We start from the raw sequence: 56206 nt of genomic DNA, 5'->3' as shown, positions 1-56206 counted from the left end.
CCTTATTTTTTATTCACCAGTGATTAGAGAATCTCTGCTGCTTCATCAAAGGAGAAGCGGGGGTTACGGTCATATTCTGGGAGGACGCCGTACCCCAGATTAACCGCCAAAAAAGCCTTGCGCTCGCCATCGGGGAAGAACTCCTGGGTGATACCCTCAAAATCAGCACCAGTCATAGGACCTGCAGCCAAACCTAGCGCACGCGTAGCGATGATGAAGTAACCTGCAGCAATAGATGAGGACAACAAACCGGACGAGTGGCGAACACCCTCATTGTCACGGAACATTTCTCGCATACCAGCAGCGCGAGGATTGAACTCGGGGAATCTTTCGGACCAGTTGGTGTCAAAGCTCAGCACAGCAGTCACCGGTGCTTTTTCGGTCTTTTCCCGGTTGGTTTCCACCAGGTGAGGGATGAGACGGGCGCGTGACCCGGTAAAGCATATGTAAGTTGACTTGGTTTGTCACTCCCACCTGGCATAATGAACAAATGACCTCTGCCGGCACTTTTCATAACTCGCTTCAGTATTTCTCTGCACCCACCCGCGAGTGGTTTACCGGGGCGTTCACCGCCCCTACCGCCGCGCAGGACGGCGCATGGCACGCGATTTCCGCTGGCAAACACGCGCTCGTAGTTGCACCTACCGGCTCGGGTAAAACTCTGGCGGCTTTTCTCTGGGCACTTGACCGGCTTCATATTCAAGAAAGTGCCCCGAACCAAAAAACCGGTACCAAGGTTCTCTACATTTCTCCGCTCAAAGCCTTGGGGGTGGATGTCGAACGCAACCTGCGCTCCCCTCTGATTGGCATCGCTCAAACCGCAAAGCGGATGGGCGCCGATGTACCGAATGTGACCGTTGGGGTGCGTTCGGGCGATACACCGCCTAAGGAGCGCCGTCAGCTCATCTCCAATCCCCCAGATATTCTCATCACCACCCCCGAATCTCTCTACCTGATGCTAACCTCGAAAGCGCGCTCTACGCTGGCGGCGGTTCATACGGTGATTATTGATGAGGTTCATGCTGTTGCCGGAACCAAAAGAGGAGCACACCTGGCGGTTTCGCTAGAGCGCCTGGATCAGATACTCGACCAGCCCGTGCAACGCATCGGTCTTTCCGCAACGGTAGAGCCGGTCGAAACCGTCGCGCGCTTTCTCGGCGGCGTCGCCCCGGTTGATATTGTGCAACCGCCCTCGGAGAAAAAATGGGAACTAACCATTTCTGTTCCTGTGCCCGACATGACCAAGCTGGGCGGCCCCAACACCTATGGCGAGGGCGAACAGTCAGACCCTAGCCGGGAGGAAAACAGCGAGCCAGTAGCTGGGGTGGGTTCAGCGGTGGGCGGCGCCTACGTCGACAAGCTGGCAGATCGCGCCCGGGTGCGCGTCAATGCATTTGAAACCGGCACCGAATTCCACGACGACGGCATGGTCAACAGCGATTCGCTACTGGAACGGGACGGTACCGCCCCGGACCAGCACTCCATACCTGCTGTAGACATCGATCATCTGACGCGCGGGCTTACTCTTGCCGACGCTATCGGGATTTTTCCGCAGGAAAACGCCCCTGCCCCACAGATAGAAATCACCCGCGCTGAGATTGAAGAATTCGACCCGGCAGAGCTCTCCCCCGCTGAGATAGCGCAAGAAGCAACGCCGGATACCAGTGGCTACCAGGCGTCTATCTGGCCGCACGTTGAAGAGAGAATTGTTGATTTGGTGGAGAAGTACCGCTCCACCATTGTGTTTGCCAACTCACGCGGTTTGGCGGAGAAACTGACCGCGCGTCTCAACGAAATTCACGCTGACCGTGAGGAAGCACGAGCGGCTATGGAGGGTTCCTCCGAAGATTCGGAGAAAGCCTCTGCATCCCCGCGAGTGACGTCCCCGCCGCAGAATATTTCCGAAGCTCTCAGCCAGGCGCTGGCGGCAAACGGTGGCGCTCGAATCGAACGTGAAGACGCCAAAATCAAGCGCCCACCAGCACAAATCATGGCGCAATCCGCCACTGCCCACAGCGCCCCGCCGCTCCTCGCGCGAGCGCACCACGGATCGGTCTCTAAAGACCAGCGTTCGGTAATTGAAGAAGCGCTCAAATCAGGTGAACTTCGCTGTGTGGTTGCCACCAGCTCCCTTGAGTTGGGCATCGATATGGGTGCGGTAGATCTGGTAATTCAGGTGGAATCCCCCGGCTCAGTCGCCTCTGGTTTGCAAAGAGTAGGACGCGCGGGCCACCAGGTAGGAGAAATTTCCAGAGGATACCTCTATCCCAAGCACCGCGGTGATTTGCTCAATGCAACGGTGACCGTTCAACGAATGCTCGCGGGCAATATTGAGCCGCTCTCTATTCCGCAAAATCCGCTGGATATTCTTGCCCAGCAAACCGTGGCTGCCTGTGCGCTTGGACCTATCGATGTGGAGTCCTGGTTTGAGGCGCTTCGCCATACCGCCCCCTTCGCCACCCTGCCGCGCAGTGCTTTTGAGGCAACCTTAGATTTGCTCTCGGGTAAGTACCCCTCCGATGAATTTGCTGAGTTGCGCCCGCGCGTCATTTGGGATCGCGATGCTGGCACGCTCGAAGGCCGTCCCGGTGCGCAGCGGGTGGCGGTAACCTCCGGCGGTACGATACCTGACCGCGGGCTGTTTCCCGTTTACATTGTGGGTTCAGAAGACTCCAAAGCCCCTAAACGCGTGGGTGAACTCGATGAAGAGATGGTGTACGAGTCCCGGGCGGGCGACGTCATCGCTCTGGGTGCTACCTCCTGGCGTATTGAAGATATTAGCCACGACCGCGTGAGCGTTACCCCCGCCCCTGGTGTGCCCGGCAAGCTACCTTTCTGGCATGGGGAGGGGCCGGGACGTCCGGTCGAACTCGGCCGCGCGCTGGGCCAGTTCACCCGTGAGCTCGCCGCAGAGATTCAGAGTGAGCCTGCTGCCGCTCGTCAGCGTGTAGAAGCTATCGGTCTTGACACGTGGGCTGCCGATAACGTGCAGGCCTACGTTCGCGAACAATCCGAAGCAACCGGGGCGGTGCCTTCTGACCAGCAGTTCATCGTAGAAAGATTCCGCGATGAAATTGGGGACTGGCGAGTCGTTCTACACTCCCCCTACGGCATGCCCGTGCACGCACCCTGGGCGCTGGCCGTCGGTCAACGAGCCGAAGATATGTTCGGCGTCAATGCCTCAGCAATGGCGGCTGACGACGGCATCGTGCTCCGCATTCCTTCCATCGAGGCGGAACCACCCGGGGCATCCCTGTTCTTCTTCGACACCGATGAACTCGAAAACATCGTCACCGAACGAGTAGGTTCCTCCGCCCTGTTCGCCAGCCGGTTCCGCGAAAATGCAGCGCGCGCCTTGCTTCTGCCCCGCCGCGACCCAGGGCGGCGAACCCCGCTCTGGCAGCAACGCCAGCGATCTGCCCAACTTCTGGACGTCGCCCGCAAATTCTCCAACTTTCCCATCATTTTAGAAACCGTGCGCGAGTGCTTGCAGGATGTCTATGATCTGCCTGCCCTAATGGACATCCACCGCAAAATAGACTCCCGCGCCATCCGCGTGAGCGAGATTGAAACAGAATCCCCCTCGCCTTTTGCGCGCACGTTACTCTTTGGGTACGTTGCACAGTTCCTCTACGAGGGCGATTCGCCCCTTGCAGAACGACGCGCGGCAGCGCTCACCCTTGACTCGGCGCTACTTTCCGAATTATTAGGGCGCGATGAACTGCGAGAATTGCTCGACGCCAACGTCATTCGCCAAACCGAAGCCCGCCTGCAGCACAGCGTGGCAGGCTACCGCTACCAAGGAGTTGAAGGCGCCGCTGACCTGCTACGTTTGCTCGGCCCGCTCAACGCCCATCAGTTAGCAGCCCGGCTGAGGGTCAACCGCTCTAGCGAGGAAACTGAAGAAGAACCCCTCACCTCAGAGCAGGCTGAAGCGTTTGCCCGCGAACTAGTTTCAGCCAACCGCGCTCTTGCCTTCACCCTTCATGGCACCGAACATTTTGCCGCCATTGAGGACGCCGCCCGCCTGCGCGACGGTCTAGGTGTGCCCCTCCCCATGGGGGTCCCTCTCGCTTTCCTCGAACCGGTCCCCCACCCCCTACACGATTTGGTGGGTCGCTACGCCCGCACCCACGCCCCCTTTACCACCGCCCAAGCCGCGGCGGCGCTGGGGCTGGGTACCGCCGTCGTCGAAACCACCCTGCGCGCCATGGCAACAGAACGCAGAGTCATTTCCGGCGAATTCTTGCCCGAAGAAATCCGCGCAGAACTAGCCCTTGCCCGCACCGGAACGGTCGAAGCAGCGGGCACCGAATGGGTCGACGCCGGTGTTCTACGCACCCTCCGATCCCGCTCGTTGGCAGCCCTACGCGCCGACGTCGAACCGGTTGCCCAACACATCTATGGGCGTTTTTTGCCCCCTTGGCAGCACGTACAGTCGTGGGAAATCACCGAAGAAACCTTTACACCCGGCACTTTTGGTACCCCGGTAGGAGGCAAAAAAGTCTCGGCAAAAGCCTGTGAAGACTCCATGCTCAGCGGATACGACGGGCTACTCACCGCGATCGACCAGCTGGCCGGAGTACGCATACCGGCATCCGCCCTGGAGCCCCTGGTTCTGCGCTCGCGGGTGAAAGACTACTCGTCCTCACTATTGGACCGCGCCTTATCCAGTGGTGATGTGCTGTGGGCAGGCGACGGCGAACTCGCAGGCGATGGCTGGATTACCCTCCACCTCACCGAAGCCGCTTCACTGACCCTCCCCTCCGATGGCGAACGCCAGGATAGGCTCTCCGAACTTTCCCCGCTAGATCGAGCGGTGTATGAGGTGCTCGGCGGTGGCGGTCTATTCTTCCAGCAGGTTCGCGAGGCGCTTTCCCGCTACACCGCAGAAGCTTTGCAGGCAGTAGAACCGAGTGCGAACCCCACCGAGTCAGGCGCAGGACACCCTGAGAATATGCCCTTTACGAGCTCCGAGGTCTCTGCGTCCCTCTGGAACCTCGCCTGGGCAGGACTGGTTACCAACGACACCTTCGCACCGGTACGCGCGCATCTCGCCGGCGGGCACTCGGCGCACAAACTTAAAAAGCCAGCACCAGCGCCGCGTGCTGCAGTACGCCGCGGTGCCGCGCGTCTTTCCGGCTCCCGCTTTGGTACCAACACCGGAATGAGCAGAAGGGGGCGGATGGGGTTGCTTTCTACCCCCGCCGATATGGTGTCTCCTACGGATTCAGGGCGATGGTCCCGGGTATGGACCGAAGAGCTGGACCCCACGATTGCCGCCCATGCCCGCGCCGAATTACTCCTGGACCGTTACGGCGTGCTAACGCGCGGCGCCGTGGCAGCAGAGGACACCCCCGGCGGATTCTCAGCGGTATATCGCGTGCTCTCTCTAGCAGAAGAAAAAGGAGTGGCGAGGCGAGGTTACTTTGTGGAAGAGCTGGGGGCAGCACAGTTCTCGACGGCGAACACGGTAGACCGCTTGCGCGCCTATGATCGGGAGGTAGAGAATCAGGGCGGCTCCACTCAAACAACACGAACGGTCGTTCTACTTGCGGCGACCGATCCCGCCAATCCCTACGGTTCAACGCTTCCCTGGCCTGCGCCGTCGTTACTGGGTCAAACCGAGCAAGAATTTACCAAACATAAACCGGGCAGAAAAGCCGGTGCGGTGGTGGTCTTGATTGACGGGCGGTTAGGAATCTACCTCGAACGAGGCGGACGAACCGTTCTACTCTTTAGCTCCGATGTGACCGACGTACGAGCGGCAGCCCCCTTGCTTGGTGAGCTGGTGCGACGCGGAGCAGCAGAGAAAATCATGATCGAAAAAGTCAACGGACTGGGAATCTTAGAAAACCTGGCACCTTTAGTTTCCACCCAAGAACAGGCTGTTGAGCCCCCGATGCACCCCATAACAGCACTGCGTCGAGGTCTAGAAGAAGCCGGGTTCTACGCTACCCCCAAGGGTTTGCGTATGCGACGGGAAATATAAAAGTGGCTCCTGCCGGTGCAGGAGCCACTTCATGGGGGATTTACGCTCTACAAATTGGGGGAATACTGTATAGACATAATGGATAACACAACGATGTTACCAGCCGGTAACTGATAAGCCAACCTATCTTCTGTCACATTATTTATAGAATGAAGCTTACTCAAAAGCTGCTCTAGGAGAACCCATGCCTGAAGGCGATACCGTATGGCGCCAAGCGCGTAACTTACACCGCGCTCTTACAGGCAGAACGGTGCACCACACCAGCTTCAGATTTCCCGATTCCGCCGAAATAGATTTAGCGGGAGAAACCATTCACGGCGCTTTTGCCCGGGGCAAGCACCTCTTCATCCGCATCGGCTCAATGAGCGTTCACTCCCATCTCAAGATGGAAGGTATCTGGCATGTCTACGGCACCGACGGCACCGGCAAACCCGCACGGTGGAAAAGACGGACGACGGAGGCACGCGCCGTCATCAAAGCGAACGCGCGGCTAGATTCTTCAGGAGTAGTAAGAGATGGCTCCTCACCGGTAGAGGCAGTCGGCTTTAACCTAGGAATGCTCGATGTGGTGCCCACCGAGCACGAAGAACGATTTGTTTCCCACCTGGGTCCGGATATTCTTGGCGCCGACTGGAATCTTGCACAGGCGGTAGAAAACATTCGCAAACGCCCCGAACGTATGATCGGCCCAGCCCTCCTCGACCAGAAAAACCTCGCTGGAATCGGAACTATCTACCGCGCTGAAACGCTCTTTCTTGCTGGCGTAGACCCCCGCAGCACCGCCGCCGCCGTGCCGGATTTGCCGCGCGTCGTCGAAATCGCTTCTCTCCTCCTCAACGCAAACCGCGCACGCCCCCTCCGGGTGACGCGCACCGTTGCTGAACCCCTATGGGTCTACGGTCGCAGGCGGCAAAACTGCTACCGTTGCACCTCACCGATTGTGCGCGAAGAACTGAGCGACCAAGGCACCGACGGCGAACGCTTCGGAATCACACCGCACCGGCTGGCCCAAGAGAACGATATTGCGCGCCTCTCCTACCGCTGCCCCACCTGCCAAGTACTCTTTAGGGAGTAGTTGGGCACGCTACCATAGCCCTATGGCCCGCCGTAGAAAAACACCCATCAGCAAACCCCTGCCCCAGGTAGAGGGGATAGATCCCGTGCATCTCATCATGCCGGAGCAGTACCCCAGCGAATACGCGGCCACCGATAAAACCTCGCCCACTCTGGCGGACTACCTCACCGCCAGGTTCTTCCCCCAAGACCCCCACTACGTACCTGCTCGCTTAGAACGCGGGGAAATCGTCGATGACTCCGGGACCCCCTATGCGCCACACTCCCCGTTTATCGGAGGAAGCTCAGTGTGGTACCACCGCGAACTATCTCCAGAACCAGATGTACCCTCTGACCTGCCCGTCCTCTTCGAAGACGAATGGATTTTGGCAGTTGATAAACCACATTTTCTTGCCACCACGCCCCGGGGTATGTTCGTCAAAAATACCGCCTTGGCAAATCTTCGGGTAGCACACGATCTGCCCGAGCTCTCCCCTGTGCACCGTCTTGACCGCGCAACGGCAGGAGTGCTTGTCTTCGCTAAAGTGCCCCCAGCCCGGGCGCCGCTCCAGATGCTGTTCGAACGCCGCAAGGTACGCAAAACCTACGAAGCGGTAACCCTGCCGATAGCGAACCTGAGCGAAGGAGACCAGCTGACGGTACGCTCGCGCATCGACAAAGAACACGGCCACATTCAAGTAGAACAAACTAACGTGCAGATTCTACCCGGTGAGCACCCGCCCCTAGCCCCTGAAACCCACGCGCAAAAACGGAAGCGCAGACAGTCCGGCCAAGCTTTCGACGGACTCAATGCAGAATCCCGCATCACGTGCCTGAGCATCTACGACCTCGATTCGGCGACCGTAGACATCACCGGACTAAACAACAGCGCCCGCCGATTAACCCACCTTCAACTCGAACCGCACAGTGGAAAAACCCACCAATTACGGGCACATCTGCTGGCAGCAGGTTCCCCTATTTTAGGCGACACCATCTACCCAGAATTACAGGAGCACGGCAACGATAATCCCGCTCTTCCCCTGCAACTTCTAGCGCGAACACTGGAATTTATCCACCCTTTAACCGGCGAAGACGTGATGTTGCGTAGCCAACGCACCCTCGCCCTCGCCCCGCCCCCAGGACCCGGCGTGCGATAGGCTAGAAACGAGTCCACACCAACATCAGAGGATAAAAATTGAGCACCGAACCTACTCGCCGCTCCCTGCACCAAGCGCCTACCGCCGCAGAAATTTCTCAGCTCCACCAAGAACATGCACGGAAAGTCAGCGACCGAGCTGAAACCGCCGGGCGGTCCATCCTCAGAATGTTCGGCAAAAAAGCTTTTGGTGTACCCGGAACCCTGCTCGGCGCAGTACAGATTCCCGAAACCCGCACCAGATTCACCCGGCTGGGTGAATGGCATTTCTGGTGGCAGGCACACCTGCTCGATTGCGCCATCGACGCCTCCCTACGCGCCCATCGCGAAATGGATTCAGCCACCGCAACCACCTGGTTTGAAACCGCCCAGGCAATCCTCCGCGGAATTCATACCCGCAACCTCGGTTCCTGGACCAACTCCTACTTTGACGACATGGCATGGCTGGCACTGGCGTCAGGCAGACTCAACGCCCTTGCCGAGATCCTCAACGGGCGCGGGCTTATTCAGGCACAAGACGCCGGGCGCGACCTATTCGTAGCACTCTCCAAAGGCGCCACCACAGACCTCGGTGGCGGTATGTTCTGGTCTACCCAAAAAGACTTCAAAAATACACCCGCCACAGCACCCGCAGCCCTTGCCTTCGCCCGCGGCGCGCAGGTGGGTCGCGCGTCTGCCCTCCTCAACTGGCTCGACACCAAGCTGTGGGACGCCGAGCGCAAGGTTTACCTCGACGGCATCAAAATTCGCCAAGATTCTGAAGAACTAGAATCGGCCCTCTACTCCTACAACCAGGGCCCGGTTCTCTCAGCCTTGCTGGAAGTTGCAGAAGCAGGCGGAGAACTTAACTTTGAAGTAAATCAGCGGATCTCGGACATCCTCGACGGTATCGAGCAGCACTTCACTGCAACCTTTGAAGTTTCCGCCGTCGAAAGGGTCAAGGTTCTCTCCACACATGGCGATGGCGACGGCGGACTCTTCAGCGGTATCCTCGCTCGGTACCTGGCGCAGGTAGCGCTGAGCGAGCAGGTCGCTGAAGAAGCGCGCTCGCGTGCCGGCGCTTTGGTCGTTCAAAGTGCCGATATTCTCTGGGAAGGGCGACGCGAGTTCGACCCCGATTTGCCCCTCAACGAGTACGGCATAGATGTTCGAGAAGTACGCGGTGAACCCACCGTTCTTTTCAGCACCGATATTGTGCGTCATGCCTCTGAGACTTTGGGTGTAGGTACTCCCGTTCAGCTCTCAAGCCAGCTCCAGGGGTGGATGCTTCTCGAATCCGCCGCGCGAGTACTGGCGGCGAGCGCTTAGTTTTTGGTTTCTCGGTTCTAGCTTCGAACGCGCAGTCGTTCTCTCAGCTCATAAGAAACCTCGTTCAACCCTGTGACTCTCACGCTCTTGCCTAAGGTCGCATATTTGGCGGCAATAGAATCGAGGGCAGATACGCTCGATGCGTCCCATATATGCGAATTGCTCAAGTCAATCTCCACTGCGCTGGGGTCTTCGGCGTAGGAGAATTGGAAATATAGATCGTTCGAGGAGCCAAAAAATAGCGGTCCGTTTACGCGGTAGAGGGCGTAAACGCCGTCCTGCTCCGCCGCGACAACGATCTCCCGGTCTACCGTGACGACGTGCGTAATTCGACGTGCGAAAAGCACCAACGCGCAAAGTACACCTACACCCACGCCCAGCGCTAGGTTGTGGGAAAATACCGTAACCAGAACGGTCATAGCCATGACGGCAAGTTCAGACCGGGGCATCGTGCGAAGGGTAGAGGGTTTGATTGAATGCCAATCAAAAGTACTCCAGGACACCAGAATCATTACCGCTACCAGCGCCGCCATAGGAATCTGCCCCACCAGGTTCCCCATAGCAACCGATAGAACTAGCACGAACACTCCCGCGCTAAAGGTAGAGATTCGAGTGCGAGCATGGCCGGTTTTCACGTTGATCATAGTCTGACCAATCATGGCGCAACCGCCCATTCCGCCAAAGCAAGCGGTCACGATATTGGCAAGGCCCTGCCCCCAGGATTCACGAGTTTTGCTGGAGTGGGTATCGGTGAGGTCATCTACGAGTTTGGCTGTCATCAGCGATTCCACCAACCCGACGAACGCAACGGCGAGCGCGAACGGAAAGATCGTTTTTAGAGTGTCCAGTGTCAGGGGTACACCAAGTGCAGTCAACTGCGGCAACGAATCGGGAAGGGCGCCAAAATCACCGACCGTGGGCACGCGGATACCCGCCAGCATGGTGAAGGCCGTGAGTAAGACGATGGCGACGAGCGGCGCGGGAATCATCGGGTGAATTTTAGGCAGACCAAAAACCAGCAGTAACCCTACGATGACAAGCGGGTAGACCAGCCACGGCACACCGATGAGCTGCGGAAGCTGGGAAGAAAAAATGAGTATGGCTAGTGCGTTCACAAAACCCACCATGACCTGACGGGGGATGAAACGCATCAGCTTAGCCACCCCGATCCCTGCCAGAACAATCTGCAAAATACCGGCAAGAAGCACCGCCGCAATCAGGTAAGGCAGTCCGTGACTTGCCATGAGAGGTGCGATGACGAGCGCCGTCGAACCCGCGGCACCCGATACCATGGCAGGACGCCCGCCGGTGATTGAGATGGTCACCGCCATCGTGAATGAGGCAAAAAGACCGACGCGCGGATCAACTCCCGCCACCACGGCAAAGGCAAGTGCTTCGGGAATCAGCGCCAGCGCCGTGACCAAACCTGCAAGTACTTCCACGGTGAGAAGTTTGGGACTTCTCAGCGTACGTACCACCGATTGACGTTGCTGGGGTGAAAGAGGCGGCGCAGATACCGAGGTGCTCATGAAATCCTTGAAAAGCAGATAGGGGTGAACACTTTTCAGGGTAGCAGTTGGGTTGAATACACCCGAATTGCCCACAAGCACAGCGAAGAACCGTGTGTGGTGGGCAGATGATGTGTTCTCGGCAGAACGGTCTTTACCCGGGCTGGACATTGTAGAATGGGCAGGTGCTCAATACAGAATTTTCTGACCCCACTTTTTCCTTTGAACTTGGCAACAGGCTAGCGGATACCGCCGATATCCCCGCTGCCCGAACCGACGCTAATGGCGGCGAGTTCCGTGGCCGCACCGGCGTCATTCATACCCCGCACGGTGATATCCAGACACCCGCCTTCACCCCCGTTGGCACCAAGGCAACGGTGAAGGCTGTTCTACCCGAGGCCATGAAGGAGTTGGGCTCGCAAGCACTGCTCGCTAACGCCTACCACCTGTACCTGCAGCCTGGCCCCGAGGTTCTCGACGCCGCCGGCGGTTTGGGCAAGTTCATGAACTGGGATGGCCCAACGTTTACCGACTCCGGCGGATTCCAGGTCATGAGCTTGGGTTCAGGATTCAAAAAGGTCATCGACATGGGCACAGTTGCAAACGCTGTGGGTGCCGATGGTCGACCAATTGGTGACGACGACGTCGCGACCGGCAAAGAACGCATGGCGCATGTGGACGACGACGGCGTGTTCTTCAAGTCTCATATCAACGGCGATATGCACCGCTTTACCCCTGAGGTTTCGATGCAGGTGCAGCATCAGATTGGCGCCGACGTCATGTTCGCCTTTGACGAGCTCACCACCCTCTACAACTCCCGCCCCTACCAGGAAGAAGCGTTAGAGCGTACCCGCTTGTGGGCGCTGCGTTGCATAGCTGAGCACCAGCGTCTAACCAAGGAACGCGTAGGCAAACCCTATCAGGCGTTATTCGGCGTCATTCAGGGTGCGCAGTATGAAGATCTTCGCCGTAAAGCATGCCGCGATTTAGGGTCGATGCCCTTTGACGGTTTTGGTTTGGGCGGTGCGCTGGAAAAAGAAAACCTGGGCACGATTGTGCGCTGGTGCAACGAAGAACTCCCCGAGAATAAGCCCCGCCACTTGCTGGGGATTTCAGAACCCGATGATATTTTCGTGGGTATCGAAAACGGTGTTGATACCTTTGACTGTGTCTCGCCCACGCGCGTTGCCCGTAACGCCGCAGTCTATACGCCCGAGGGCCGTGTGAACCTCACTAATGCGCGTTTCAAGACCGATTTCACGCCCATCTTTGAGGGCTGCGACTGCTACACCTGCGCCCACTACACGCGCGCCTACATTCATCACCTGTTCAAAGCGGACGAGCGGCTTTCGGCAACTTTGGCGTCAATTCACAATGAGCGGTTCATCGTGAAGATGGTGGACGACGCCCGCCTAGCGATCGACTCCGGCGACTACTTTGAGTACCGCGACGAGTTCGTGGGCAAGTACTACTCGAAAAAGGTTGCCCAGCTCAAAGCCCAGGAAGAGGCTGCGGCACGCCGAGCGCAGAAAGAAGCTCAACGCATCGCGGCGGCAGAAGCTCGCCGGGCAGCAAATCTCAAAGCTAAAGCTGAGGCGGAGGCACGACGCGCGGCGGTGGCAGAAGCGGCGCTTTTAGCTGAGGCGGAAGAGGAAACTGCTCAGAGCGAAGAGACTGCAGGCTAGGTTTGCCGTGACGATGGGGGACAAACACCCCTCCGGCTAGAATGGACTCTCAAACACAGCGAAAGGTTGCCTCATGGCTGATTTTCCCCTCGATAAGGTGTCGAAAAAAGAACTCCTGACCGTCAAGCACGATTTTCTGGCGGGGACCGATGAGTTGCTTGCCGCGTTTACCGCCGCTGACATCTTCAAACAGTGGTACGCCCCGGCTGGTTGGACTATCCAGGACGAACACTTCATTTTCGAACCCAAAATCGGCGGACGAATCCAGTTGTTGATGAAGCACGAATCCGGCCCGAACGTTTTTGCCCCTGTGTACCTACGATTTGAGTCCATCACCGATACGCTCCTGGAATTTACCGAAGCCATCGCCGGTCCCGACGGTCAACCCACCGAGCAGGAAATCGGCTGGAGGCTACGGATGGTGCCCGGAACAGTCGTCACCGACGACGGTGTAGGGGAGGGAACCACTCTGGTTCTGGAGTTGGGTCCGCTACCGGCGTCGGTTCATGAACAAGCAGCTAGCACTTGGCATGAATCGTTTGCTTCCCTAGAAAAAGTGTTGAAACCTCACAACTAGAGGCTCGCTACAGACGAAAGACCCAGCAATGGCTGAAGTACCTCCCTTCAAGATTGAAGAAGTCCCCGCAGAATTAGTGTTCGAAATCGAACACACTTTCAAGGCATCCGCCGAGCAACTTTTTCGCGCTTTCACCGAAAAAGACTTGCTCGTTCAGTGGTTCGGTCCCGAAGGATGGAGTGTTCCCGCCCAATCCGCTGAGGTTGATCCCCGCGTCGGCGGCGTCTGGAAATTCACCATGGTCAACAACGACGACCCGTCCATGACCAGCCCCTCCAACGCCGTGTTTGCAACCCTGGAGCCCAACAAGCTCATCGAAGGCATCGAAACCATGCCGGCTGCCGACGGCGAGGAGCCCGGCTACCTCTATATGCGCATCGAATTCAAAGAAGAGGGCGATAAGACTCACCTGAAGATTACCCAAGGCCCGCTCCCCACCGAGTATCACGAACCCGGTGCGCAGGGGTGGACGTCGTCCTTCAACAAGTTGCAGGCTCTAGTTTCTGAAATCTAAGAACCCCGCAGACTTGAATCGGATATAGAAAAAGCGGACCGTATGAAATACGGTCCGCTTCCCTCTATCTGCTCCACACTCAAAAGAGCTAGTTGCACCGAGGCCTTAGTGCAGTCCTACCTGCGCCGATAGTCCCGGGCAAATCGGATTACAGGAATCGCCACAGTATCTTTGCCCAGGTGCTCTGGGCTAGGTGAAACGATGGCACCCACCATACCGATAATCGCGCCGAGGATTGTTTCGAACATGCGGGTTGTGAGCAGTTCATAACTGGTGAATGGCGACGCCAAGTGCACCATAAACAGCGCCAGCGATGTAATAAAGATAGCCGCCAGCCCGTAGTTACGCATCACGAAAATCTCTGTGACGAACTGTGCAATCACAATGAGCACGGCAATGTGCCATGCATCGGGGTGCATCGAAATAAAGAACGCGGTGACCAGCACGCCCAAGATAGTGCCGATCATGCGGTGCACACCGCGCAGAATTCTTTTGGACATTGACGGCGCAGCCAGCACAGCAGCCGCAGCAACCATCGCCCAGTAGGCATGGGAAAGTCCCAGCAAGTTACCCGCCAAACCTGCAACCAGGGTGGTAATAAAGTTAGTCAGGGTCTGCGTTGCTACATTTTTATAGTTAAGAGAGGTGCGAATAATAGTGGGCACGCCCCTGCCTTCTCCCCAGAGCTGGCCCAAAATAACACCGAGTAAAAGCGAGAAACCGGCGGAGGCTGCGGTAAGAGACAAGTCGCGCACCGCCATCCCCGAATAGGGAATCGAAGCAATACCCGCCGAAGCAAAGATATAAAACAGCGGCCCCGAAGGTTTAAGGTTGAGTATCATCGCGATGTAGGCGCACACCGCCGCAAAAAACGAGGTAACAGCTACCAGCTGCCACCCTGCCACATGATGAGCAGAGAGAAACAGGCCAACTCCCACACACACCACCATCAGCACACCCGATGAGGTCTGCTGAATGACGCGCGGTAGTAGCGGCTGGTTTCTCCCGTAGAGCGCCGTAAACGCACCGAAAGCGGTGAAGATGGTAAGTTTCGGCTCCCCCATGAGCAGTAAAACCAGTAGCGGAATACCAACGCTGAGTGCAATACGCACGGCAGGCAGAGTGTCTCGGTGCCTTACCTGGGGTGGCAGTTGGAATAGTTCGCGGGCGTACTGGTTTTTTGGCACGTCGTTAGTGTTCTCCTCTTGTCTAGTTGATGAAGGATTCAAGCTCGGTTCGCTGCGCCTTATTCAGGCGGGTCAAGGTACCTGTGGTGGCGTTAAAAAATGCAAGCACTGTAGAGGCGCTGACGCACAAGGTACTGGTGTGGGGGTCAAAAACCCGGTAAGAAATAGTGAAGGAAGCAGCAGTTACCTCAGTGATAGCCACGTCTACTTTTACCTTAAGACCCCGGTAAGGCAAAGGCGAGTGGTATTTTGCGTGATGTTCGGCAATCAGCGCCTGGACGCCGTCGGGAAAGGTCTCGAAGAGGCGGACGCGCGGCCGAGGAGATTCCTCCACAGGCTCGCCCGATGAAGGCGGCATTCCAAAAACCGCCACGCGCGCTTCTTCCAAAATCTGAAACATGGTGACGTTGTTGACGTGCCCATAGGCGTCCATATCGCCCCAGCGGAGCGGAATTTCTACTTCGAATACGTTCTCAGCCATGGTTTCGAGTGTACTCGGGTTATTGAGTACCAGGGGCAAACAAATACGACCACGAAAATGCACTGTTGACCAGTTTTTGCTGGTCAGATGTGCACTTTCGTGGTCGCTTGTGAAGGAAAATTTACTCGGCTACCTGCGAGCTTGCCGCGCGCGCCTCAGCGAAGGCGTCGTCGTCCGGTGTTTGTACCTTGCGAATCACGGCAAAATAAACCATGGTCAGAATCAAGAAATAGACGATTCCTACCGTTGCGGGAGTGCTATTTCCCTGAGCTGCAAAGAGAGCTGCCCAGATAGCGAAAAGGAGCAGGATACCGACGGCGGCAGTACCGCGCCCACCCCACACCCGAAAGGCCGAAGAGTTGCCCTCCACTCGTTTGAACGCCATATATGCCAGCAGAATCAGAACCCACACGGTCAAAGCGGAAACCATGGTCAGGGTCATCATGGTTCCAAAAGCAGAACCGGGTTTGAAGACCGCGAGAACGATCGCCAGAATGACGCCGAGGGTCGAAACCCACATGGCGCGAGCGGGAATACCGTGGGAGGTGACCTGGGCAAGAGAAGAAGGAGCCATCTTGTCTGATGCCAGAGAGTGCATCAAACGAGTTCCCGCGTAGAGGTTTGCGTTAGCGGCTGATAGCGCAGCTACCAGCACCACCAGGTTAGTAATAGTTGCGATAGCGGGAATACCCAGTTCGGAGAAGACCATCACGAAAGGAGAGGTTTCTACTGTACCCTCTAGCTGAGCGGCTTGGCTCCAGGGAATCACAGAAACCACCACGAACATTGCCAGCACGTAGAAAGTAGCCAGGCGCCACATCATTGCCTTAGCGGAGGTTCGCACCGAACGGGCTGGATCTTTCGCTTCTGCTGCAGAAATCGAAATCATCTCGATGCCGCCAAAGGAGAACATCACGACTGCAAGTGAGAGCCACACTGAAGAGAAACCGTGGGGCATGAAGCCGCCGTCGTTGGTCAGGTTCGAAACGCCTGTTGCCGTATGTCCCGGTAGCCCGAAGAACACCATGCACAGACCCACGAGAATAAACGCGGTCAGCGCAATCACCTTAATGGACGAGAGGAAAAATTCCATAGTGCCGAAGTACTTTACGCTCCGCACATTCAGCAGAATAATCACCACGCCAAAAATCACGATGCCCACCCACAGCGGCAGTTGAGGCCACCAGAATTTCAGATAAGAACCTACTGCTACCAGCTCGATGCCGGTAATAATCATGGTGCAGGTCCAGTACGCCCAACGCGTGAGAAAGCCGGCGAAAGGCCCCAAGTACTTAGCAGCGATGGATCCGAAACCGCCGCGCACCGGAGTGTGCACTGCCATTTCGCCCGTCGCGCCACCGATGATGGCGGCAAGAATCGAGCCGATGGCGTAGGACAGGATGACGGCGGGGCCAGCAATTGCGATAGCGCCCCCAGAACCTAGAAAAAGACCGGTGCCTAGAGCGGAGCCGAGCACGATCATCGTCATCTGCCCGTGGGTCAAAGAACGCTGAAGACCGCGGGGCTCATCCTGTGGGGAGTGTGTGAGTTGAGAGGGCATTAAATCCTGCTTCACATTGTTTGAGTTAAACGCGCCAGCGGCGGATTCGAAGCTTTCACTCCGTATCCCGCCGCTGCCTAGCGAAATCTAACTTGAGTCTATCGCAGCTACCTGCGAGAGATTCTGCGGTTATTTCTTCTGAACGGTAGGAATTTGGGCAGTCATGGTCTTGGCTTCTGCAAAAGCATCATCGTTGGTGGCAATCTGCTTATTCACACCGGCAAAATAAATCACGGTAATCAGCAAGAAGAACCCGAGACCCACGGCAACGGAGGCGAGCATATCACCGATGAAGAACATTGCAACAAAGGTGGCAATCACGCCGATGAGACCGACGGTTGCAGTAGCAGCGCCACCCCAGACCGTAAAGGGTGATTTATTCCCTTCGACCTTCTTGAACTTTAGGTAGGAGATAAGGATCATCGCCCATACCACCAGCACACAGACGGTCACCAGTGCCATCATGTAGGTGAAGATTCCTCCTACACCGGAAATTGCCAGCACCACAGCGACGATTGCGCCGAGCGTCGAAAGGGCCAACGCTTGGGCAGGTACTCCGCGGCCATTGGTGCGTGCGAAGACGCGCGGTGCCATACGTTCTGAACCCAGCGAGTGAAGCTGGCGGGTTGCCGCGTAGAGCGCTGCGTTTGCGCCGGATAGTGCGGCTACCAGCACCACAAAGTTAGTGATTCCTGCGATGTATGGAATGTGCATCTGGGAAAAAACCATCACGAACGGTGAGGTTTCAATCTCATCCTTGAGGGTCGAAGCATCTCGCCACGGAATGAGCGCTACCACAACGAACAACGAGAGTACGTAGAAGAAAGCCAGGCGCCACATCATTGCTTTAGCAGCAGAACGCACTGAACGCACAGGGTCTTTTGCTTCTGCAGCAGAGACTGAAATCAGCTCAATTCCTCCGAATGAGAACATCACAATCGCCAAAGCCAACCAGATGGAAGAGAGCCCGTTGGGCATAAAACCGCCATCGGCATGCAGGTTAGTGAGCCCCGGGGGCGGAGTGTTCGGCAGTCCGAAGAACACCAGAATCAAACCGAAGATAATAAATACAACGACGGCGATGACCTTGATGGAAGAGAGGAAAAATTCCAAAGTTCCAAAGGAGTTCACGCTGGCGAAGTTCAATCCAACAATCAAAACTGCAGACGCAACAACCCAAATCCACAGGGGAATTTCTGGCCACCAGTAGGTCATGTACTGACCCACTGCAACGAGTTCAGCGCCGGCGAGGGGAACAGTGGTTGCCCAGTAGGCCCAGCGGGTGAGATACCCGGCGTAGGGGCTAATAAATTTACCGGCGATGGTGCCAAAGCCGCCGCGAACGGGGTAACGCACTGCCATTTCGCCGGCGCACGCGCCGATGATAGCTGCAATGAGCGAACCGATAGCGTAAGAGACGACGACGGCTGGTCCGGCAATGGCGATAGCGCCACCAGAGCCAAGAAACAGACCGGTACCGACGGCAAGCCCGAGGGCGATCATGGTCATCTGACCGTGTGAGAGGGAACGAGCAAGGTTTCCGTTTTGCTCTTCCGGTGCAGGTATGCTCACGGTTTCTTCTTTCTACAGACAAGTTCAAATGCTGTTAACGTATGCTACGCATCACATTTCTTGCCGACTAGAGACAGACGGGTTTTACTAAAGCGCAAGTGCTTATTATGCACTGAATGCCAATCTCCCCGCACTTTCGGGCAATACTACGCGACTTGTCCCGCGCATTTCACCTGAGTCTCACGAAGTAGACCGTTTTAGAGAGATGAACCGGCGAGCTCGCGTGGATAGGTGGGTTCATGGCGTTTAAACCAGCCGATGACAGGCACGGTAATAGGCATGAGGAGGAACTCAACCAGGCACTTATAGATATAACCCACCAGAACATAGTTGAGGTAGTCGCTAAATTGTGTAATTCCAAGAATAGGAGCTGCGATGGTGCAGAAAATAATGGTGTCTGCCAGCTCCCCCACCATGGTTGAGCCCACCAGGCGCCCCACCAAGAATCGTCCGGCAAAGCGCTTCTTCATAGCTACCATCACCCACGAGTTCAGTAACTGACCCACCACGAACCCCAGCAGAGAACCGCCCACGATGAGGGGCACTGGGCCGAGCACTGTCTCTAGCGCCGTCTGATTTTCATAGAAATCGGCTCCGGGGAGCTTAATAACAATCCAGAAAACCAGGCTGGCAAAAATCGCTGCGCCAAAACTGAAGAATATGGTTTTGCGGGAACGTGAAAAGCCGTAGATTTCAGCAATAACGTCGCCTATCACATACGCCACCGGGAAGAGGAAGAAACCACCGTCGGTCAAAATCGGCCCAAAGGCCACAGCTTTGGTCGCGCCGATGTTCGAGAGAATCAAAATGATGGCGGAGGTAGCTAGCAGGAGGTCAAAATACGTTCGCGAAGGACGCGCGTAAGTAGGAGCGGGCGTAGAAACAGGCGCAGAGCTGTTCTGAGAGTCAGACACAGTTCACCTTTCGCAGTAGGTCAACAAGAGAAAGCTCGTCTGCCACCCGAGCCGTTTTAGCATACCTGAGAGAAAGGGCTCGTCAAAGGCGGTGAGAGTCTATGCGGAGTAAATAATGGAGGTCGGTTCGTGCACTCCGGAAAGAAAGTTCTCACCCCTATCGCTTCAGCCCGGCACAGCGTCGGCAAGCGGTCCCTCTTGCCTGCTTCGAAAGAGGCTGGCACTGTTTCATTCATTTACCTCTTATGTGCTCGCGAGCTCGCACTCGGCAAACTCATCTCAGAAAGGCAATTCACGCCAGACCCGGCCAGCTTGCCTCCCGCTGCGCCGGGCTGAAGGCAACAACCCAGCGAGATAGCACCTTTTATTGATTGATCTGCCGCAACGCATCGAAGGGAGCCTTCGACTGCACGCGCTGCTCAATACCTGCGGTCACGAATTCTTTAGCTTTCTTCGCAGCTTCCAGCGGTGCAGCGCCCTTGGCCAGTTCAGCAGCAATAGCCGCAGCGAGAGAACAACCGGCGCCAGCGACTACAGCGCCTTCGCCCACCTTAGGGGTTTCAAGAATTTCGAGGATTTCGCCGTCGTAGAAGACATCAATCGCGTTATCGCCATCGAGACGAATCGAACCCTTAGCAAGAACAGCGGCAACTGACTTTTCGTGAATGAGTTTGGCAGCTTGCACCAGGTCATCCACGTTTTCAATCTTTTCCATGCCGGAGAGGGAAAGGGACTCAAAGTGGTTGGGAGTGATGAAGGTTGCCAGCGGCAGGATGTGCTCTTTGAGAGCATTATCGGTATCCAGCGCAGCGCCGGGCTCCTGGCCCTTACAAATCAGGACGGGATCAAGCACTAGGTTCTTCGGCTTGTCCTCCTTCAGGAACTTCGCCACGGTCTCAATGGTTTCGGGGGTGCCGAGCATACCAATCTTGACGGCGTCGAGGTCGTAGGCGGCGTGGGCAGCTTCGAGCTGATCGTGGATGGTCTGCGCAGGAACCGGCATAAAGCGGTGTCCCCAGTCGTTCTTGGGGTCGAAAGATACGATGCAGGTTAGAGCCAGCGATCCAAAAACACCCAGTGCCTGGAATGTTTTAAGGTCTGCTTGCGCGCCGGCGCCACCGGTAGCTTCGTTGCCTGCAATGGTCAGTACAAAAGGAGGATTAGTCATAGTGTTCATTAAACTCCTCTGGTACTGATTTACTCAATATCCCCGTCATCAAAGCCGCAAACTGAGAACTCACTGACACTTTGTGAGAAACCGTCACCAATTACTGACACCGTGAGATAAAGTGTCATTATGCCTAGAATTTCAGCTGCCTCCAACGCCGCCCAGCGCGAAAACACCAAACGAGCTATTCTCGATTCCTTTGGGCGTTTGCTCTACACGCGCGGATTGCCCGGTCTGACCATGACCGACGTCGCGCGTAACGCTGAAATTGGCCGCACCGCGGTCTACAACTACTTCGCAGATATGGGCGAACTACTAGTCGCCTACGCCATGGATGAGACCGACAAGTTCCTCAAGGATCTCGAAGAAGGGCTAGAAGGAATCACTAACCCCATCGACAAGCTGGCGGTTTACATTCGGCTAGAAATCGAACGTCTTTCGGTTCACCATATGCCGCCGGGACCAGCTATGCGCTCGGTGCTCTCCCCCGAATCGTTTGCGCGCCTCGGTAAGCATGTCAGTGAACTGCAGCGGGTTCTCTCTCAGATTTTGAGTGAATCGATGACGCAGGGGTATATTCCTACCGCCGACATCGCCAGCATGGCAAAGCTCGTACACGGCTCTCTTGCAGCCTCAGCAGATCGCACCGATGAAGCGCCCGACGCCGCCGCGCGTCAGCAACACATCGATTCCACCATTCGCTTTATTCAGATGGGTCTGGGGGCACAATTCGACGCCGACGGCAACCCCTCCCGCCTCGATGGACGCCGCGAACAGTTTTTGAGCGCCGTTTCCTAATCTAAATCCTGGAACGTCAGCTAAATCTCTGCGCCAATGAACTGAGATTAGCTGGCCAAAAGTCCGGGATGAAGTTTATCCAAGTCCAGTACTCTAGCGTACATAATTGCGCGGCGATGCAGGGCTGTGCGAAGAGCGCGGTGAACGCCGTCCTCCAGGTAGAGATTGCCGCCAAACCGCACCACATGTGGAAAAAGATCGCCATAAAAAGTGGAATCTTCATCCAACAGTGTTTCTAAATTCAGATTTTTCTGCGTGGTGATGAGTTGATCTAAACGCACCTGCTCGGGCGCTATCTTGCCCCATGCCTGCAAAGACAGTGCATGGTCGGGGTAGGGGCGGGAATCACCAACAGCCTTGAAAATCATGGGTTTATCTTACTACCCCATCTACTGACCAGGTTTCCCCCGCCCCTCTTCTACGCCGTAAAGCCCTTAGGCAAGTACCCCCACAGGTTTAGGAGAGTATGAGGGGAAGATTTGGGCGATTCGAGCGTCGTCGATACCCAGCCCCTTCTTCATGACTTCAGCTGCTACCGAGCGGTAGTCGGTGCTAATCATGTTGTCCTTATCCTGGCTGTTCTTCAAGCCGGCCCAGGTGCCGCCGGCAATTTTGCCAGTTGCTTTACCTGAGAGGATGAAGGAGAAGTTACCCGCGCCATGGTCGGTGCCCTGTGAAGCATTTTCTACAGTGGTACGGCCGAACTCAGAAACGGTCATGACAACAACCTTTTGCATACGTACTGAGCCCATGTCTTTGTAGAAAGCTCCCAGTGAGTCGCCCAGTTCTTTCGCCAGCACGTTCACACGATCTTTCTGACCGCGGTGGGTATCCCAATCGCCTTGATCCACGGTAACCACCTGCACGCCTTTGTTCGCTTTGAGAATCTGAGCGACGTCCTTCATACTCGGACCCAAACCAGTCTTGGGGTAGACCGCACCGTTCTGGGGCTGGTAACCCGACTTGGCTAGCTTCTGCACCTCACCCATCGCGTTCAAGGTCTGCTGAGCAGTAGCACCCAGGGCACCTCCCACAGACTTAGCGATACGCTGTGCGGTGGCGTTGATGGTGTCCTTATCGTTCATCACCGTTGCCGGCTTAAACTCAGCAAAGCTGTTAATCGCCAGAATGTCCTTATCAGCACCATAGAACGCACCGGCTACTCGTGATGCGTGGGAAAACGCACGGAACTGCGACTGGTTATCGGTGGTAGTGTCCAGCAAACGGGCTAGCCAACCGGTCTTGTACTGCACCGGTGCCGAGCGATCAACCTGGGTGTAGTTGGTGAAGTGTGAGCGCGTATTGTTATCGATACCCACTGAGTGAACGATTGAAAGGTCACCCGCAACCCACGCTTCACGCAAGCCCTTCATTTCAGGTGCCAGCATAAACGTATTGTTGAGCACCTGAGCGCCACTCATGGAAGGGGTTTTGCGGGTGGTTTTACGGTTTGCGGTGTAGTACTTGTCGTTATAGGGGGTCACCAGCGAAAGCCCATCGGCGCCACCGCGCAGGTAAATGACAACCAGCACGGTACCATCGCCCAGCGGTGTGTCTGCGTAGGCGTAGCGGGGATGGATTGATTCACTGAGCATCAGCGAGCTTAAAGAGAGGACGCCAACACCCGCTCCGCTGAGCAGGGTACGGCGCGTAAAGCCGCGGCGTCCTTCTTTTTTCTGCATACGTTCCAGCGCGATTTGGTTCGCCCTGGTCATTGAACTAACGGTCTCACCGGTTTCGGTATCTACCAGAAAGTTCCGGCTGTCATCGCCGGAGTGGTGGTGAACCTGGTGGAGCGAATCGTCTTTAAGAAAGAGGGTGTTCAGGGGTTGCATAACAAATCCTTAGAGTACGGTGCGTACTGCAGTTATCGGTAACTGCTTCATCGAGAAGTAAGACAAGAGGCGGGCCAGTTGCTACTAGGCAACTAGAAGGTGAGGGGTGAGAAGTACCGCTTCTACCAGTCGGTAGACTTCACCTTCGTTCGCAATAACTTCGTTGCCTGCGTTACGAGTTTCAGCCGCCTGAACGCTATTGCGCGTGACGGCATAGACGGCTATAGAGTTCACGATTTCGGTGTTGTTCGCCGCGTACCCGGTGAGGTATTCGAAGGTCTTCCGCGCCGCATCTTGAGCGGTGGTCTTGCCCAGGGTGATACCGATTTTGTCTGACCAGACGATGGTGTTGGCCCAGCGTCTCATGGAGGAGAGGTCGGATGCACCGTCCCACTTCGAAATGTAATCGGTGTAGCGTCCAAATTGGGTGAGCATTCCGTAGTTCACTGAGTTAATCCACGAATCCGCATCCAGGGAGTATCCGTTGGTTGCTGGTGCATCAAAGGGAAGCCCGCAGTTGTATTTCAAGGTCATGAACATCTTGTACAAGACCTTGTCGATGGCAGAGGTATCCGAAAGATTATGGGTGCCTTTGAGTTCCAGCTTTCCTGATGCCATCAGCGAACACAGTACTTCCCAGGGGCGGCGGATGGTTTTACCGCCGGAGTTAAGGAACTCAGAAGACGTAAACAGCTCACGCAGGACAGGGCGGATAGCAGTATCGTTGGCAACGTAGGTGGTCGCCAACCGCTGCGCAAGTGCCTCATAGTTCTTATCTTGGCCTACGAAGAACTGGATGAGACGGCGGGCGATGCGCAACCCGGTATAGCGGTCATGTGCCAGGTAATCGGTCAGTTCCCGAATAGTGCGGTACATGTCTGCGGCCGTTGAACCACCGTTGCGGAAAGTCTTTCCGACAACCTTGATAGGACCAAAAATATGCAGGTCGGGTCGTGCCTCTTTGAACTCATAGTTGGTGTTACCGCCCAAGCCAGTGAGCAACTTTGCCACGTTAATGACGTCGGTTTGGGTGTATCCCTTTTCAGGGCCCCAGCTGTGCAGTTCCATGAGCTCACGACCCATATTCTCGTTGAGCGCATACCGGTTGTTGGTGTTGTTATCCAAGAACAGCGCCATGGTCTGTGAGCAAGTCATGTTGTAGAGAAGGTCTGAATATTTGCCCAGAGCACCCTCGAACAAGATACCTACGTAGTCGTGGTATCCATTAGGAGCCTTTTCGATGGTGACAGCCAACATGTCTGCCCAGAACTGCGCCATCTTGCCTTCGAGATGCTTATTGGAACGCCAGAGGCGGTGCAGGGCAGACTGCAACACGTAAACGCTGACGTCGTAGGGGTGGTTTTTAGCACCGCGCTGGTAGGTATCCCAGAAGTTTTTATCGCGGGTTTTACCACCGGCGGGCTTGATAAAAGTAGAGGGGAAGAGTGCTTTACGTTCAGTTTCATAGCGAGCGCTCTCGCTGATGCGCTCGGGGTAAAGTTGCTGTTCGACCCAGGCGGAGGGCCCAATTTTTTCGATGTACTGAGCTAGCTCGCGGCTAGGTGCAGTTGCGAGCTTACGAGCATAAAACCAGCCGGTTGAGCTGGCCAAAGTTGTTCCGGTCAAATACGGGGAGACGAAGTCCATGGTGTTCTTCGGCCTTTGCACTAGGGAATGATTGGCCTCTAAGGGATGCGATATGTGAGGTGCTTTGAGTACCTCAAGTAACGAGAGAAATGATGATTCACTTCGAGGGGATAACCCGATATACCCAAAGCGCTTGAAACGATACCGCATTTGGCTTTGACTAGGGCGCTTATCCCATTAATGGGGACTAATGTCCCTATCTGGGGGACTATCGGCTAGGAGAGATACTCTCAGGTCCTTTTGTCTTCTTCCCTCATACGTCCCCCTAACTGATTGGAGCTCTCTAGAAGGACAGCAAAGGTTACCTTTCCGCTAAGTTTTGAGAGCTCAGTGCACATCCTTCTAATCCCAACCTGCAAAAAATCCCTCTAGACGAATGGGCTCTTCGTATTCTTGCCACCGGGCCGTTACCTCCGCTGGGATAGCACCTTCACCACTTTGATAATGAGTTGTAGCCAACGCCCGGAAACGTGCACTGGTTACCTGCGCCACCGTGCGTCCATTGTGGTTTTTGAGGACGACGTTCCCACCGAGTCCCTCGGTATCTCGAACCAGCACAAAGCCTTGCGCATCTTCTGCTTCAGGATGCGCCGGCGCACTCAACCGCATCTGAAAACGGGCGCGTTCCATTAGCTTCATATCGTCTGAGCCCTTTATTTTCACTCTGGGGTCGGCAGCAAAAAGTCCTGCTTCTTCGCCCTCGCCAGGCAACACCACGTGGGTATCCGGCTGCGCTAGCCAACCGATTATCACGGCGTCGGCAACTCCCACCGGCCAGGTGGAGTAATCGGCAGGGAAAAGAACCACGGTATCGGGAACCTCAAAAAATGCCTGGGACGGGCGCGCCAGCGGATGCGTAATCCGCCGCGCTAATGCGCGCGTCTCCACATTCTTTTGCGCATACGCCTGCTCTTTATCTTCGTAGCGAGCGCCCCAATCGTTCTCTGGGTGGTCGGCAATGGCTGAAGGTTGATGGATAAATTGGGCGCCGGCGTTCCAACACCGCCAGGCAAATTCCCAGTCCTCTCCCCCGTAGCCCACGATGGTGGCATCGAAACCACCAACACGTTCAAAGAAGGCTCGGGAACAGGTCAGTACGGCTGAGATGATGAACCGCCAGGAGGAATCATTGGCATCGAGTAAGTCATCGGTGGCTTGCCATGCCTCGCGGAGCCATCGAGGTTCTTGCCCATCGGAATGCAAGCGGGTGCCGACCACCACCGCCAGCGGGTCTTTTTTCACGGGGGCAACGGCGCTGCTCACATAATCGGGGCGAGGCACCGTATCCCCATCAATAAAGGCGAGGATTTCTCCGCTGGCTGCAGCAGCTCCCAGGTTGCGGGCGGCTGCCGCTCGAAATCCCCGATTTTCCTGGCGGACGATTCGAACGGGAGTCTCTATCCTTTCGGGGATAAGGGGTGGCTGCATCGAACCGTCATCAGCTACGATGCATTCGAGACGACCGGAGTAGGTTTGCGCATCCAGGGCTTCGAGGAGCCGATTGAGCCCTTCTTGGTTCTCAAAGTAGGGCACCACGACCGAAACGCTGGGCAAGCTGTGCGTTGTTTTAGCCAAGAGAACCCTCCCATTCTGCCCGAAAGGCAGCGGCGACGTCGCGCCACGTCCAGTCGGTGGGTGGTTCAGTGGCGAGCGCGAAATCAGCGGAGAGATGCTCTACCGCTTGCCTCCACCGGTCATCAGCCACCAGCACAATGAAGTCACCCCAACGGTCTGCCAGCTCCCGGCTATAGGCGGTGTCTGCCACCAGAACGCGCCGTCCTAAACTAATCCACTTCATCAGTGACCCTGAAGCAGAGAAATGCCGGTGGGCGCAGACGGGAATTTCGGTGGCGAGCATATGCCGCTCCAGTTCTTCCTCAGGCAAAAAACCGGTGACGCTAAATTTCACGCCTGCACGATGGGCGGCGTCGTTGAGTTCGTCAACGAGATCGTCGTGACCTGCAGAAATCCCACCCAAAGCGCGGACGCACGCACCGGTACCTGCCAGAGACTCAATGAGCTCGCGGTGCCCTTTGCCGGGGTAGAGAAAACCCATGACTGCTAGCTGTGGATAATCTCTTTCTGCACCGGATGCCCCTGCAGAACCATTGAGGCACTGCTGTAGTTTTTGTGCCGGTTCTGCATTGAGTTTTTCGCGCTCAGACTGGCTCAATACCGGTTGAGGTAGCGGTAGCGGGATGATAACCGGGCGTACATCGCTACCCTGCTCAGCAAAGAATTCTGCCTCATGCTGGGAGTTGACCGCCACGACGTCGGCAAGTTCGCCCAGTCGGAGATAGGCTCCAGCTCGCTCGTGGAAACGTTCCGCACCTTCCTGGGGCTGGGGAATATCGTGAAAGGAGATGCTAAGCGGCGCTCCCCCGGCAACCCTTTCCACTCGTTCAATGGCTACCTGAGGATTTTCGCCCCAGAGATGGTCGGTGAAGCAAAGGTGCACGCCAGAGGGAAAATCTAGAGGTAACGCTTCTTCAAGTTCCGCCGCCGTTTCAAAGCGAAGCGGGGTAACTCCCATCTCATCGCTGAGGCGGAGCGCGTACTCCACGACTCCGTGTTGTTGAGGACCTACCACGAGATGCTGTGGTTCTTTCATACACTCTTTCCTTTCGGCGCAGCAGAGACGGCCGGTTCCGAAGAGTCTCCAGGATTATCCGGCACCTCAAAACCCAAGAGAGTCAAGAGTTCCCCGTGGCGATTCAGAGCAGCCTGCACCACCTCGGGGTGCTCTTCATAGAATTTCAATTGAGCTTCCCGAATTTCCTCAGCATCTATCACCTCGCCATTTTCAGTCCATTCGCCCCGGCGCGCTTTCGCGCCTAGCGCCTGCGCCGCCTGCTCGTCAATCGGAGATTGTAAGTGCCCCAAGAGTTCCTCATCCGGTAGCTGCACCTTATGAGCCTCAGCCAGCTGAGGGTCAATCGCCCGCAGTACCCGATGGGCAAGCGCGGCAAGCGTTTCATTAGAAGGATGATTGAGCGTATGCCACACGGGAATATCGAGCAGAGTATCGGAGATAGACACACAACCGTGAGCGCGCTCGCGGCTTGCAAGTTGCTCCACCGTTTGGTTCAGGGCACCGGCGAAGTCAGGTGTGCCAGGGCGTGATAGCTGCGCGTGCTCAGCGATGAGGCGTAGGTCGTGGTAGGGCACCACCGGCGGGTTCAAGGCGGGGTTCTGCGGCGAGCGCACAATGGCGATATAGGGGTTCAGCGCATTGAAACGTAGAACAGGGAACTTCACGACCCTCCCATGAGAAGGGAGGTATTGGGCAAGCTGGTCGGTACCGCAGGGCAAATCGCGGTAGTTATCGCGCACCGGCTGACTGATGAGCACATCCGTATCGGCCAAGAGATGGCGCACAAAAGGTAAGTCTGCTTCGTCCCACTCGTGAATAGGTGGAATACGGAAAGAGCGCACAGCACCGGTAGTTGCCAGCAGAATACGCAGAGATTCAGCCTGGCAATTACCCACCACAGCGACGCGCGGCGCGGAGATTGCGGCGTCGTGACTGGTTTCTAGATTGTCGGCAATTTCGCGGAGCTTATAGAATTCCCCAAAGTGATAGTCGCGAGGCGTGGGCGATTCACGGCGAAGTTCAAGGGCTAGTTCAGATGAATTGAGGTGTTTCACGGCGGCCTTATCTTATGGGTGCGCGGGGCTGAAAACTGCGTTCGTAAGAAGTAGAAAATTAGCTCACATATATTTCATCATCATACTTCCTAAAATAGCGTAAAGTGGTATATACAACATTTGAGACGAGTGAATTCTTGCTCGGCGTGAGTGAAAGGAATTCGCGCTCTTGGCTCTTCTATCTATACCTTCTGAGCACCCCTACGTGCGCTCGATTTACCCCCGCGCGATAGCTCACGACGTCCCCGTTCTCGACGATCCGATTCTCGATCCTGCAGAACCGGCACGCTGGTGGCCCCACCCAGCTTTTGAACGTCAGTGGTGGGAGAACAATACCGCCGATACGCCTCGCCATCTCAAAGATTCGATTACAGCGGTACACGTTCATTTTGGTTTTGAGCACCTCAGCGTGGAGCAAACCCAAGATTTCATCGATACGCTCAGAGACCAGCGCATTCCACTGATTCTTACCGTGCACGATATTGATAACCCGCATTTGGCAGACCAGAGCGATTACCACCGCCAGCTTGCTATTTTGCTAGGCGACGCCGCTCGGATTTTCACGCTCACCGAGTTAGCTAAAAACCGCCTGGTCACAGAATTTTCAGTGCGTGCCGCGCGCATCAGGGTAGCTCCCCACCCGCGCGTCGTACCTTCAAGTGAACTACCTGCACCCGCCGCTGGTGAGGGCGTGGGCGTATTTCTCAAATCAGTGCGCAGCAACGTAATTCACGACTTTACTTTCTACCGGGATATTGCCGCCGAATGTGCCAAACGCAGCCAATCTTTCCGGGTTTTTATTCACCGGGACCAAGCGGAATCAGAACTTTTCCGCCAGCTAGAGAGCTACCCCGGCATCGAGTTGATTGCCCACGATGAGATGAGCGATTCCCAACTATATGCAGCAGTTGCCGGATGCGCCGCCGTCATTCTGCCCTACCGCGGCGGTACCCACTCAGGGTGGCTGGAGATGTGTCGCGATCTCGACGTGCCAGTAGCCGTACCCGATTGCGGATGCTTTGCCGGACAAGCGGATTCTGCCGACGCGGTACGGGTTTTCCCCACCGGCGACGGGCACCAGGCGGGAATCGCTGCAGCAGAACTAGCCCAGACCGGTCACATACCTTTTTCCGGCGACCGCGACGCCCAGCAAAAAGAGATAGTAGCTCTGCACCGGCACATCTACGAAGCACTACTAGGGCCCTCTCTAAACATTGCGCTGATTGGCCCCGCCCGCTTCCCTATCAAGGAACCCTACGCCGGCGGACTAGAAGCATTCTGCGCCCTCATCGTAGAAGCGTTCCGCTCCTACGGCCACCGCGTAGATTTCTACGCCGCCCAAGGATCGGAGGGCAACTGTCCAGCCGTCGAATTTCCCGGGGTGAACTGGGAAGGACACGAAGATGACCAAACCGATCACACCTACCCACCGGGTGAAAGAGAAAAAGAAGACGCCGTTTTTAAGCAGCTACGCGAACATCTAGAAGCGGATCTTGCGGCAGGGCGAATCGACGTCATCCACAACAACAGCCTGCACCCCGAATTCTTTGGCACCGCCGTCGCGCCCTCGATGGTCACGACCTTGCACACTCCCATGCTGGACGATTTACAAGAAAGTATTGACGAGGGAGTCCAGACCGAATGGGGCGCGGGGCTCTTTGCTGCGGTCAGCGCTGTTACCGCATCTACATGGAATTTGCCCACCCCCGCGTGCATTATTCCCAACGGAATCGACGACCGCCTGTGGAAACTCGGCCCCGGCGGTGAGCGCGCCATCTGGTTTGGGCGCATCACACCCGAAAAAGGACCGCACTTCGCCATCGACGCCGCGCGCCAGCTCGGTCTGCCGCTCACCCTGGTGGGCAGATTAGGCACACCGCGCTACTTCGAAGAAGAAATTAGGCCCCGTCTAGGCGAAGATATTGAGCTGCTCGGTAGCACCAGCCAAAGCCACCTCAACGAGCTAGTAGGAGCCAGCGCCGTCTCCTTCGTTACACCCCAATGGGACGAACCGTTCGGCATGGTCGTCATCGAATCCATGGCATGCGGCACCCCAGCCGTCTCCTTTGCCCGTGGCGGAATCCCCGCCATTTTGAGCCCCTTCCCCCAGCTTTTAGTAGAACCCCAAGACGGCGCAGACGGGCTCGCCCGCGCCGCCCGCCAGGCACTCACCATGAACCGACAGGAACTCTCCGACTGGGCCCGCTCAGAATTCAACAACCGCAGACTGGTCGAAAGATACACCGCGCTTTTCGCGCAGGTGATTGGGATAGCAACAGAAGAAGACGCAGCATGAAACCTGTGATTGGCATGTACGCCCATCACCAGGGCGCCGGACATCTCCAACGGTGTAGGGCAATCGCGTCTGCTCTCGATGCTGAAGTCACCATTCTGTCATCCCTTACCGATGCCGACGTCGTGTTGCCACTAGATGTTGACGATTCCTACCCCGCCCAGGACGCCGAAGCTGGCGGAACTCTCCACTGGGTGCCCCTGCATGTGGCGGGTTTGCGCTCGCGCATGGCAATGATTGCTGGCTGGATTGAGAAGCATCAGCCCGACGTCTTTTTTGTAGATGTGTCGGTAGAAGTTGCTCTGCTAGTACGCCTGATGGGCGTGCCGGTGGTCACCATAGCCATGCCCGGCAACCGTGACGACTTCCCCCACCAGTTGCAATACCACCAAGCAGCTGCGCTAATTGCCGTCCAGCCGCCGGGTTTAGAGACTCCCCCGCACCTTCAGGAGTTTGCACATAAGTTACATGCTGTCGGTGGGATTTCCCGCTTTGAGAACCAGCGGTCTAGCGAGCCCGTCATCTTTGAGGGGGCGGAACGAACCGCCGTCGTGATGCAGGGGCAGGGCGGCACAGAATGGACAAGCGAGTATTGGGAGGAAGTCCAGCGCGCCTGTTCTGGCTGGAATTTTATTTTTCTTGGCGGCGATTACCGTGTGGAAAATCCGCTCCCTTACCTACAAGGCGCCAATGTGGTGATCAGCGCGGCGGGGCAAAATTCGGTAGCAGATATTGCGTTAGCCAATGTCAACGCGGTATTTCTGCCGCAACCCCGCCCTTTCGATGAGCAGTATGCCACCGGCAAGCTACTGGAAGAATTGGGGATTGCCCAGGTTTTTGTTGACCCCCCCGCACCAGATTGCTGGCCAAAAATTTTAGAGAATGCCACGGCAACCGAGCCTCAGTGGGAACAATGGCAGATGAACGGGGCAACTCAGCGTGCCGCCGTCGTCCTCGAAGAAGTAGCCCGCAGTGTAGCCCCGATGCAGGAGAATTCATGACGACCGTAGTAACCCTTGCTGATTTCAACCGCCGGGAACGTGTAGTTGCCCAGCATGAATACTTGCTGCAGACCGCGCACGATACGGGGGAAGAACCGCCCCGCCATGGTGTAGTTATTCTGGGACCGGAGAGGTTCGCGGTAGACGGCGTACAGATTATTGCGCACCTTTCCGACCGCCAGCCCCACTTGGCAGCGGCACGCAATCTTGCTGGCGACTGGGCTACTGGCAATGGATCGGGGCGGAGCAGGGCGAACGAAACTATCATCTTTCTCGACGCAGACTGTGTGCCGGGCTCTGATTTACTCCGCCGCTACCGGCAGGCTCTAGAGCAGGAGCCGAGCGCGGTGGTCACCGGCCCCATTACTTACTTGCAGGAGGCTGATTCTCAGCTTGAGCAGATTCGCGCCGGGGCACAGAGCCCCTCGTGGCTGGGTCAACTGCGACAGCCGCATCCCGCGCGTCCTGAGATAGAAGGGACGCAGATGCGCAAAGCAACGGAGCAGGAGTACGACGTTTTTTGGTCGCTGACCTTCGCGCTCACTAGTGCAACGTGGCGGCGCATCCGCCGCTCGTGGGGTGGATTCGATGAGACTTTTCGCGGGTACGGCGGGGAAGATACCGATTTTGGCTGGCAGATGCGTGAGCACGGTGTGCCCCTGTTTTGGGTAGGAGGTGCCGATGCGTTTCATGTGTGGCACCCGGTTTCATCGCCGCCTTGGGAGCATCTGAACGACATCGTGGAGAACGCCAACCGCTTTTTTGCCAAATGGGGCAAATGGCCCATGAAGGATTGGCTAGATGCTTTTGAGCGCGACGGCGCCGTACAGCTCATGCCGACCGTAGGCAAATACGCGGTGGTGAAGTAGAGCTGTTATGAGTATTCTGCCTTACCAAGGTTGATTTATATGGTTTTGTTTACCTTTCCAGAAGGTTGGACCTTTGTTCGTCTGCCTCGATAATTTTTTCTAGGGTATTTCACAGCAGAAATTATGAGATGTTATACGCTCCATCCTTTTTCAAGAAGGATGAGCAAAGAATCCGCCGATTCTAGATTCTTGCTGGCCCATGCCAGCCCCAGAACAGCGTGATAGAGAGACATACCCGTCACGTCTTCGCGCACGTCTCCCTCTTCTTGGGCACGCTTAATAAGGTGATCCATATTTGTAATAATTGCTGAACAATGGACTCCAAGTGGGGAAGAGTAATTGTTTTCGCTCGCCTCTAAAAGGGGCTGCGTGAGACTTTCATAGGATCGCATCCAACCCCACAAAATAGATATCCAGATACGGAGGGCTTCCCGGGCGGTTGAAGTCTGTGCCAGCAATTCTTCAACCGCTGGGAGATCCGTATGACGAGTGTCAATAATCTCTGCGATAAGCAATTCTCGAGTAGGAAAGTGGCGGTAGAGAGTACCAGCTCCAACGCGAGCAGCTTTTGCTACCGCATCCATGGAGAATTGTGCTCCCACATCATCCATGAGTTCTGAGGCGACCTCTACGATTTTCTGACGGTTTCTCACAGCGTCTGCACGCATAATACAGGCCTCCTCTATTACTTTTTAGATTGTCAATTGATATCCGGAGAGTGTATCCATATAATAACAAAAGTAAACGGAAACCATCTCCACTTGAAAGAAAATCGCATGTCAGATGAAAAAAGATGATTATCGGTATGGCAAATTTTTCCGCCGCTGGATCTCAAGCCCTTGCCTGGCGAGATTCCGAGTCTCATTCGAGTAGCTACCCTGATTTTGAGGGATACGCACACTCCGCCCAATTAGCCGAGAAAGGAAAATTCCATTTTCTCTTCCTGGGCAACTTCCCCGGCATGTTGCCGGATAATAATGCGGAACCACCTTCGATGACTCCTGATCCGGTGGTGACTATTGCCGCCATGGCAGCAAAGACCTCACATATCGGCTTTGCAGCAACAATTGCCAGCGAATGGCACGAACCCTTTAACGTTGCTCGGCAATTCAAAGCCCTCGATTCTTACACAGCAGGTCGCACGGCGCTCAATGCCGTAACTGGTTCAAATCCGCAAGCAGCGGCATTGGGTTGATCAAAGATATTCCTACTGTTGCCGCTTTGGTTGAACACCTCTTTGAGGATACGACGCTCTAAACCCATGAGGGTATGCGCGGGGTGAATTTACTCCCAGAATATAAGCACCAATGTTCTTCACCCGTGAAGAACATTGGTGCTTATTCTTGTAACAGATTTATAGTATGAGCCTAAAAACACTCCCTACTATAAATAGAATTTGAGCAAAAGGAATCCTTTAGTCGTCTGTAACAGTTACGGTAACAGGGATGTTATTGCGGGTAGCGTTGGAGTAGGGGCAAACCTGATGAGCTGCATCAGCTAGTTCTTGAGCTTCCGATGCGTCCATTTCCGGAATCACCACTTCAAGCTCTACCGCAAGACCAAACCCCTCCCCCTGCTTGCCAATAGAAACTTTTGCACCTACAGAAGATCCTTCGATATTTTTCTTCTGGGTGCGAGCTACCATTTGCAAAGCAGAGTGGAAGCATGCAGCGTAACCAGCTGCGAACAGTTGCTCAGGGTTGTTTCCCTTACCACTCCCTCCCATTTCTTTGGGGACAGCGAGATTTGCTTCGAAGGTTCCATCACTCGTACGAACGTATCCGTTTCGACCTTCACCAGTAGCTAGTGCTTCGGTGGTGTAGAGAGTTTCCATGATTTTTCTCCTTATCCTAAACAATAAATCTTATATAGATTGTACACAATTTAATAGCGCAATATATAGTTAAGATTATGGCTTCACAAACTTCTCTTGCTCTAGATAATCAGTTATGTTTTTCGCTGTACCGCGCGCAACGTCTAGTCACCCGCACCTACCATCAGCTGCTTCAAGAACTTCATCTCACCTACCCCCAGTATCTGGTTATGCTGGTGCTCTGGGAAGAAGGAGGCGAACTGGGAATGAAGGAACTGGCAACCCGACTTGAACTTGATTCTGGAACCTTAACCCCTCTCATTAAGAGACTCATCGCCTTGAATCTTCTACAAAAAGAACGGTCTGCAGAGGATGAAAGAAGGACGATTCTTCGCTTAACTGAAGCTGGACACTCTTTGCACCATAGGGCTGAACAGATACCCGAACAATTGCACGCCCTATGTACAGGTGAAGGGGTTAACCTGCCCGTCTTAAAAAGCGAGTTGGATTCTTTGGCACGTAGACTAAGCTCATAAAAATACTCCATAGCTTCCGAGGAAAGAGTACAGGAGCCCATCTACAGGGGAGGGAAGGTAATCTAATTCCTATGCCCCACATTCAAAGTTCTGACCGTCAGAGGCCAGCAGGGACTTCTGGACCTGCTCGCGATGTATCCCTCAATAGGCGTATTCTTGACGCGGTACTCGACCTCTTGGAAAAACAAGGTTACAGCGCCTTTAGCATGAATCAAGTGGCAGCTCATGCGGGAGTGGCTAAATCAACTATTTACCGGCGATGGGCGTCTAAAGAAGACCTTGTAGCTGATGCTCTTGAAGGGATTATGCTCCCGAAAGCGTCCGAAGAAGAAGTCAGACCAACAAATCTGCGGGATGACTTGGTGGTTTCATTAATCCACAGTTCTGGTTGCCTGCAACGAACCGATCATCGTTTCGTTCGATTGTTTTCTGGTGTTAATTCTGCTGCCCCAGAGGTGGGCAAGGCTATTACGGGAAGATATATTGCCCATCAGTATGAGGCTTTGAAAAATTGCTTACTTTTAGCCTGCGGCAGAGGTGAACTATCTGCAGCGAAGACGGCTGATTTGCTATCCCCAGGTGATCTTAAACTTGCGGCTATCGTTTCTCTTTTAATCGCTCAAGATGATGTATTGGGGAAAACTCTCGATGAAAAAGGAATTGCTCAACTCGTGGATGGGGTGTGCCTGCCGCTAATGACGCAAGGGTAACTGAGAGTAGAAGGTTAAGCCCTGGGCTTATAGAAAAAAAATACTTGCACTCCTAACCCGATACCGATAGTCTCTAGTTTCAATAAGAATACTTCACAGCAGAAAGATGAATACCTCATAACTGAGAAAATACAAAAAATCCTGGTAACAGGGGCAACCGGCATGCAAGGAGGCGCTGTAGCCCGAGCACTATTAGCTCACGGGCTTGAAGTAACCGCGTTCGTTCGCAACAGCGAATCTGGTCCCGCCCAAGAACTTAAAGCACTAGGCGCGAAACTTGCTATGGGAACCATGGATGATATGCAGCCCCTCGAAGCTGCCACCGCTGGACAAGATGCAGTATTCTCTATGCAACCATCGGGCGCTGCCCCTGGTGTAGAAAGTGAACAGGCACATAACATCGCCAGCGCCGCCCACAAGAACGGTGTGAAACAGATTATTCATACCTCTGTATCTGCAACAGGTTGGCGGGAGAAAGGTTTCGATTTCGAGCACAAGTCCCCCATTATGATTGCTTACTGGGACGACGAGGAAGATGCAGAGCGCGCAGTAAGAGAGTCTGGGGTTAAGTTTTGGACCATTTTGAAGCCTGCCTTCTATATGGAGAACTTCATCCCTCCCAAGGGTGACCTGATGTTCCCTGATTTGAAGGATGGAAAGTGGTTACAGCTACCAATATCGAATCCACTAAACTCCCGCTGATTAACTCGGAGAACTTAAGAGCACAGCGTCTTACGAAAGTAAGGCGCTGTGCTCTTTTGTCTGCTACCCCTAGAGGCACAGGAATTAAACTTAAACAAAAAACCGCTTTCCCTATTTGACAAGGAAAAACGGTTTTTCAGTGGCGGAGGATGGGGGATTTGAACCCCCGAGGGCGTGAACCCAACACGCGTTCCAGGCGTGCGCCATAGGCCGCTAGGCGAATCCTCCAGGCTGTTTGCTTAGTTATAAAAATAACTTCACGAAAGCGAACAGATACGAGCTTACCCTATCTTTTGGTGTCCTGGCAATTCGTCCGTGAGTGAGGGAATACAGGGTTCGTCACATTTATGCTCCTTTTCCAGCTGCTTTTCAGTATGAATCCTTAAAATGGTGAATGACCTCAGATATAAGAGGTATAGATAATTTTCTCCTCAAGAAAGAAGAACTCACCGTGAGTAATCAAGAACTAACCAAGAATCCCACTGCCGACCCCGCAGAGGACAACGCATTCTTCCCCTCCCCCTATTCTTTGAGCCAGTACACCGCCAGCAAAACCGACTTTGATGAGGTTCTGCGCTCCAATGGGGAAGGCAAGGGGAAGAAAGTTCTCGTTATTGCGACCGAAGAGCGGTACATGCTAATGCAGAACGACACCATGTTCTCCACTGGCAACCACCCGGTAGAAACCCTGCTTCCCCTACATCACGTGCACGAAGCCGGCTTCGAAATTGAAATTGCCACGTTGACCGGTGCACCCGCAAAGTTCGAGTGGTGGGCATTCCCCAGCGAGGACGCCGCTGTCGTCCCCACCTGGGAAGCTTTGAAAGAGCAGTTCAAGGCGCCGGCACGTCTGTCCGATATTGCTGCGAACCTTAACGGTTCAAGTGATTATGCAGCGGTCTTCATTCCCGGCGGTCACGGCGCCATGCTGACCATCCCCCAATCTGCTGACGTCCAGAAAGTTTTGGACTGGGCTATGGAAGAAAACAAGCTCATCGTGTCCCTGTGCCACGGCCCCGCAGCCTTCCTTGCCGGTTCTATCAACCGTGAAAAATCACCGTTCGCTGGTTTCAAGATGTGCGCTTTCCCCGATTCGCTAGACGCCGGCGCGAACATCGAAATCGGCTACCTGCCCGGCAAAATGCCCTGGGCTTTGGGGGAAGCTATGAAGGATGCCGGCATCGAAATTGTGAATGATGACATGACCGGCGCCGTCCACCGCGATCGCAACGTGCTCACCGGTGATAGCCCACTGGCTTCCAATGAGCTGGGTAAGCAGATGGTTCAGGCTCTATTGGACTAATCCCCTCATAAGGACTGGTAGCGGGCAGTCATTTGTCAGAAAACTGTCTCTCCTGTAAACTCTTATATGCCCCTTACGTGGCATCATCTTGGAAAACTCCCCCAGGGCCGGAAGGCAGCAAGGGTATCTGAGCTCTGATGGGTGCGTAAGGGGTCTTTTTGTATCTTCTCGCCCTGTGTGAAAAATGCTTATCTTGTCAGTGGTAATCAGTAAACTGAACTCAGATTCTTTATCCGCCACACGAACGTATAGGGTTGAGCTGTGAGTACCGCACTTTATCGCCGTTACCGTCCGGAAACGTTTGCCGAGGTCATCGGCCAAGAACACGTCACCGAACCTCTCATGACCGCGCTTCAAAACAATCGTGTGAACCACGCGTATCTGTTTTCTGGTCCGCGCGGGTGTGGAAAGACAACCTCCGCCCGAATCCTCGCACGTTGCCTTAACTGCGCCGAGGGTCCCACTCCTACACCCTGCGGCGTCTGCGATTCATGCGTTGAGCTGGCTCGGGACGGCAGCGGATCGCTGGACGTCATTGAAATGGACGCTGCCTCGCACGGCGGTGTGGATCATGCTCGTGATTTGCGCGAGCGCGCAACATTCGCCCCGGTTCGTGATCGCTACAAAATTTTCATCATTGATGAGGCACACATGGTCACCCGTGAGGGTTTCAACGCGTTGCTGAAAATTGTGGAAGAACCACCGGAGCACATTAAGTTTATTTTTGCGACGACCGAGCCCAACAAGGTGTTGGGAACCATCCGTTCGCGTACCCACCATTATCCCTTCCGCCTTGTTCCGCCGGAAACCCTGCATGACTATCTGGCGAAACTCTGCGAAGAAGAGGGAGTCAAGGTTGAGGACGGCGTACTGCAGCTCGTAGTGCGCGCCGGTGGCGGTTCGGTGCGTGACTCGCTGTCGACTCTCGACCAACTCATGGCTGGCTCAGGTGAAGAGGGTATTACTTACGATCTTGCCGTTGCGCTGTTAGGGTTCACTCACGCTGAGCTTCTAGATGAAGTAGTCATCGCGTTCGCAACCGGTAACGCTGCCGATGTATTCACAGCCGTTGACCGCGTGATTCAAACAGGGCAGGATCCCCGCCGTTTCGTCGAGGACTTGCTGGAGCGATTCCGCGATTTAATTATTGTTCAGGCTGTTCCTGAAGCTGCTGAGTCCATTTTGCACGGCATGAGCGCCGATCAGATTGGGCGTTTGCGGTCTCAGGCCTCCGCATTTGGTGCAGCAGAGCTTTCGCGCGCTGCGGATGTAACTAATGCTGGATTGAATGAGATGTCCGGTGCGACGTCGCCGCAGCTCCACCTGGAGCTATTGTGCGCTCGAATTCTTTTACCCGCCTCAGATAAAACAGTGGGCGGAGTGGGTGCGCGTCTAGATCGTCTAGAACGACGCGTGGCGAACGGAGATATCCCGGCACCTACTCAAGCGCCTGCACAGGCACCCGTTCAGGTGGCCTCTGCACCGGTTGCACCCCAGCAGCAAGCCCCGTCGAACGTGGCTTCCCCTCAGGCACAGGCACAGGGCAACTCTGCGTCGCCCCCTGCCCCTGCACCCGAACAAATGAAAACCGCGCCTCTGGCCAATCTACGCAAAAAGCAGGAAGCCTCAGCACCTGCGCCGGTATCTGCATCGACTCCCCAAAACCGAGCGCCCCAGAATACTGTGGCAGCGGCTCGCAACGCCTGGTCTGAGATTGTTGACCATGTGCAGTCCCCTGCCGCACGCGAGGGATTCAGCAAGTGCGAGCCCTCAAAATTTGAAAACGGGGCACTGTATATCCGCGCTAATATCCAGACGTTGCGCCAGGTCAAAGACTTCATTCCGCAGCTCAAGACTGCTCTACGGGAGGTCATTCAGCTCGACGCCGACGTCCACGCTGAAGTAGCCAAATCAGGCGCCCCTGCACCAAGACAGCAAAATAACACTCCCCCGCTGCAACGTCCGTCCAGCGCCGGCGGCAACAGCAACAGCAACAGCAACAGCAACAGCAATGGTTCTAGCAATAGTTGGGGCAATCGAAACCAACCACAAAATCCCGCTCCTTCGCAGGGGCAGCCTCAGAATTCTCAGCCAGAAATAGCTGAGGGTCCACGCGGCGGGGAGGAAGCGTGGCGCGCCCACGGGCAGCCTCGCTCTACCGAGGCGCCTCAGTGGAGCACCGAAGATTGGAACAATCCAGTTACCGATTGGGCAGTTGCTTCAATTCCTTCTGAACAGCCCTCGGAAGAGGAAAATCACTCTCAGCCCCGCCGTTCTGAGATGAACACGGCGAATTCGATGAGCGAGAATACGCAGCCGCATCCGGGTAACGAATCCGGGCCACAGTTGCGCGTCATCGACGGCGAAGGCAACGAGAATGCCAACCGCTCACGAGTGAACCATCCGTCGTCGGGCATGTGGCAGCGCCCCGATATTGCTGCTGCTCCCACTCCTGACGACGTAGATGAAGGCGTGGCAGCACCCGTCGACACCACCGATGCTGCTAGCTCTGAACAGCTAGCTGCTGATCCCGTTACCCAGGGAGAAGAAGCTGCTGAGGAATCGGGAGAATCGTCTCCGCTGGCGGCTACCCCGGATGAGTCGCAGGGAGAGGACAACGCTCGTTACACGGAGGAGCCTGATACTCGACCTGCAAACACCGGAATTGCCGACGGCACCGCAGAGGCAGCCCCAGCAGAAGATTCAATGATTCCTGATCCTCCTCAGGCAGATCAGAACGAACCAAATTCTGAAACTTCTGCCGCTGGCACCAAGGCCAATGCGCAGTCCGGCGCATCAACCGGCTCGGAGGATGAGAATTCAGACCCAAAAGGACTAACTGAGCGCACCAGCTCACGGCAGATTGCCGATGAATACGGCAATTATGAGGGCGGACATTTTGATGATGCCCCCGCAGAAGAACCTGAATACGTTGCCGGGGTGGGTTATGTAAAGAATGAGGCGCCCTCGGGGGTCCTGCCCCCTCTGGCTCCCCAAGCTGGGCAACGGCAAGCTGATTCCGTTCCTCCTGCCCGACAAGTAGCGGAGAGTCCTCAGCCCAGGGCTGAGTCCACGCCAACCCAAAAAGTCGGCGGGTTCCGCGAGCGCTTCGCCGCCCAATTAGCTGAGGGACATCGCGCCAGTGAGAACGCTTCAGCTCCTTCGGTTGCTCGGGGCTCTCAGGAACCAGAGGACTTCTCTATTTCTGAGGAAGACGAAGCGCTGGAAACTTCAGTCTTGATTGGTCAGCGAGCGGTGGAAAAAGTACTCGGTGGTGTGGTGATTGAAGAACGCCCCCACGGTGCCTAACCCGTTAGCGTACTTGATAAACCTGTGTGATTAGGAGAAACGAATGTACGATGCTGCAGTACAAAACCTCATTGATGAGCTAGGGCGCTTGCCCGGGGTGGGGCCGAAATCTGCGCAGCGTATCGCTTTCTACATTCTGAATGCAGATAGCTCGGAGATGGAGAAACTTACCTCAGCTATCAGCACGGTCAAACGCACGGTGAGCTTCTGCGAGGTGTGCGGTAACGTTTCGGAGACTAAGCTCTGCTCGATTTGCCGCGACGAGCGTCGGGATCCTTCGGCTATTTGTGTGGTGGAGGAATCTAAGGACGTCGTAGCAGTGGAGCGCACCCGCTCATTTTCCGGTCGCTACCATGTGCTGGGCGGCGCGATTAATCCTTTAGCTGGTTTTGGGCCCGAACAGTTGCGCATCCGCGAATTAGTCGCTCGGCTCTCCGATGAACGTATCCAAGAAATTATTTTGGCGATGGACCCGAACCTCGAAGGTGAGGCTACTGCCACTTATCTTTCGCGGCTACTGGTGCCTTTGGGTATTCGAGTCTCACGCCTTGCCTCCGGTCTGCCGGTCGGTGGCGATTTGGAATACGCCGACGAAATCACCCTCGGACGTGCGCTGGAAGGTCGTCGTATTATCTCCGAGGGCAACCGCACGGTAGAGAACCACGCCGCAGAAAAGTTTGAAGAAGCAGTGGAGGAAGAAGCGAAAGAACGCGCAACCGCCGCAGCTAAGCAAGAGGTGGCACAAGAACCCGCCAAACGCTGGTCTGGATCAATGTTTGATGACCTCGAAGATACAGAGACCGCCCCCGGTCCCGACGTCGTCGCGCCTACTAAGTTGGTGCTCGAAAGTGAAACTGAACAGGGCAACTTGGCAGAGCAGGGCACGCTAAATGAGCCTCTACTGGAACAAGAGCTTGAAAAGCAGAGCGCAGAGAATCCGCAGTCTCATGAGCAAACTGGGGAACCAAAAATTCCCGGCGACCTCTCGGCTGAAGAGTCTGAGGCAGAGAAAACGTACTCCGCTGAGCATCGGGGGATAGCGCCGTCGGATGCCGATGCCAAGCGCCGCGCGTCCTACGAAGAAAAACTTGAAGAACTCAAGAAGACGCCCCTACGCACACCTAAGCCGAACGTTCCGCCTATTCCAGGAGCAACGTACGTCAACCCCTGGGGTTAGAACGAGCCAGGTCCTACTATGTGACGAGGAGAATCATGAAACACCATCTGTTATCCGAAGCACCCATCCACGGCATTTCACCGCTAGCGGCAGTGGTGCGCGGTCTACGTAAGACTTTCCGGTACTCGGGGCGTGCATCAAAAAGTGAGTATTGGTGGGCCGCAACTGCCTATTTTGTTGCGACTGTTCCGTTTGTTGTGCGCGATGTTTATGCCCAGCGTCATAAGCAGGTAGCCGAAAAAGCTCGCCAGGAGAACGCAGCCGATGAGGAGCTTGCAGAAATCTTTGGCACTGAAGAAATGCAGCTAGATTACGCGGCCGTGGATTCGTCTACAGGTTATAAGCCCTCGCCGCTGACTTGGGTTGTGGGAGGTCTTTTCACCGTTCCGCTGGTGAGCCTGAAGGTTCGTCGTCTGCACGATTCCAACATCAGCGGCAAGTGGCTACCGCTCATTGATTTTTTCCCGGCGAGCTCCTACTTCTATTCGCGTAATTCACGAGTTGCAGGCGCCCGCTTCGATAAAAGCCGCTAGTGCTCACCGTTATGAGGGTTGTTTAATCTACCACTGGTCGGGGAAAGTCATCGCGATGGCAATGAGCTGGCGCAGTACGTTGAGGTCGATGTCTTCGAGCTTGTTCACATAGACGCAGCCCATACCTTCGGGGTATTTGCCCAACTGCGGCAGCAGTTCTTTGCCTTCGGGGAGGTCTTTGAGCCCGTACAGCGAGATGTTTGCTTTGCGCGGGGAGAATGCCGTCTTGGGCCAGATGCCTTTGGTGCGCTTATTCGCCGGGGACATGTAGTTGAACTGGCTGAAGCCCACCATCGAGGGGCCCACATCACGGCCTTCTCGCCGAAGGCTTCGGTGAAAATTTTGAGTAGCTCATGGCCTTCGCGCACACGACGCGCGGTCGCGGCGGCGTCCAGAAATTCTTCAACGGGTTGGTCAGTGGGCAGAGTTTTTTGGGTAAGTTTTTCACTCATGCCGCCAGTCTAAACGATGGTGCGCTTTCACAAGATGGGCCCCGTCTTACCTACCAAATAATCGGGGAGCCAGTGATTCTCCCAGGCAGGTGCTTCGGGGTGCAGGATGGTTCCCTCCCGCGATTCCAGCTCAGTCGTTAGCCAATAATCCCCTTGAGCGTTCCGTTCAAGGTAACCGTACTCGACCATTTCACGGCGCAGATAGGCAAAGTCGCTCCATAAAGCGCCCAGAATTTGATTCACTTCTTCTTCACGATAAATACGACCGGGCACAAAAAAATTCACCAAGAAAAGCAAAACGTGAGCACGAGGTTTCCGTTTCGACGGCCACGCAGAGAACTTTTCACCCGTGAAAAATCGAGAGACCACCAACCGATGCTCGGCGAGTGCCTCCTCGCGTTGAACCAGAGTTTCCGCCGCTCGCTCTTCCAAGAGAGCGGCGCGCGCGGACGTAAAGTTTTGCCCTGTCTCTTCCATACGGGCACGAACGAGAGCTTTAAAGTTGGGGCGGGAAGTCACGTTGCATCGACTTTCTGTATCCCTAGCCTACGATTCCAGTCGGAAAACGATCATATATACCCGAGAAGTCAGTTCCCTTCGCGCCAAGTTACCGGGTGCTAGGGCGCCGGTAGTTGCGCTGGGCGGTGGGTGCGCCGTCGTCGTCTATATTAACCGCAGTGTGGACGCCGCCGCAAGAGCTCGACGCGTGGGCAGGCAGCCACACGGCACCTCCGCCGGGTCACCAAATTCGCAAAAGTGCACTTATTTGAATGCACTTTCGCTGATTTAGTGACCCGAACCCAGTTATCACAGCCCTAACCCCTCTAACCGCAACTTCAGCTGCCGAGAATTTCTCGTAATATCGCCCCAATCCGCACGAATCACGGTCCACCCCAGTTTCTCCAAATCCCGCTGACGGGCGCGCTCGTTGCGAATTACGTCCCCGGGGTTTCCCAAGTCACCGCTGTATTTATGTTGCCCATCTACCTCCAAAATTAGCTTCTTTTTCCGCCACAGAAAGTCCACGCGGTAGGTCTTCCCACCGGCAAATACAAATTCCCCCTGTTGCTCCGGCAGTTCCATTCCCCACTCATGCAAGAGGTTCCATGTGAGACTTTCTAATGGCGATTCGCACAATAAAGACAACCTGGAAGCAACTTTCACCGCTCGTTCTTGATGAACACGTCGAGGTTGCAAAAGTACCTCGGCTATCTCATCCGGCGTACATTTACGCTGGTGCAAAAAGTAATTTGCTATAGCAAGCACGCCACCGCTCGACGTCGTCTCTACGCAATCGCTCACGGTGTGCGCCGCGGCGGTCGTCATGAATCCATCAATCGGAGTTGCACTGTCGCATTGTTCAAAACGATTTCTATGTAATCGCAGGCCCGGGCGCGACCGCCCCGATAGCCCCGGTGTAGACACATGCAGTACCGACGGCGTCAGTAATAGTGGTGCACCGTGCCAAAGGGCTGCGGATTCATGGCTCAAAATGGGGCGACGCAGCTGCTTGGCTCGCACGACAAGACGAGCTTTAGGCTGGTCAAAGCGAGTGAGCTGACGGTCGAAACTGCTCAGCATGTAAATACCGTGAGCCATTTTCAGAAGCTCGCCATCGCGCATACCATTTTGGATCTGCTGGAAAGTGAATCCCCGGTCGATGAGCTCGGAAAGGGTGAGGATGTTGTTCATAAAATCTTGATTCATTCTTATAGTTTGATGATATTTAATAGCGTTTAGTGGTTTTTTATAAATCTGTGGATAACTTCTTCGCCTCCGCCGGGTCACTAAATCCGTAAAAATGCACTTATTTGAATGCACTTTCGCTGATTTAGTGACCCTGCCCCGGGAAAACGCGCTCCGGAACCTCCCCGCCCCACCGTTACATCGCCCCCTCAACAATCCGTAATACGCGTAGCATTTCCACTAAGTGACACATGAATCGCCCCCGGCTACCCGGTTCACGTACTATGAATCCAGCCGGCAATACCGGCACACCTCGATTTTTACTGGAGTTTTCGATGAGCCTGATTGTCCAAAAGTTCGGCGGGTCTTCCGTTTCTGATGCAGACGGCATCAAGCGGGTGGCTCGTCGCGTAGCGGACACATATAGGGCGGGCAACCAGGTTGTTGTAGTGGTCTCTGCAATGGGCGATACCACCGATGACCTGCTCGATCTCGCTGCTGAAGTCAGTTCCAACCCGGGTGCCTCCCGCGAATTGGACATGTTGTTGACCGCTGGTGAGCGCATCTCGATGGCGGCTCTTGCTATGGCAGTCAACGATTTAGGGGTGCAAGCAAAGTCTTTCACTGGCTCCCAAGCAGGCATGATTACCGACGGCATCCACGGTTCAGCGCGTTTGGTTGAAGTGAATCCCGATCGCATTCAGAGAGCGATTGATGAAGGTGATATCGCCGTCATCGCGGGCTTCCAAGGCATGAACCGGCAGACCGGGGACATCACTACCTTGGGTCGCGGCGGTTCTGATACCACCGCCGTCGCGCTTGCTGCCGCCTTGGGTGCGGACGTCTGCGAGATTTATTCGGACGTCGACGGCGTCTTCAGTGCCGACCCGCGCGTGGTCGCTTCAGCCAAGAAACTTGATGTGATTACCAGTGAAGAGATGCTGGAAATGGCTGCCAACGGTTCGAAGATTTTGCACCTGCGTAGTGTGGAGTATGCACGCCGTTTCAATTTGAAACTTCACGTGCGTTCTTCGTTCTCGCAACTTGAAGGCACTATCGTTATTCCTGATACCCCCGATGATTTTGTGCCCAATAACTTGAAGGAGATCCCTTTGGAACAGCCCCTTATTTCTGGTGTGGCTCATGACCGTAGCCAGGCGAAGGTTACTTTGATTGGTGTTCAGGACGTTCCGGGTTCTGCCGCTAAGGTGTTTGGTCTGCTCAATGAGGCGGATATTAACCTGGACATGATTGTTCAGAACGTTTCTACTGACCGCCCGGATGTCACCGATATTACGTTCACTCTTCCGCAGGATCAGGGTGATAAGGCGGTTGCTACGTTGTCATTGGCTAAGGACGATATTGGTTTCGCTGAGATTCAGTACACCGATGAGGTGGGTAAGCTTTCCCTCGTTGGCGCTGGCATGAAGGCTAATCCCGGTGTTTCGTTCAAGTTCTTTGAGGCTCTCTCTAGCGCGGGAATCAACATTCAGATGATTTCTACCTCGGAGATTCGTATTTCGGTTATCACCGAGTTGGAGAAGCTGGACGACGCGGTGCGCGCCGTTCACACCGCTTTCGATTTGGATACCGAAGGTGAGGCAACCGTTTACGGCGGTACCGGCCGATAAAAAGTTTTCGTTCCCTCCTAGAGCGATTATAGAAAGTGCGCGATTTCTCACGGGGGATCGCGCACTTTTGCGTTCGGGGTGTCCGTAGGATGGTTGGCATGCATGTTTTTCAGGACTCTTTGGCAGCTCCCCTGCGCCCGCTGGAGTGTGAGCAGTGGGAGCCGATGGCGCGCGCCCACGAGCGGCGTGCCGGCCGGTTTGCAGATCCTTTTTTGGATAGGCGCAATCGCGGTCAAAAGCATCCTGTAGAGGACTTCCTGTTCACTTATTACACGCTGAAGCCGGGTCAGTTTAAGAAGTGGCATCCGGGGGCGGGAGTGATTCTTTTAGACGCCCCCGAGTATGCTGCGCAGAAGTTTTATCGCCCCGCCACTGCCGTTGAACTTGAAGCAGCAGGGTTGGACGCCGCCCGCGCGTCGTCGTTAGAGAAGAGCGGGGAAGCGATGTTGGTAGATGTCGAAGCTTTCTTGGAAAAACGTGGCTCTGCCGTGGAGTTCACCCGTGAAATCCTCGGCAATACTGCCACCAAGCCGGGGTTCTTTGGGTGCTTTGGCATGCACGAATGGGCGATGGCGTATAAGTCTGAGGAGAACAATATCCGCCACGAGTACCTGCAGTTACGCTTGGGTTCTGAGGGTACGAACCAGGTGGTAGAAAATAACCGAATTCGTTGTTCGCACTTTGATGCTTTCCGCTTTTTTATGCCTCAGGCAACCGATAAGAACGAGCTTCAGCCCACGCGCGAGCAGCAACGTTTTATGGAGCAACCCGCTTGTTTGCACGCGAATATGGACGTTTATAAATGGGCGTATAAGCTTCTGCCGCTGGTTGATTCTGAGTTGCTCATGGATTGTTTTGAGCTTGCCTGGGAGATTCGCGAACTCGATATGAAGGCAGCTCCTTACGAGTTGCGCGATTGGGGTTATGAACCGATTGAGGTGGAAACCCCTGCAGGCAAAGCAGAGTATGTGAAAATTCAGCGTGGTTTTTCCGAGCGGTCGGTTCAGTTGCGTCGTCGCTTAGTGAAGGTGCTCGACGACGCCTGGACGGCGTCGGGGACTGAGCAGGTTCGCGCCTAGTAGACGTGTACGCGCGTCTTTCGGTCCTTGCGTTCCCTGCGTTTTTTGAGAACCCAGAAGATAGCCAAGACGACCAGCACAAGGAATCCCGCCACTAGCACCGGTAAGAAGATAGCGGCAACAACTAGCAGGATGGACGCACCGTCCTCCGCCGTTGACACTACGGGTGCCGCGAGACCTGCTGAAGCGGTGTTCAGAATAGGTCTCGCTCCCATTTTGAGCAAGTGAATCACTAGCGCAATCACAATACCTAGAACGATTGAAATCCATGCGCCGGAGTGGGCGTAGGCGGCAGGGTCCGTGACTGTATCGATTCCCCCAACGTTCACGCCGGCAATCTGAGAAACAGCGGTGGAGCCAAAAACGATTCCGCCCGAGGTGGGGCGCACGATGCTCTGAATCATGTCGTTGAATGAATCAATGGCTGGAATTTTATCTGCGACTATTTCAAGCAAAAGCAAGACGCCGAGAATAGCCAAGACCCAGCCGTTTGAAAGCCACGCGTACCCCGGCCCCAGGTCAACCACCGAGGTAAACCGATCGAGCAAACCAACTGCCAGCAAGGGCACATACGCATTCAAACCGGCGGAGGCCGCCAACCCAGTTCCCGTGAGAAAATCCATGCCTTCATCATAGGTGGGTGCGTGGCAAACTCGATAGAGTGGGTATCAACACGTCCTAAAATCAACCAGGAGTAAAGATGTCTGAGCAAGATTCCATGCCTCTCGCAGAAGTTGCCGAGTACCTGGGAGTTTCTGACTACACGGTGCAGTCTTGGGCTGAGGACGGCGGATTAGAGCGCGCCGAAGGCAACCCTTTCTGGTTTACCCGCGAATCAGTTGAGGCTTTGAAGAAAGACCTGATGGGTCGCAAATTGCAGTCCTTTGATTTGCTCAATAAGTTCAACGAGCGCCCCGGTGCTGACGGGCAGGGTTAAGTAACATGTCGGGGTGTGTCTGCCTCGGTGAGACCGGTCTAGGTGTGCACTATCAAGGTGAGCTAGGATAAGTAACGGCTCACATGTAGTTTCTGCACACCAAGGAGTGCCTGCCAAATGGCCCGTATCGTAGTTGATGTAATGCTCAAGCCCGAAATTCTTGACCCTCAGGGCAAGGCAATCGCAAATGAGCTTCCCAGAATCGGTTTGAATGAGTTCACCGATGTTCGCCAGGGTAAGCGCTTTGAGCTCACCGTAGAGGGCGAAGTAACCGAAGAGTTGCTGGCGCAGGCTCGCAAAGCGGCTGAAGAGTTGCTCTCTAACCCTGTGATTGAAGACGTCGTTAACGTTTCAGCGTTGGAGGACTAATCCATGGCAGAATCACTCTCCGCTACTGAAGTTCCCTTGGTGGGTGACTTCTCTCAGACTCCCTCCAACGATTCCCTCAAAGACGTTCGTGTGGGCGTTATTACATTCCCCGGCACCCTGGATGATCGCGACGCTTCTCGTGCGGTCCGCGCAGCCGGTGGCACCGCCGTCGAGCTTTGGCACGACGACGCCGACTTGAAGAACGTTGATGCAGTCATTATCCCCGGTGGTTTCTCCTACGGTGATTACCTGCGCGCTGGTGCTATCGCCGCTAAAGCTGCTGTGATGAGCAAGGTCATCGACGCCGCTCAGTCTGACAACGCCTTGCCCGTGCTGGGCATCTGCAACGGGTTCCAGATTCTGACCGAATCCCACTTGTTGCCCGGTTCCATGATTAAGAACGATCACCGCAAGTTCATTTGCCGCGATCAGATTCTGCGCATTGACAACAATGAGACTCCCTGGACTTCCGAGTTCGAAAAGGGCCAGGAAATCGTGGTACCGCTCAAGAACCAGGACGGCCAGTACGTTGCCGAGCAAAAAGTTCTGGACGCTCTTGAAGCTGAAAACCGCGTCGTCTTCCGCTATGTGGGTTTCAACCCCAACGGTTCACGCAATGACATCGCGGGCATCACCAATGCGCGCGGTAACGTCGTCGGTCTCATGCCCCACCCCGAGCACGCTATCGAAGCTGGCTTTGGCCCCTCGTCCTCTGGCTTTGGCGATGTTGATTTGCGCGGTGGCGCAGACGGTCTAGGTATTTTCACCTCGGCTCTTCACAACATCATCAACGTAAAGTAACAGCCGCTTTTGGCGATTAAAAGGATTGACTAAACACATGAGTGAAAAGCAGTTCAACCTGGATACCGTTGAGCACGCAGCGGCTACACCAGACACCGAACTTCCCTGGGCTGAACTCGGCCTCAAAGAAAATGAGTTCAACGACATCGTAGAACTGCTAGGGCGCCGCCCCACCGCAGCCGAGCTGGCTATGTACTCGGTGATGTGGTCTGAGCACTGCTCCTACAAGTCTTCGAAGATTCATCTCAAGCAGTTTGGCCAGAAAGTCACTGACGAGATGAAGAAAGACCTGATGGTGGGCATGGGCGAGAACGCCGGTGTAACCAACATTGGTAATGGCTGGGCTGTTACCTTCAAGATTGAATCGCACAACCACCCCTCCTACGTTGAGCCTTATCAGGGTGCAGCAACAGGCGTGGGCGGTATTGTTCGTGACATTATTTCGATGGGTGCACGCCCGGTAGCTGTGATGGATCCGCTGCGTTTTGGCGCTATCGATCACCCTGATACCGCGCGTGTGGTTCCCGGGGTTGTCTCCGGCGTGGGCGGCTACGGCAACTCGCTGGGTCTGCCTAACATTGGTGGTGAAGTTGAATTCGACGAGTGCTACCAGGCAAATCCGCTAGTCAACGCACTGGCTGTTGGCATTATGCGCCACGAAGACATTCGCTTGGCGAATGCTTCAGGTGTGGGCAACAAGGTGATTTTGTTCGGTGCTCGCACTGGCGGCGACGGCATTGGCGGCGCCTCGGTTCTGGCGTCTGAGTCATTCGATGACACCAAGCCCTCCAAGCGCCCTGCCGTTCAGGTGGGCGACCCCTTCGCCGAGAAGGTACTCATTGAGTGCTGCCTCGAACTCTTCAAGGGTTCAGTGGTTGAGGGCATCCAGGATTTGGGTGCAGCGGGTATTTCCTGCGCGACCTCCGAGTTGGCATCCAACGGTGAAGGCGGCATGCATGTTGACCTCACCAAGGTACTGCTACGCGACCCCACCCTGACTCCCGGCGAGATTCTGATGTCAGAATCCCAGGAGCGCATGATGGCGGTTGTTACCCCTGAGAAACTCGCTACCTTCGAAGAAATCATGAAGAAGTGGGATGTCGAATATTCCGTTCTGGGTGAAGTAACCGACACCGGCCGCCTCATTATTGAGTGGGACGGCGAGGTCATCGTTGATGTTGACCCCAAGACTGTAGCTCACGACGGCCCCACCTACGAGCGCCCCTACGCCCGCCCCGAGTGGCAGGACGACGTCCAGGCTAACCACTTCACCGGTTCTGACGCCGACGACGCACGACCCGAGGGCGCTGAGCTTGCCAAGGCGATTTGCGACTTCATGGCTTCGCCCAACCTCTGCGATAAGTCCTGGGTCACCAACCAGTACGACCGCTACGTTCAGGGCAACACCGCCCTCTCGCAGCCCGATGATTCCGGTGTGATTCGCGTGGATGAAGAAACCGGTGCCGGTGTGGCATTGGCTACCGATGCGTCTCCTCGATACACTTACCTGGATCCCTACGAGGGCGCCCGCGCCTCCTTGGCTGAGGCATACCGCAACGTCTCCACCGTGGGCGCACGCCCCGTAGCTGTTTCTGACTGCCTGAACTTCGGTTCCCCCGAAGATCCCGATGTCATGTGGCAGTTCGTCGAGGCTGTTCGCGGTATCGCAGACGGTTGTATGGAATTGGGCGTTCCCGTCACCGGCGGTAACGTTTCGCTCTACAACCAGACCGGTGGCAAGGCCATTAACCCCACCCCGGTTGTGGCAATGATGGGCGTGATGGACGACGTCACCCGCCGCACCCCTTCTGGCTGGCAGAAGAACCACGACGGCCAGGCAATCTACCTGCTCGGCACCACCGCCGACGAATTGGACGGCTCCGAATGGGCACGTTTCAAGGGTCATCTGGGCGGTTTGCCTCCTAAGGTTGATCTGGCAGTTGAGAAGGAACTGGGCGACATTTTGGTCAATCTGTCTCGCGACGGCATGATCGATTCAGCTCACGACGTTTCCTCCGGTGGCCTCATCGCTGCTCTTTCTGAGGCATGCTTGCGCTTCAACGTGGGCGCACGCATTGGCTTGGGCGAGGTTGCGGAGCGCGACGGCGTCGACACCTTCACCCTGCTCTTCTCAGAGTCTATGGGTCGTGTGGTCGTTTCTGTTCCTCGCTCCGAAGAGGTTCGTTTCAAGGATATGTGCACCGCCCGCAACTTCCCCTTCGCCCGCATCGGTGTTGTGGACGCGGAGTCCGGCGAGTTGGCTATTCAGGGCGAGACCACCGTGAAGCTCGACGAGCTACGCACCGCTTGGTCTGCCACTATGCCGGATCGTTTCGGTGAGGTAGCGCAGGGCTAGTTGCTCAGAACTAACTGCTAGTCAAAGTGGCGTTCTGAGGTGCATTTTTACACCTCAGAACGCCACTTTGACTGTGTTTTAGGTTTTAGCTTTCAGGCACAGCGTGCCCGCAGAATCTCCGCCGTCATTTAGCGGTACTGGTTGAAAGCAAGCCACTGCTTGCGCTCACGCATCTTACGGAAGAACTCGTTGGAGGGGCGCAGGAACATGTAGACAATCGCACCGACGCACAGCAGTCCGCTGATGGTCGAAAGGGCGGCAATACCCATCGGAACGTCCAACAATGCTGCCAGGGGAAGACTTAATATACCGAAGGCTCCAAAGACCATCAGAATGGTGAGCACAATGCGCGCCCAGTTAGCGCCGCGCAACATGAAGACGGTGAACATGATGGTTAGTGCGTATTGAATGACAGCCCAAATCGCACCTGCCCACATGATCATGCGAGTGAAGCTCTCCATATCTTCGCTGCTCAGGCCCGAACCGCTGAGATCTTCTTCGGTAATCCCAGCCTGCTGCATGAGAGCATCCGGGTTCGAGAGTTGCAAAATGGTAGCAATAATCCCCAGCAGAATCGTGCCGTAGATAAAGTAGCTAGCAATCTTCAAGGTCTTAGGAGTGGCAGGTTTCTCGGGCTCTACACCGTTGTTGTACCCCATTGCTCCTGCGTAGGACGGCGGCTGGTTAGGTACAGGGTAGCCGTTAGAGTTCTGGGTTCCGTTAGGCTGCCCGTAATTGCCCTGCTGGTAATTTCCCTGCTGCCCGTAGTTGCCGGCGTATGAGGACTGCGCGCCGGGGTTCTGAAATCCGGGGTTCTGCGCACCTGAGTTGTGCGGTGCTGAGGCATGGGAGCCTGCGTTGGTACCGTTTAGGTTGCCGTAGTTATTGTTATCAGAGCTGGGGATTTGCCCGTAATCGTTCTGGTCGCTCATGTCACTCCTTAGGACGTTCGATGCGTGGTTCTTTGGCCCTCGCGATTTTATGGGGACAAGTTTAATCCTATCGAAGTTCCCTTCGACTTAGCCCTCGAAAATTCCACGTGACCGATCTTTACGCACGGTTTCTGCAGCGAAGATACGGCCGCTCATCGAGATATAAACGCCCGGTTCCAAAAGGTTGAGGGCGGCGACGGCGGCACCGACGTTGAAGTCGGCGTCCGAGGTTCGCATGATAGCTGGCTGGATGGACCCGCAGAGAACTACAACCTTTTCGCTCAGGTCCGCATTTTCTAGCAGATAGCGGGCAGTCTCTGGCATGGTGTCTGTGCCGTGGGTAATGAGCACCCGGTCGCCGTCGACTTTGTTTAGGGCTTCGGTGAGGACGGCGCGGTCGGCGTCGGTCATGTCTAAGGAGTCGAGTTTAAGGATGGACTGTACGTCGAATTCAACGTCGGTGATAACTCGCGAGAGAATCTCCCGAATCCAGGGCTCACCAATCACCATTTCGGAGTCGAGGTTGTACTCTTTGTCGATGGTTCCACCGGTAGCGAGCACGGTGATGTGGGTGGCGTTGCGAATTGTCATGGTCGTCCTTTATACAGAGGGCTGGCAGGAAAAGTTTTAGATTTATCGTACAGCTGCATGGTCGCTCCCCCTAGTCGGTAAGTTTTTGCGCCAGAAGGCTTCCCGCTTTTTCGATGCGGGTACTAATCTTTTGGGCTTGTTTGTCTGAGCCGTTAAGTTCTTCGGCGGTGGCGAAGAGGCGGGAGGGCACGACGTCGGCGTCGAGGTATCCAAAGAGGGGTAGCAGGGCGTGGTCCAGTACCAGTGAGTGACGCCCGGTACCGCCTACTGCGGCGAGGAGAACAGGGGTACCTTCGATGTCGCCGTCTTCGGTGATGTCCCAAAAGAGTTTGAAGAGCCCCGAATAGCTGGCTTTAAAGACCGGTGTGATGGCAATCAGCGCATCTGCCGAGCGTACTGCCTCCAGCAGAGCTGCGAGTTCGTCGCCTGGAAAGCCATCGGAAAGATAGTCTGCGATGTCGTAGGTGAAGTTCCCCAGGTGAAAGGTTTGGTGGGTGATTTCGATTCCGGATTGTTGGGCGGCGGTGAGGGTGCAGTCGCGCAGGCGCTCCCCCATCATTGCCGAGGTCGAGTGGCGGGATCCGCCGCCGGTGAGTACCACTAGTTTTTTCGCCATGGTTCAACTCTAACCGGTGGGGCTTTCTTGCACCTCAACGAGTGAGAGGACTAGAGAATTAGCATCATCCAGGGAAGTCCGACTACTGCCCACACCAGTAGATTCACTACCGAGGCGATGAAGCCCACGCGGAACCATTCGCTGGTGGTCACGTATCCCGAACCGTAGATAACCCCTGCGGGGCCCGATGCGTAGTGGGTCAAACCGCCAATGAGGTTGCCGGCAAAACCGAGGATGAGCGCGGCGAGCATAGCGGGGGCGCCTGCGGCAACAGCAGTGCCCAAGAAGACCGAGTACATTGCCACAATTTGCGCGGTGTTGGATGCGAAGAAGTAGTGAACGTAGAAGTAGACCAGCACCAGAATCAGCAGGGCGATAGGCCAGGAGAACCCGCCTACTGCTTTCGCTGCGCTGTCGCCAATCCAACTAATAACGCCCAGATCGTTGAGATGCGTTGCCATGCCCACCAGCACCGAGAAGAAAATCAGGGTTGACCACGCCCCAGCGTTGGCTGCCATATCTTTCCAGGTGAGCACCTTGAACACCAACAAGACGGCGATGCCCAAGAACGCCGCCGAGGTTGCGTCCACCCCAATAGTTGATCCAAGCACCCAGAGCGCCAGCAACAGAATGAAGGTTGCTAACATGACCCATTCGCCACGGCTCATGGGGCCCATTTCTTTAAGCTGTGCACTGGCTTGGGCAGGAGCGTCGGGCGTTTTTTTGAGGGTGGGTGGGTAGATTTTGCTCATTGCCCAGGGCATCACAATCAGTGCGGCAAGACCGGGTACGAGCGCGGCAAGTGCCCAGCCGCCCCAGGTGATATGCGCGCCATTTTCAGCAGCGAATTTGACGGCAAGCGGGTTGCCCGCCATTGCGGTCACGAACATGGCTGAGGTGATGGTGTTGACCTGCACCGACGTCAAGGAAAGGTACGATCCGAGCCGTTTGCGTGATTCGTCGCTGGTGGGTTCTGACCCATTCACCGTTGCCAGAGATTTTATGATGGGGTAAACCACGCCACCTGCGCGGGCGGTGTTGGACGGCGTTGCCGGTGCCAGAATGAGGTCGGTTATCGCCATGCCGTAGGAAAGCCCAAGCGAAGATTTACCCAGGATGCGCACGAACATCAGAGCAATGCGCTTACCTAGGCCGGTGAGAAGAAAACCGTCTGCAATAAAGAACGCGGCAACAATCAGCCAAATCGTGGAGTTACCAAACCCCTGGAGCGCTTCTTCCTTGGCAGTCATAGTGCCGGTAATCATTGCCACTGCCAGCCCAATGATTGCTACCGATGCTGTGGGGAGTGGCTGCAGAATCAGACCGAGGATGGTCCCCACAAAGATAGCCGCCATGTGCATACCGCGTGGATCCACACCTTCCGGTGGCGGAATGAAGTAGAGGGCTAGAGTCACGATGACGATGGCGGCAATTTTACCTGCCATTGCAGATCGTGGGTGGTGGCGGGGCGTGAGATCCTTTGCGGGGATCATCAGGCGGGGGCTCATTGCTGGCTTCTCTCGCTACAGAGTGAGGGCGGACGAGCAGAGCTGCGTCCTTCTTTTCACCTCCTATTATTCCACCGTGACGAGGTACTCCCCCAGCGCATTAGCCGTTCTTTTCCTCTCGGGCGCGTGGTGGCGCAGAAAGCCAATGGTTTATGAAACAACATGACGTTTAGGTCAGTTTCACTTTTTACCCTGCCCTACATTGAGGTGCGCAAGAGGGTCAACTTTCCCGGGAAAAGTTGACCCTTTTGCGCACCTCAACGATAGAGAGAGGAGTTGTTACTTAGTCCAACCGCGCTTGAGCCAGGTGTTGGGTGCCTGGTTGACGTGAACTGGCCCCCGAAAGTTGGACTGGTTTTATTCTAGGCGGTTAGAGGCTTTAGGGTCTGGTTCCGGTA

General features: G+C 55.4%; 49 protein-coding genes, 1 tRNA gene and 1 other RNA gene. 26 read left to right on the top strand and 25 right to left on the bottom strand.

What is annotated here, in order from left to right; translation table 11 throughout:
• Positions 1-23: 23 nt before the first annotated feature.
• On the bottom strand, positions 24-404 hold the full coding sequence (locus ACFR81_RS01190; protein WP_343876309.1) for a nitroreductase family protein: 381 nt from the start codon (positions 402-404) through the stop codon (positions 24-26).
• Positions 405-490: 86 nt separating this feature from the next.
• Here ACFR81_RS01190 and ACFR81_RS01185 point away from each other — a divergent pair, with 86 nt between their 5' ends.
• From ACFR81_RS01185 to ACFR81_RS01170, 4 genes are all read left to right on the top strand, one after another.
• Positions 491-5992, top strand: coding sequence for a DEAD/DEAH box helicase (locus tag ACFR81_RS01185; RefSeq protein ID WP_343876328.1), 5502 nt, complete (start codon positions 491-493; stop codon positions 5990-5992).
• Between the two features lie 184 nt (positions 5993-6176).
• Positions 6177-7067 (top strand): DNA-formamidopyrimidine glycosylase family protein, encoded by an 891-nt coding sequence (locus ACFR81_RS01180; RefSeq protein WP_343876308.1) that lies wholly within the window; start codon positions 6177-6179, stop codon positions 7065-7067.
• On the top strand, positions 7015-8202 hold the full coding sequence (locus tag ACFR81_RS01175) for a pseudouridine synthase (protein ID WP_238397963.1): 1188 nt from the start codon (positions 7015-7017) through the stop codon (positions 8200-8202). Before ACFR81_RS01180 ends, ACFR81_RS01175 begins: the two co-directional genes overlap by 53 nt.
• 38 nt (positions 8203-8240) lie before the next feature.
• Positions 8241-9509: a glycoside hydrolase family 76 protein gene (locus ACFR81_RS01170; protein WP_343876307.1), complete on the top strand. Its 1269-nt coding sequence runs from the start codon at positions 8241-8243 to the stop codon at positions 9507-9509.
• Positions 9510-9526: 17 nt separating this feature from the next.
• On the opposite strand, the gene ACFR81_RS01165 is transcribed toward ACFR81_RS01170, so the two are convergent.
• Complete coding sequence (locus ACFR81_RS01165) at positions 9527-11038, bottom strand: SulP family inorganic anion transporter (RefSeq protein WP_343876305.1); 1512 nt, start codon at positions 11036-11038, stop codon at positions 9527-9529.
• Between the two features lie 164 nt (positions 11039-11202).
• On the opposite strand from ACFR81_RS01165, the gene tgt reads away from it, so the two are divergent.
• From tgt to ACFR81_RS01150, 3 genes are all read left to right on the top strand, one after another.
• Positions 11203-12702, top strand: coding sequence for a tRNA guanosine(34) transglycosylase Tgt (tgt, locus tag ACFR81_RS01160; protein ID WP_343876304.1), 1500 nt, complete (start codon positions 11203-11205; stop codon positions 12700-12702).
• Positions 12703-12775: 73 nt separating this feature from the next.
• Positions 12776-13279, top strand: coding sequence for an SRPBCC family protein (locus ACFR81_RS01155; RefSeq protein WP_343876303.1), 504 nt, complete (start codon positions 12776-12778; stop codon positions 13277-13279).
• 28 nt (positions 13280-13307) lie between these two features.
• Positions 13308-13793: an SRPBCC family protein gene (locus tag ACFR81_RS01150; RefSeq protein ID WP_343876302.1), complete on the top strand. Its 486-nt coding sequence runs from the start codon at positions 13308-13310 to the stop codon at positions 13791-13793.
• A 116-nt stretch (positions 13794-13909) separates the two neighbouring features.
• On the opposite strand, the gene ACFR81_RS01145 is transcribed toward ACFR81_RS01150, so the two are convergent.
• The 6 genes from ACFR81_RS01145 to ACFR81_RS01120 form a co-directional block, all read right to left on the bottom strand.
• Positions 13910-14980 (bottom strand): FUSC family protein, encoded by a 1071-nt coding sequence (locus ACFR81_RS01145; RefSeq protein WP_343876301.1) that lies wholly within the window; start codon positions 14978-14980, stop codon positions 13910-13912.
• Between the two features lie 22 nt (positions 14981-15002).
• On the bottom strand, positions 15003-15461 hold the full coding sequence (locus ACFR81_RS01140; RefSeq protein WP_343876300.1) for an acyl-CoA thioesterase: 459 nt from the start codon (positions 15459-15461) through the stop codon (positions 15003-15005).
• A gap of 121 nt (positions 15462-15582) precedes the next feature.
• Positions 15583-17022, bottom strand: a complete 1440-nt coding sequence (locus ACFR81_RS01135; protein WP_068168480.1) for an amino acid permease — start codon at positions 17020-17022, stop codon at positions 15583-15585.
• Between the two features lie 129 nt (positions 17023-17151).
• Complete coding sequence (locus ACFR81_RS01130; protein ID WP_190618757.1) at positions 17152-18531, bottom strand: amino acid permease; 1380 nt, start codon at positions 18529-18531, stop codon at positions 17152-17154.
• A gap of 260 nt (positions 18532-18791) precedes the next feature.
• Complete coding sequence (locus tag ACFR81_RS01125) at positions 18792-19508, bottom strand: queuosine precursor transporter (protein ID WP_068168487.1); 717 nt, start codon at positions 19506-19508, stop codon at positions 18792-18794.
• Positions 19509-19872: 364 nt separating this feature from the next.
• Entirely contained in the window at positions 19873-20685 is an 813-nt protein-coding gene (locus tag ACFR81_RS01120) for a hydroxymethylpyrimidine/phosphomethylpyrimidine kinase (protein ID WP_377148593.1), read from the bottom strand.
• A gap of 120 nt (positions 20686-20805) precedes the next feature.
• On the opposite strand from ACFR81_RS01120, the gene ACFR81_RS01115 reads away from it, so the two are divergent.
• Positions 20806-21474: a TetR/AcrR family transcriptional regulator gene (locus ACFR81_RS01115; protein ID WP_343876296.1), complete on the top strand. Its 669-nt coding sequence runs from the start codon at positions 20806-20808 to the stop codon at positions 21472-21474.
• 47 nt (positions 21475-21521) lie between these two features.
• Here ACFR81_RS01115 and ACFR81_RS01110 read toward each other — a convergent pair whose 3' ends face one another.
• The 6 genes from ACFR81_RS01110 to ACFR81_RS01085 all read right to left on the bottom strand — a co-directional run bounded on the left by ACFR81_RS01110 (position 21522) and on the right by ACFR81_RS01085 (position 28604).
• Entirely contained in the window at positions 21522-21842 is a 321-nt protein-coding gene (locus ACFR81_RS01110; protein WP_151145954.1) for a type II toxin-antitoxin system VapB family antitoxin, read from the bottom strand.
• 66 nt (positions 21843-21908) lie between these two features.
• Entirely contained in the window at positions 21909-23309 is a 1401-nt protein-coding gene (locus ACFR81_RS01105; protein WP_343876295.1) for a DUF1501 domain-containing protein, read from the bottom strand.
• An 84-nt stretch (positions 23310-23393) separates the two neighbouring features.
• Positions 23394-24956, bottom strand: a complete 1563-nt coding sequence (locus tag ACFR81_RS01100; RefSeq protein ID WP_343876294.1) for a DUF1800 family protein — start codon at positions 24954-24956, stop codon at positions 23394-23396.
• A 342-nt stretch (positions 24957-25298) separates the two neighbouring features.
• Positions 25299-26531, bottom strand: coding sequence for a glycosyltransferase (locus ACFR81_RS01095; protein WP_343876293.1), 1233 nt, complete (start codon positions 26529-26531; stop codon positions 25299-25301).
• Positions 26524-27567: a glycosyltransferase family protein gene (locus ACFR81_RS01090; RefSeq protein WP_343876292.1), complete on the bottom strand. Its 1044-nt coding sequence runs from the start codon at positions 27565-27567 to the stop codon at positions 26524-26526. The genes ACFR81_RS01095 and ACFR81_RS01090 overlap by 8 nt, the downstream gene beginning before the upstream one ends.
• Positions 27564-28604: a WcbI family polysaccharide biosynthesis putative acetyltransferase gene (locus tag ACFR81_RS01085; RefSeq protein ID WP_343876291.1), complete on the bottom strand. Its 1041-nt coding sequence runs from the start codon at positions 28602-28604 to the stop codon at positions 27564-27566. Before ACFR81_RS01085 ends, ACFR81_RS01090 begins: the two co-directional genes overlap by 4 nt.
• A 169-nt stretch (positions 28605-28773) precedes the next feature.
• On the opposite strand from ACFR81_RS01085, the gene ACFR81_RS01080 reads away from it, so the two are divergent.
• From ACFR81_RS01080 to ACFR81_RS01070, 3 genes are read left to right on the top strand one after another with little or no spacing between them, the layout of a single operon-like run.
• Positions 28774-30900, top strand: a complete 2127-nt coding sequence (locus tag ACFR81_RS01080) for a glycosyltransferase (protein WP_190617165.1) — start codon at positions 28774-28776, stop codon at positions 30898-30900.
• Positions 30897-31898: a glycosyltransferase gene (locus ACFR81_RS01075; RefSeq protein ID WP_343876290.1), complete on the top strand. Its 1002-nt coding sequence runs from the start codon at positions 30897-30899 to the stop codon at positions 31896-31898. The genes ACFR81_RS01080 and ACFR81_RS01075 overlap by 4 nt, the downstream gene beginning before the upstream one ends.
• Positions 31895-32767, top strand: coding sequence for a galactosyltransferase-related protein (locus tag ACFR81_RS01070; protein ID WP_343876289.1), 873 nt, complete (start codon positions 31895-31897; stop codon positions 32765-32767). Before ACFR81_RS01075 ends, ACFR81_RS01070 begins: the two co-directional genes overlap by 4 nt.
• Before the next feature lie 131 nt (positions 32768-32898).
• Here the strand turns inward: ACFR81_RS01070 and ACFR81_RS01065 are convergent, their stop codons facing one another.
• Positions 32899-33435, bottom strand: a complete 537-nt coding sequence (locus tag ACFR81_RS01065; protein ID WP_343876288.1) for a TetR/AcrR family transcriptional regulator — start codon at positions 33433-33435, stop codon at positions 32899-32901.
• A 137-nt stretch (positions 33436-33572) separates the two neighbouring features.
• On the opposite strand from ACFR81_RS01065, the gene ACFR81_RS01060 reads away from it, so the two are divergent.
• On the top strand, positions 33573-33962 hold the full coding sequence (locus ACFR81_RS01060) for an LLM class flavin-dependent oxidoreductase (protein WP_343876286.1): 390 nt from the start codon (positions 33573-33575) through the stop codon (positions 33960-33962).
• A gap of 219 nt (positions 33963-34181) precedes the next feature.
• On the opposite strand, the gene ACFR81_RS01055 is transcribed toward ACFR81_RS01060, so the two are convergent.
• Complete coding sequence (locus tag ACFR81_RS01055) at positions 34182-34601, bottom strand: organic hydroperoxide resistance protein (protein ID WP_343876285.1); 420 nt, start codon at positions 34599-34601, stop codon at positions 34182-34184.
• Between the two features lie 77 nt (positions 34602-34678).
• Here ACFR81_RS01055 and ACFR81_RS01050 point away from each other — a divergent pair, with 77 nt between their 5' ends.
• The 3 genes from ACFR81_RS01050 to ACFR81_RS01040 all read left to right on the top strand — a co-directional run bounded on the left by ACFR81_RS01050 (position 34679) and on the right by ACFR81_RS01040 (position 36528).
• Entirely contained in the window at positions 34679-35116 is a 438-nt protein-coding gene (locus ACFR81_RS01050; RefSeq protein ID WP_343876284.1) for a MarR family winged helix-turn-helix transcriptional regulator, read from the top strand.
• A gap of 71 nt (positions 35117-35187) precedes the next feature.
• Positions 35188-35826, top strand: a complete 639-nt coding sequence (locus ACFR81_RS01045) for a TetR/AcrR family transcriptional regulator (protein WP_343876283.1) — start codon at positions 35188-35190, stop codon at positions 35824-35826.
• A gap of 60 nt (positions 35827-35886) precedes the next feature.
• Positions 35887-36528, top strand: coding sequence for an SDR family oxidoreductase (locus ACFR81_RS01040; protein ID WP_343876327.1), 642 nt, complete (start codon positions 35887-35889; stop codon positions 36526-36528).
• A 140-nt stretch (positions 36529-36668) separates the two neighbouring features.
• Here ACFR81_RS01040 and ACFR81_RS01035 read toward each other — a convergent pair.
• Positions 36669-36756, bottom strand: a tRNA-Ser gene (locus tag ACFR81_RS01035).
• 223 nt (positions 36757-36979) lie between these two features.
• Here ACFR81_RS01035 and hchA point away from each other — a divergent pair.
• The 5 genes from hchA to ACFR81_RS01010 all read left to right on the top strand — a co-directional run bounded on the left by hchA (position 36980) and on the right by ACFR81_RS01010 (position 42850).
• Complete coding sequence (gene hchA, locus ACFR81_RS01030; RefSeq protein ID WP_343876282.1) at positions 36980-37831, top strand: glyoxalase III HchA; 852 nt, start codon at positions 36980-36982, stop codon at positions 37829-37831.
• A 65-nt stretch (positions 37832-37896) separates the two neighbouring features.
• An RNA gene (ffs, locus tag ACFR81_RS01025) (signal recognition particle sRNA small type) lies at positions 37897-37991 on the top strand.
• Positions 37992-38092: 101 nt separating this feature from the next.
• A complete protein-coding gene (locus ACFR81_RS01020; protein WP_343876281.1) occupies positions 38093-41140 on the top strand; it encodes a DNA polymerase III subunit gamma and tau in 3048 nt (1015 codons plus the stop codon).
• A gap of 43 nt (positions 41141-41183) precedes the next feature.
• Positions 41184-42317, top strand: a complete 1134-nt coding sequence (recR, locus tag ACFR81_RS01015; protein ID WP_343876280.1) for a recombination mediator RecR — start codon at positions 41184-41186, stop codon at positions 42315-42317.
• A gap of 35 nt (positions 42318-42352) precedes the next feature.
• Positions 42353-42850: a DUF805 domain-containing protein gene (locus ACFR81_RS01010; RefSeq protein WP_343876279.1), complete on the top strand. Its 498-nt coding sequence runs from the start codon at positions 42353-42355 to the stop codon at positions 42848-42850.
• A gap of 27 nt (positions 42851-42877) precedes the next feature.
• Here the strand turns inward: ACFR81_RS01010 and ACFR81_RS01005 are convergent, their stop codons facing one another.
• From ACFR81_RS01005 to ACFR81_RS00995, 3 genes are all read right to left on the bottom strand, one after another.
• Positions 42878-43156 (bottom strand): DUF1801 domain-containing protein, encoded by a 279-nt coding sequence (locus ACFR81_RS01005; protein ID WP_318275088.1) that lies wholly within the window; start codon positions 43154-43156, stop codon positions 42878-42880.
• Positions 43157-43329: 173 nt separating this feature from the next.
• Positions 43330-43821, bottom strand: a complete 492-nt coding sequence (locus ACFR81_RS01000) for a DUF2087 domain-containing protein (RefSeq protein ID WP_343876278.1) — start codon at positions 43819-43821, stop codon at positions 43330-43332.
• A 288-nt stretch (positions 43822-44109) separates the two neighbouring features.
• A complete protein-coding gene (locus ACFR81_RS00995) occupies positions 44110-44994 on the bottom strand; it encodes a DUF559 domain-containing protein (protein ID WP_068168528.1) in 885 nt (294 codons plus the stop codon).
• A gap of 329 nt (positions 44995-45323) precedes the next feature.
• Here ACFR81_RS00995 and ACFR81_RS00990 point away from each other — a divergent pair, with 329 nt between their 5' ends.
• Both ACFR81_RS00990 and ACFR81_RS00985 read left to right on the top strand, forming a co-directional pair.
• On the top strand, positions 45324-46619 hold the full coding sequence (locus ACFR81_RS00990; RefSeq protein WP_068168530.1) for an aspartate kinase: 1296 nt from the start codon (positions 45324-45326) through the stop codon (positions 46617-46619).
• A 98-nt stretch (positions 46620-46717) separates the two neighbouring features.
• The gene (locus ACFR81_RS00985; RefSeq protein ID WP_377148592.1) at positions 46718-47698 is read left to right on the top strand and encodes a 3-methyladenine DNA glycosylase; all 981 of its coding nucleotides are present in this window, start codon (positions 46718-46720) and stop codon (positions 47696-47698) included.
• On the opposite strand, the gene ACFR81_RS00980 is transcribed toward ACFR81_RS00985, so the two are convergent.
• Positions 47695-48321: a DUF4126 domain-containing protein gene (locus ACFR81_RS00980; RefSeq protein ID WP_343876277.1), complete on the bottom strand. Its 627-nt coding sequence runs from the start codon at positions 48319-48321 to the stop codon at positions 47695-47697. The two genes, ACFR81_RS00985 and ACFR81_RS00980, sit on opposite strands and share 4 nt — an antisense overlap.
• A 77-nt stretch (positions 48322-48398) precedes the next feature.
• Here ACFR81_RS00980 and ACFR81_RS00975 point away from each other — a divergent pair, with 77 nt between their 5' ends.
• The 4 genes from ACFR81_RS00975 to purL all read left to right on the top strand — a co-directional run bounded on the left by ACFR81_RS00975 (position 48399) and on the right by purL (position 52161).
• Positions 48399-48635 (top strand): helix-turn-helix domain-containing protein, encoded by a 237-nt coding sequence (locus ACFR81_RS00975; protein ID WP_343876276.1) that lies wholly within the window; start codon positions 48399-48401, stop codon positions 48633-48635.
• A 117-nt stretch (positions 48636-48752) separates the two neighbouring features.
• The gene (gene purS / locus ACFR81_RS00970) at positions 48753-49004 is read left to right on the top strand and encodes a phosphoribosylformylglycinamidine synthase subunit PurS (protein ID WP_145175326.1); all 252 of its coding nucleotides are present in this window, start codon (positions 48753-48755) and stop codon (positions 49002-49004) included.
• A 3-nt stretch (positions 49005-49007) separates the two neighbouring features.
• Complete coding sequence (gene purQ / locus ACFR81_RS00965; protein WP_068168545.1) at positions 49008-49805, top strand: phosphoribosylformylglycinamidine synthase subunit PurQ; 798 nt, start codon at positions 49008-49010, stop codon at positions 49803-49805.
• Positions 49806-49842: 37 nt separating this feature from the next.
• The gene (gene purL / locus ACFR81_RS00960) at positions 49843-52161 is read left to right on the top strand and encodes a phosphoribosylformylglycinamidine synthase subunit PurL (RefSeq protein ID WP_343876275.1); all 2319 of its coding nucleotides are present in this window, start codon (positions 49843-49845) and stop codon (positions 52159-52161) included.
• Between the two features lie 128 nt (positions 52162-52289).
• On the opposite strand, the gene ACFR81_RS00955 is transcribed toward purL, so the two are convergent.
• The 4 genes from ACFR81_RS00955 to ACFR81_RS00940 all read right to left on the bottom strand — a co-directional run bounded on the left by ACFR81_RS00955 (position 52290) and on the right by ACFR81_RS00940 (position 55745).
• On the bottom strand, positions 52290-53093 hold the full coding sequence (locus ACFR81_RS00955) for an MATE family efflux transporter (RefSeq protein ID WP_343876273.1): 804 nt from the start codon (positions 53091-53093) through the stop codon (positions 52290-52292).
• Positions 53094-53180: 87 nt separating this feature from the next.
• Positions 53181-53684: an asparaginase domain-containing protein gene (locus tag ACFR81_RS00950; protein WP_068168553.1), complete on the bottom strand. Its 504-nt coding sequence runs from the start codon at positions 53682-53684 to the stop codon at positions 53181-53183.
• Between the two features lie 70 nt (positions 53685-53754).
• Entirely contained in the window at positions 53755-54300 is a 546-nt protein-coding gene (locus ACFR81_RS00945) for a CE1759 family FMN reductase (RefSeq protein ID WP_343876272.1), read from the bottom strand.
• 50 nt (positions 54301-54350) lie between these two features.
• Positions 54351-55745, bottom strand: coding sequence for an anion permease (locus tag ACFR81_RS00940; RefSeq protein ID WP_343876325.1), 1395 nt, complete (start codon positions 55743-55745; stop codon positions 54351-54353).
• Positions 55746-56206 lie beyond the last annotated feature (461 nt).

The sequence above is a fragment of the Rothia amarae genome (assembly GCF_042677725.1).
Lineage (GTDB): Bacteria > Actinomycetota > Actinomycetes > Actinomycetales > Micrococcaceae > Rothia > Rothia amarae.
This window is presented reverse-complemented; position numbering and strand designations above follow the sequence as displayed.

Bases quoted from the DNA above. Each gene is read 5' to 3' on its own strand.
- ACFR81_RS00995 (WP_068168528.1), bottom strand. From the start codon at position 44,994: ATGAACAACATCCTCACCCTTTCCGAGCTCATCGACCGGGGATTCACT.
- ACFR81_RS01150 (WP_343876302.1), top strand. From the start codon at position 13,308: ATGGCTGAAGTACCTCCCTTCAAGATTGAAGAAGTCCCCGCAGAATTA.
- recR (WP_343876280.1), top strand. From the start codon at position 41,184: ATGTACGATGCTGCAGTACAAAACCTCATTGATGAGCTAGGGCGCTTG.
- ACFR81_RS01120 (WP_377148593.1), bottom strand. From the start codon at position 20,685: ATGAACACTATGACTAATCCTCCTTTTGTACTGACCATTGCAGGCAAC.
- ACFR81_RS00945 (WP_343876272.1), bottom strand. From the start codon at position 54,300: ATGGCGAAAAAACTAGTGGTACTCACCGGCGGCGGATCCCGCCACTCG.
- ACFR81_RS01055 (WP_343876285.1), bottom strand. From the start codon at position 34,601: ATGGAAACTCTCTACACCACCGAAGCACTAGCTACTGGTGAAGGTCGA.
- ACFR81_RS00985 (WP_377148592.1), top strand. From the start codon at position 46,718: ATGCATGTTTTTCAGGACTCTTTGGCAGCTCCCCTGCGCCCGCTGGAG.
- purS (WP_145175326.1), top strand. From the start codon at position 48,753: ATGGCCCGTATCGTAGTTGATGTAATGCTCAAGCCCGAAATTCTTGAC.
- ACFR81_RS01155 (WP_343876303.1), top strand. From the start codon at position 12,776: ATGGCTGATTTTCCCCTCGATAAGGTGTCGAAAAAAGAACTCCTGACC.
- ACFR81_RS00975 (WP_343876276.1), top strand. From the start codon at position 48,399: ATGTCTGAGCAAGATTCCATGCCTCTCGCAGAAGTTGCCGAGTACCTG.
- ACFR81_RS01075 (WP_343876290.1), top strand. From the start codon at position 30,897: ATGAAACCTGTGATTGGCATGTACGCCCATCACCAGGGCGCCGGACAT.
- ACFR81_RS01165 (WP_343876305.1), bottom strand. From the start codon at position 11,038: ATGAGCACCTCGGTATCTGCGCCGCCTCTTTCACCCCAGCAACGTCAA.
- ACFR81_RS00940 (WP_343876325.1), bottom strand. From the start codon at position 55,745: ATGGCAGGTAAAATTGCCGCCATCGTCATCGTGACTCTAGCCCTCTAC.
- ACFR81_RS01135 (WP_068168480.1), bottom strand. From the start codon at position 17,022: ATGCCCTCTCAACTCACACACTCCCCACAGGATGAGCCCCGCGGTCTT.
- ACFR81_RS01100 (WP_343876294.1), bottom strand. From the start codon at position 24,956: ATGGACTTCGTCTCCCCGTATTTGACCGGAACAACTTTGGCCAGCTCA.
- purL (WP_343876275.1), top strand. From the start codon at position 49,843: ATGAGTGAAAAGCAGTTCAACCTGGATACCGTTGAGCACGCAGCGGCT.
- ACFR81_RS00950 (WP_068168553.1), bottom strand. From the start codon at position 53,684: ATGACAATTCGCAACGCCACCCACATCACCGTGCTCGCTACCGGTGGA.
- ACFR81_RS01060 (WP_343876286.1), top strand. From the start codon at position 33,573: ATGGCAAATTTTTCCGCCGCTGGATCTCAAGCCCTTGCCTGGCGAGAT.
- ACFR81_RS01065 (WP_343876288.1), bottom strand. From the start codon at position 33,435: ATGCGTGCAGACGCTGTGAGAAACCGTCAGAAAATCGTAGAGGTCGCC.
- ACFR81_RS01140 (WP_343876300.1), bottom strand. From the start codon at position 15,461: ATGGCTGAGAACGTATTCGAAGTAGAAATTCCGCTCCGCTGGGGCGAT.
- ACFR81_RS00980 (WP_343876277.1), bottom strand. From the start codon at position 48,321: ATGGATTTTCTCACGGGAACTGGGTTGGCGGCCTCCGCCGGTTTGAAT.
- purQ (WP_068168545.1), top strand. From the start codon at position 49,008: ATGGCAGAATCACTCTCCGCTACTGAAGTTCCCTTGGTGGGTGACTTC.
- ACFR81_RS01115 (WP_343876296.1), top strand. From the start codon at position 20,806: ATGCCTAGAATTTCAGCTGCCTCCAACGCCGCCCAGCGCGAAAACACC.
- ACFR81_RS01105 (WP_343876295.1), bottom strand. From the start codon at position 23,309: ATGCAACCCCTGAACACCCTCTTTCTTAAAGACGATTCGCTCCACCAG.
- ACFR81_RS01050 (WP_343876284.1), top strand. From the start codon at position 34,679: ATGGCTTCACAAACTTCTCTTGCTCTAGATAATCAGTTATGTTTTTCG.
- ACFR81_RS00955 (WP_343876273.1), bottom strand. From the start codon at position 53,093: ATGAGCGACCAGAACGATTACGGGCAAATCCCCAGCTCTGATAACAAT.
- ACFR81_RS01185 (WP_343876328.1), top strand. From the start codon at position 491: ATGACCTCTGCCGGCACTTTTCATAACTCGCTTCAGTATTTCTCTGCA.
- ACFR81_RS00990 (WP_068168530.1), top strand. From the start codon at position 45,324: ATGAGCCTGATTGTCCAAAAGTTCGGCGGGTCTTCCGTTTCTGATGCA.
- ACFR81_RS01090 (WP_343876292.1), bottom strand. From the start codon at position 27,567: ATGAAAGAACCACAGCATCTCGTGGTAGGTCCTCAACAACACGGAGTC.
- ACFR81_RS01010 (WP_343876279.1), top strand. From the start codon at position 42,353: ATGAAACACCATCTGTTATCCGAAGCACCCATCCACGGCATTTCACCG.
- ACFR81_RS01130 (WP_190618757.1), bottom strand. From the start codon at position 18,531: ATGACCATGATCGCCCTCGGGCTTGCCGTCGGTACCGGTCTGTTTCTT.
- ACFR81_RS01045 (WP_343876283.1), top strand. From the start codon at position 35,188: ATGCCCCACATTCAAAGTTCTGACCGTCAGAGGCCAGCAGGGACTTCT.
- ACFR81_RS01180 (WP_343876308.1), top strand. From the start codon at position 6,177: ATGCCTGAAGGCGATACCGTATGGCGCCAAGCGCGTAACTTACACCGC.
- ACFR81_RS01070 (WP_343876289.1), top strand. From the start codon at position 31,895: ATGACGACCGTAGTAACCCTTGCTGATTTCAACCGCCGGGAACGTGTA.
- ACFR81_RS01110 (WP_151145954.1), bottom strand. From the start codon at position 21,842: ATGATTTTCAAGGCTGTTGGTGATTCCCGCCCCTACCCCGACCATGCA.